This is a genomic window from Shewanella oncorhynchi, from assembly GCF_012584455.1.
Taxonomy (GTDB): domain Bacteria; phylum Pseudomonadota; class Gammaproteobacteria; order Enterobacterales; family Shewanellaceae; genus Shewanella; species Shewanella oncorhynchi.
This window is the reverse complement of record NZ_JABAEB010000005.1, coordinates 346,028-403,698: the sequence shown is the minus strand read 5'-3', so window position 1 is coordinate 403,698 and position 57,671 is coordinate 346,028. Positions and strand designations below refer to the sequence as shown.

At 46.1% G+C, this 57,671-nt stretch carries 53 protein-coding genes (2 of these 53 running past the window's edge); 28 read left to right on the top strand and 25 right to left on the bottom strand.

Annotated features, from left to right (window positions below):
• The 3 genes from HGO26_RS10485 to HGO26_RS10475 all read left to right on the top strand — a co-directional run.
• Positions 1-18 carry the 3' end of an RluA family pseudouridine synthase gene (locus HGO26_RS10485; RefSeq protein ID WP_168825032.1) on the top strand. It extends 1,707 nt beyond the left edge of the window, so only the last 18 of its 1,725 coding nucleotides appear in the window; its start codon lies off the left edge, out of view; its stop codon occupies positions 16-18.
• A 142-nt stretch (positions 19-160) separates the two neighbouring features.
• Positions 161-1,627 carry a DUF3142 domain-containing protein gene (locus HGO26_RS10480; protein WP_168825030.1) on the top strand — a complete coding sequence of 489 codons (1,467 nt, stop codon included), beginning with the start codon at positions 161-163 and terminating at the stop codon, positions 1,625-1,627.
• On the top strand, positions 1,617-3,899 hold the full coding sequence (locus HGO26_RS10475; protein WP_168825028.1) for a hypothetical protein: 2,283 nt from the start codon (positions 1,617-1,619) through the stop codon (positions 3,897-3,899). Before HGO26_RS10480 ends, HGO26_RS10475 begins: the two co-directional genes overlap by 11 nt.
• A gap of 68 nt (positions 3,900-3,967) precedes the next feature.
• Here the strand turns inward: HGO26_RS10475 and HGO26_RS10470 are convergent, their stop codons facing one another.
• The 5 genes from HGO26_RS10470 to HGO26_RS10450 all read right to left on the bottom strand — a co-directional run bounded on the left by HGO26_RS10470 (position 3,968) and on the right by HGO26_RS10450 (position 8,206).
• Positions 3,968-4,921: a D-2-hydroxyacid dehydrogenase gene (locus HGO26_RS10470; RefSeq protein ID WP_168825026.1), complete on the bottom strand. Its 954-nt coding sequence runs from the start codon at positions 4,919-4,921 to the stop codon at positions 3,968-3,970.
• A 35-nt stretch (positions 4,922-4,956) separates the two neighbouring features.
• Positions 4,957-5,589, bottom strand: a complete 633-nt coding sequence (locus tag HGO26_RS10465) for an outer membrane beta-barrel protein (RefSeq protein ID WP_168825024.1) — start codon at positions 5,587-5,589, stop codon at positions 4,957-4,959.
• 41 nt (positions 5,590-5,630) lie between these two features.
• Positions 5,631-6,419, bottom strand: coding sequence for a co-chaperone DjlA (gene djlA / locus HGO26_RS10460; protein ID WP_168825022.1), 789 nt, complete (start codon positions 6,417-6,419; stop codon positions 5,631-5,633).
• Between the two features lie 69 nt (positions 6,420-6,488).
• Complete coding sequence (gene murU, locus HGO26_RS10455) at positions 6,489-7,166, bottom strand: N-acetylmuramate alpha-1-phosphate uridylyltransferase MurU (protein ID WP_168825020.1); 678 nt, start codon at positions 7,164-7,166, stop codon at positions 6,489-6,491.
• Entirely contained in the window at positions 7,163-8,206 is a 1,044-nt protein-coding gene (locus tag HGO26_RS10450; RefSeq protein ID WP_211085877.1) for an aminoglycoside phosphotransferase family protein, read from the bottom strand. The genes murU and HGO26_RS10450 overlap by 4 nt, the downstream gene beginning before the upstream one ends.
• Positions 8,207-8,365: 159 nt before the next feature.
• Between HGO26_RS10450 and lptD the strand changes: the two genes are divergently transcribed.
• The 7 genes from lptD (at position 8,366) to HGO26_RS10410 (ending at position 17,419) form a co-directional block, all read left to right on the top strand.
• The gene (gene lptD, locus HGO26_RS10445; protein WP_168825016.1) at positions 8,366-10,663 is read left to right on the top strand and encodes an LPS assembly protein LptD; all 2,298 of its coding nucleotides are present in this window, start codon (positions 8,366-8,368) and stop codon (positions 10,661-10,663) included.
• A 242-nt stretch (positions 10,664-10,905) separates the two neighbouring features.
• Positions 10,906-12,210, top strand: coding sequence for a peptidylprolyl isomerase SurA (gene surA, locus HGO26_RS10435; protein WP_168825014.1), 1,305 nt, complete (start codon positions 10,906-10,908; stop codon positions 12,208-12,210).
• A 6-nt stretch (positions 12,211-12,216) separates the two neighbouring features.
• Complete coding sequence (pdxA, locus tag HGO26_RS10430; RefSeq protein WP_105249994.1) at positions 12,217-13,203, top strand: 4-hydroxythreonine-4-phosphate dehydrogenase PdxA; 987 nt, start codon at positions 12,217-12,219, stop codon at positions 13,201-13,203.
• A gap of 15 nt (positions 13,204-13,218) precedes the next feature.
• Positions 13,219-14,025, top strand: a complete 807-nt coding sequence (gene rsmA / locus HGO26_RS10425) for a 16S rRNA (adenine(1518)-N(6)/adenine(1519)-N(6))-dimethyltransferase RsmA (protein WP_028761527.1) — start codon at positions 13,219-13,221, stop codon at positions 14,023-14,025.
• Between the two features lie 48 nt (positions 14,026-14,073).
• Positions 14,074-14,454 carry a Co2+/Mg2+ efflux protein ApaG gene (apaG, locus tag HGO26_RS10420; protein WP_028761528.1) on the top strand — a complete coding sequence of 127 codons (381 nt, stop codon included), beginning with the start codon at positions 14,074-14,076 and terminating at the stop codon, positions 14,452-14,454.
• A 21-nt stretch (positions 14,455-14,475) separates the two neighbouring features.
• Positions 14,476-15,300 (top strand): symmetrical bis(5'-nucleosyl)-tetraphosphatase, encoded by an 825-nt coding sequence (locus HGO26_RS10415; RefSeq protein ID WP_113939897.1) that lies wholly within the window; start codon positions 14,476-14,478, stop codon positions 15,298-15,300.
• 97 nt (positions 15,301-15,397) lie between these two features.
• The gene (locus HGO26_RS10410; RefSeq protein WP_168825012.1) at positions 15,398-17,419 is read left to right on the top strand and encodes a methyl-accepting chemotaxis protein; all 2,022 of its coding nucleotides are present in this window, start codon (positions 15,398-15,400) and stop codon (positions 17,417-17,419) included.
• A 235-nt stretch (positions 17,420-17,654) separates the two neighbouring features.
• On the opposite strand, the gene HGO26_RS10405 is transcribed toward HGO26_RS10410, so the two are convergent.
• The 7 genes from HGO26_RS10405 to rplU form a co-directional block, all read right to left on the bottom strand.
• Positions 17,655-18,068: a DUF3718 domain-containing protein gene (locus tag HGO26_RS10405; protein ID WP_105249997.1), complete on the bottom strand. Its 414-nt coding sequence runs from the start codon at positions 18,066-18,068 to the stop codon at positions 17,655-17,657.
• Between the two features lie 219 nt (positions 18,069-18,287).
• The gene (gene folA, locus HGO26_RS10400; protein ID WP_168825010.1) at positions 18,288-18,770 is read right to left on the bottom strand and encodes a type 3 dihydrofolate reductase; all 483 of its coding nucleotides are present in this window, start codon (positions 18,768-18,770) and stop codon (positions 18,288-18,290) included.
• A 27-nt stretch (positions 18,771-18,797) separates the two neighbouring features.
• Positions 18,798-19,271 (bottom strand): threonine/serine exporter family protein, encoded by a 474-nt coding sequence (locus HGO26_RS10395; RefSeq protein ID WP_113939894.1) that lies wholly within the window; start codon positions 19,269-19,271, stop codon positions 18,798-18,800.
• Positions 19,268-20,029: a threonine/serine exporter family protein gene (locus HGO26_RS10390; RefSeq protein WP_168825008.1), complete on the bottom strand. Its 762-nt coding sequence runs from the start codon at positions 20,027-20,029 to the stop codon at positions 19,268-19,270. The genes HGO26_RS10395 and HGO26_RS10390 overlap by 4 nt, the downstream gene beginning before the upstream one ends.
• A 27-nt stretch (positions 20,030-20,056) precedes the next feature.
• Positions 20,057-21,226, bottom strand: coding sequence for an Obg family GTPase CgtA (cgtA, locus tag HGO26_RS10385; RefSeq protein WP_105250000.1), 1,170 nt, complete (start codon positions 21,224-21,226; stop codon positions 20,057-20,059).
• Between the two features lie 214 nt (positions 21,227-21,440).
• Positions 21,441-21,695: a 50S ribosomal protein L27 gene (rpmA, locus tag HGO26_RS10380; protein WP_006080527.1), complete on the bottom strand. Its 255-nt coding sequence runs from the start codon at positions 21,693-21,695 to the stop codon at positions 21,441-21,443.
• A 14-nt stretch (positions 21,696-21,709) separates the two neighbouring features.
• The gene (rplU, locus tag HGO26_RS10375) at positions 21,710-22,021 is read right to left on the bottom strand and encodes a 50S ribosomal protein L21 (RefSeq protein ID WP_006080526.1); all 312 of its coding nucleotides are present in this window, start codon (positions 22,019-22,021) and stop codon (positions 21,710-21,712) included.
• Positions 22,022-22,293: 272 nt separating this feature from the next.
• Between rplU and ispB the strand changes: the two genes are divergently transcribed.
• Positions 22,294-23,265 carry an octaprenyl diphosphate synthase gene (ispB, locus tag HGO26_RS10370; RefSeq protein WP_049821790.1) on the top strand — a complete coding sequence of 324 codons (972 nt, stop codon included), beginning with the start codon at positions 22,294-22,296 and terminating at the stop codon, positions 23,263-23,265.
• Positions 23,266-23,347: 82 nt separating this feature from the next.
• On the opposite strand, the gene ung is transcribed toward ispB, so the two are convergent.
• Complete coding sequence (ung, locus tag HGO26_RS10365; protein WP_168825006.1) at positions 23,348-24,013, bottom strand: uracil-DNA glycosylase; 666 nt, start codon at positions 24,011-24,013, stop codon at positions 23,348-23,350.
• Positions 24,014-24,200: 187 nt separating this feature from the next.
• On the opposite strand from ung, the gene HGO26_RS10360 reads away from it, so the two are divergent.
• Both HGO26_RS10360 and HGO26_RS10355 read left to right on the top strand, forming a co-directional pair.
• A complete protein-coding gene (locus HGO26_RS10360; protein WP_168825004.1) occupies positions 24,201-24,764 on the top strand; it encodes a pilus assembly FimT family protein in 564 nt (187 codons plus the stop codon).
• A 74-nt stretch (positions 24,765-24,838) separates the two neighbouring features.
• Positions 24,839-25,159 (top strand): DUF3144 domain-containing protein, encoded by a 321-nt coding sequence (locus HGO26_RS10355; protein ID WP_105250001.1) that lies wholly within the window; start codon positions 24,839-24,841, stop codon positions 25,157-25,159.
• A 92-nt stretch (positions 25,160-25,251) separates the two neighbouring features.
• Here the strand turns inward: HGO26_RS10355 and HGO26_RS10350 are convergent, their stop codons facing one another.
• A complete protein-coding gene (locus tag HGO26_RS10350) occupies positions 25,252-25,866 on the bottom strand; it encodes a LysE family translocator (protein WP_168825002.1) in 615 nt (204 codons plus the stop codon).
• Positions 25,867-26,142: 276 nt separating this feature from the next.
• Between HGO26_RS10350 and HGO26_RS10345 the strand changes: the two genes are divergently transcribed.
• The gene (locus HGO26_RS10345) at positions 26,143-26,694 is read left to right on the top strand and encodes a thioredoxin family protein (RefSeq protein ID WP_113939891.1); all 552 of its coding nucleotides are present in this window, start codon (positions 26,143-26,145) and stop codon (positions 26,692-26,694) included.
• Between the two features lie 141 nt (positions 26,695-26,835).
• On the opposite strand, the gene HGO26_RS10340 is transcribed toward HGO26_RS10345, so the two are convergent.
• The gene (locus HGO26_RS10340; RefSeq protein ID WP_168825084.1) at positions 26,836-29,412 is read right to left on the bottom strand and encodes a TonB-dependent receptor plug domain-containing protein; all 2,577 of its coding nucleotides are present in this window, start codon (positions 29,410-29,412) and stop codon (positions 26,836-26,838) included.
• Between the two features lie 369 nt (positions 29,413-29,781).
• Here HGO26_RS10340 and HGO26_RS10335 point away from each other — a divergent pair, with 369 nt between their 5' ends.
• From HGO26_RS10335 to HGO26_RS10325, 3 genes are all read left to right on the top strand, one after another.
• Positions 29,782-31,242 (top strand): sigma-54 interaction domain-containing protein, encoded by a 1,461-nt coding sequence (locus HGO26_RS10335; RefSeq protein ID WP_105250005.1) that lies wholly within the window; start codon positions 29,782-29,784, stop codon positions 31,240-31,242.
• 172 nt (positions 31,243-31,414) lie between these two features.
• A complete protein-coding gene (gene ccoG / locus HGO26_RS10330; RefSeq protein WP_168825000.1) occupies positions 31,415-32,887 on the top strand; it encodes a cytochrome c oxidase accessory protein CcoG in 1,473 nt (490 codons plus the stop codon).
• Positions 32,888-33,392: 505 nt separating this feature from the next.
• Positions 33,393-34,994 carry an AMP-binding protein gene (locus HGO26_RS10325; RefSeq protein ID WP_168824998.1) on the top strand — a complete coding sequence of 534 codons (1,602 nt, stop codon included), beginning with the start codon at positions 33,393-33,395 and terminating at the stop codon, positions 34,992-34,994.
• Between the two features lie 97 nt (positions 34,995-35,091).
• Here HGO26_RS10325 and HGO26_RS10320 read toward each other — a convergent pair whose 3' ends face one another.
• From HGO26_RS10320 to HGO26_RS10305, 4 genes are all read right to left on the bottom strand, one after another.
• Positions 35,092-36,996, bottom strand: coding sequence for an ABC transporter transmembrane domain-containing protein (locus tag HGO26_RS10320; protein ID WP_168824995.1), 1,905 nt, complete (start codon positions 36,994-36,996; stop codon positions 35,092-35,094).
• 218 nt (positions 36,997-37,214) lie between these two features.
• Complete coding sequence (gene hutZ / locus HGO26_RS10315; RefSeq protein ID WP_028761546.1) at positions 37,215-37,772, bottom strand: heme utilization protein HutZ; 558 nt, start codon at positions 37,770-37,772, stop codon at positions 37,215-37,217.
• A gap of 50 nt (positions 37,773-37,822) precedes the next feature.
• Positions 37,823-38,392, bottom strand: coding sequence for a heme utilization cystosolic carrier protein HutX (hutX, locus tag HGO26_RS10310; protein ID WP_168824993.1), 570 nt, complete (start codon positions 38,390-38,392; stop codon positions 37,823-37,825).
• Positions 38,393-38,427: 35 nt separating this feature from the next.
• Positions 38,428-40,518 (bottom strand): TonB-dependent hemoglobin/transferrin/lactoferrin family receptor, encoded by a 2,091-nt coding sequence (locus HGO26_RS10305; RefSeq protein ID WP_168824991.1) that lies wholly within the window; start codon positions 40,516-40,518, stop codon positions 38,428-38,430.
• A 335-nt stretch (positions 40,519-40,853) separates the two neighbouring features.
• Here HGO26_RS10305 and HGO26_RS10300 point away from each other — a divergent pair, with 335 nt between their 5' ends.
• The 7 genes from HGO26_RS10300 (at position 40,854) to HGO26_RS10270 (ending at position 46,524) form a co-directional block, all read left to right on the top strand.
• On the top strand, positions 40,854-41,726 hold the full coding sequence (locus HGO26_RS10300; RefSeq protein WP_168824990.1) for a TonB family protein: 873 nt from the start codon (positions 40,854-40,856) through the stop codon (positions 41,724-41,726).
• Between the two features lie 136 nt (positions 41,727-41,862).
• Positions 41,863-42,618 carry a MotA/TolQ/ExbB proton channel family protein gene (locus tag HGO26_RS10295; RefSeq protein ID WP_113939886.1) on the top strand — a complete coding sequence of 252 codons (756 nt, stop codon included), beginning with the start codon at positions 41,863-41,865 and terminating at the stop codon, positions 42,616-42,618.
• Positions 42,615-43,052, top strand: coding sequence for an ExbD/TolR family protein (locus HGO26_RS10290; protein ID WP_168824988.1), 438 nt, complete (start codon positions 42,615-42,617; stop codon positions 43,050-43,052). The genes HGO26_RS10295 and HGO26_RS10290 overlap by 4 nt, the downstream gene beginning before the upstream one ends.
• A gap of 189 nt (positions 43,053-43,241) precedes the next feature.
• Positions 43,242-44,135 carry an ABC transporter substrate-binding protein gene (locus HGO26_RS10285; protein ID WP_168824986.1) on the top strand — a complete coding sequence of 298 codons (894 nt, stop codon included), beginning with the start codon at positions 43,242-43,244 and terminating at the stop codon, positions 44,133-44,135.
• A gap of 50 nt (positions 44,136-44,185) precedes the next feature.
• On the top strand, positions 44,186-45,202 hold the full coding sequence (locus tag HGO26_RS10280) for a FecCD family ABC transporter permease (RefSeq protein WP_028761552.1): 1,017 nt from the start codon (positions 44,186-44,188) through the stop codon (positions 45,200-45,202).
• A 10-nt stretch (positions 45,203-45,212) separates the two neighbouring features.
• A complete protein-coding gene (locus HGO26_RS10275; protein ID WP_028761553.1) occupies positions 45,213-46,052 on the top strand; it encodes a heme ABC transporter ATP-binding protein in 840 nt (279 codons plus the stop codon).
• A 127-nt stretch (positions 46,053-46,179) separates the two neighbouring features.
• Positions 46,180-46,524: a DUF2956 domain-containing protein gene (locus HGO26_RS10270; protein WP_028761554.1), complete on the top strand. Its 345-nt coding sequence runs from the start codon at positions 46,180-46,182 to the stop codon at positions 46,522-46,524.
• A gap of 46 nt (positions 46,525-46,570) precedes the next feature.
• Here the strand turns inward: HGO26_RS10270 and HGO26_RS22360 are convergent, their stop codons facing one another.
• Both HGO26_RS22360 and HGO26_RS10260 read right to left on the bottom strand, forming a co-directional pair.
• Positions 46,571-47,092, bottom strand: a complete 522-nt coding sequence (locus tag HGO26_RS22360) for a hypothetical protein (RefSeq protein ID WP_231466260.1) — start codon at positions 47,090-47,092, stop codon at positions 46,571-46,573.
• 612 nt (positions 47,093-47,704) lie between these two features.
• The gene (locus tag HGO26_RS10260) at positions 47,705-49,243 is read right to left on the bottom strand and encodes a M17 family metallopeptidase (protein WP_168824984.1); all 1,539 of its coding nucleotides are present in this window, start codon (positions 49,241-49,243) and stop codon (positions 47,705-47,707) included.
• Between the two features lie 219 nt (positions 49,244-49,462).
• Here HGO26_RS10260 and HGO26_RS10255 point away from each other — a divergent pair, with 219 nt between their 5' ends.
• The 3 genes from HGO26_RS10255 (at position 49,463) to HGO26_RS10245 (ending at position 53,464) form a co-directional block, all read left to right on the top strand.
• A complete protein-coding gene (locus HGO26_RS10255; protein ID WP_168824982.1) occupies positions 49,463-50,923 on the top strand; it encodes a beta-Ala-His dipeptidase in 1,461 nt (486 codons plus the stop codon).
• Positions 50,924-51,167: 244 nt separating this feature from the next.
• Positions 51,168-51,722 (top strand): cache domain-containing protein, encoded by a 555-nt coding sequence (locus HGO26_RS10250; RefSeq protein ID WP_028761558.1) that lies wholly within the window; start codon positions 51,168-51,170, stop codon positions 51,720-51,722.
• A gap of 95 nt (positions 51,723-51,817) precedes the next feature.
• Positions 51,818-53,464, top strand: coding sequence for a methyl-accepting chemotaxis protein (locus HGO26_RS10245; RefSeq protein WP_168824980.1), 1,647 nt, complete (start codon positions 51,818-51,820; stop codon positions 53,462-53,464).
• Between the two features lie 153 nt (positions 53,465-53,617).
• Here the strand turns inward: HGO26_RS10245 and HGO26_RS10240 are convergent, their stop codons facing one another.
• Positions 53,618-54,550 (bottom strand): DMT family transporter, encoded by a 933-nt coding sequence (locus tag HGO26_RS10240; protein ID WP_168824978.1) that lies wholly within the window; start codon positions 54,548-54,550, stop codon positions 53,618-53,620.
• A 91-nt stretch (positions 54,551-54,641) separates the two neighbouring features.
• Here HGO26_RS10240 and HGO26_RS10235 point away from each other — a divergent pair, with 91 nt between their 5' ends.
• On the top strand, positions 54,642-55,541 hold the full coding sequence (locus HGO26_RS10235) for a LysR family transcriptional regulator (protein ID WP_168824976.1): 900 nt from the start codon (positions 54,642-54,644) through the stop codon (positions 55,539-55,541).
• A gap of 44 nt (positions 55,542-55,585) precedes the next feature.
• Here HGO26_RS10235 and dinB read toward each other — a convergent pair whose 3' ends face one another.
• The 3 genes from dinB to bfr (HGO26_RS10220) all read right to left on the bottom strand — a co-directional run.
• Positions 55,586-56,662, bottom strand: coding sequence for a DNA polymerase IV (dinB, locus tag HGO26_RS10230; RefSeq protein ID WP_168824974.1), 1,077 nt, complete (start codon positions 56,660-56,662; stop codon positions 55,586-55,588).
• 201 nt (positions 56,663-56,863) lie between these two features.
• Positions 56,864-57,331 carry a bacterioferritin gene (gene bfr, locus HGO26_RS10225; RefSeq protein ID WP_011918791.1) on the bottom strand — a complete coding sequence of 156 codons (468 nt, stop codon included), beginning with the start codon at positions 57,329-57,331 and terminating at the stop codon, positions 56,864-56,866.
• 9 nt (positions 57,332-57,340) lie between these two features.
• Positions 57,341-57,671, bottom strand: the 3' portion of a protein-coding gene (gene bfr, locus HGO26_RS10220) for a bacterioferritin (protein ID WP_006080475.1). Its footprint extends 143 nt past the window's final position; 331 of the gene's 474 nt are visible here — the last part of the coding sequence; its start codon lies off the right edge, out of view; the stop codon is at positions 57,341-57,343.

Sequence of the window (57,671 nt, the reverse complement as noted above, 5' to 3'; positions counted from 1 at the left end):
GTCGATCCTGATTTTTGAGATCTGAGTTCTGATATTGATTAACAAGGCACCAAAAGGAAAACCAAGCTAGTGGGCATTATCAGAAGTTTGACCGCGATGTATAAGTCGCATTTTTCGGGCATAGTAATGCCTCACTCAAAACGGAATCGATAACAGTAGTATGGGCATAGGCAATCTGGTTAAAAACATGAGCCGAAATCAATGGCTGTTAGGCGCTTTGTTGAGCACAGCCCTCTTCATGAGCGCCTGCCAGCCAGCATCAAACCCCAGTGAAATCACGGCTAGCCCAAATACCAGTGTCGCAGCAAAAGCCGCTGCAGAAGCAACAACGCTTCGAGCGCCACTTTCGCAGCAAGTCTATATCTGGCAGCGCCAATGGCGCCCCGCCAACCAAACGGCCTTAGTGCAAAGCCAAGACGCATTCCAAGGATTACGCATTTTAGCCCTGCAGGCACACCCCAAACCCAATGGTGCCGATATTTGGTTTGAGGTCGCCGTTAACCACACTTGGCTACAGGCCGATCCTAGACCCAAAATCGCTGTGGTTCGCTTAGATGGCCAACTTACTCGACTCAATGATGCTGAGATCATCAGTAAAATCAGCCAAGTACTTAACAGCTGGCAGGCTAAAGGCACTAAAATCGCTGGGGTGGAAATCGACCACGACAGTGCCAACAGTAAACTGCCAGCCTATCGGGATTTTCTTAAAAAGCTTAAAGCGCAGTTACCCGCAGAACTCAAACTCAGCATTACTGCACTGCCCGCTTGGCTCAGTAGCGCCGATTTTCCCGTGTTACTCACCAGTATTGATGAACTGGTGCTACAAATTCACAGCGTAAGCGATCCACGCCTCGGACTATTCGATGCGACTCAAGGTTGGCAGTGGGTGCAGCAACTCTCAAATATCAGCACTGTGCCTTACCTTATTGCGCTCCCCGCCTATGGTTCGGCGGTCATCAGTACAGTTTCAGGTTATAAAGTTGAAAGTGAAACACCGCTGCGCGATCAACTAAAATCAGCCAATGCAGTACAGGAACTGATGGCCGATCCGCAAGTATTGCAGACTTTTGTGCAAAAACTGCAAAGCCACACGGATACCAAGCTCAAAGGCATTATCTGGTTTCGGCTGCCGCTGGAAGGGGATAAAAGGGTTTGGCCACTCAACACCTTAATCGCCGTTGCACAGCAAGGTGAACTTGCCGCCAAGATTGAATTAGTGATCTCAAGCGATAACAAGGCCACAACCCAAACGACATTCGCCGCTGAAAATAAGCCAAAAAATCTGGAAATCCACAAGCCACAGCTATTCCAACTGAGCTTAATGAATCACGGTAATATTGCAGGTGAAGTTCCTCCTATTTTGTCGCTAGCGGGACAAGCTTGCAGCGGGTATGATGCGCAAAATGGCTATAGCGTAATACAAAAAGATGGGCTGTTAACGTGGCAATGGCGAGCTGAGAATACAGCAGCGTTGACACCAACTAAAACAGTTTCACGCACTGCAATCATGCCTATGCCGCAATCAAACAGAGACATTCAAACACACATGCTCAACCCTGGCGGCCAAAAAGTGATAGGCTGGGCACGTTGTGAGTCATTATATTTACAGGGAATTTATGCGCCATAAGCCAAAACTATCGTTTACCATGGCAACACCCAATCGGGCTTTTATGCTTAAAAAGACCACGCTCATTTGTTTAAGCTTATTTTCCCCTATGCTATTGGCCTGCGGCCCCGATTTTCCTTTGCAACTCACTCAGGATAGGCAGAGCAATCTCAGTTATTTACCGCAAACCTCTTTCAGCCAGCAGCTCACCGCCCTCGCAAAACCTTTGCCTTGGCAGTATCAAGATGCACCCGCTGCACAAGAATATCTCTGGGATGAAGTGCATAGCCGTTATCTTTCACAAACTCGCGCCTTTGAAAACAGCGAGTTAAGTGACGCCCATTTGGCCTTAGTGAACACTTTGCGGGATGCAACGGGCCCCATTGAAGCCGAACAAATGGCCGCTAAGTTAGACAAAGATCTACCACAAGCGCTAACTTGGTACACCTTAGGTGCCGTAGCGTTTGAAGCAAAAGATTATGAGAGGGCGAGTAACTATTTCAGCAAAATCATTAAATTACCACAAAGTGAACGCGCATCTCGTAGCCTGTGGGCACTCTATTCGCTGTCGCGTATTGAGCTTATCTTAAGCAAGACTTCGGCTGATCCTGAACATTTTAATCGTGCTAATGCTTACCTGACACAATTACAAACCGAAGTCGCACAAGGCGCAGCCGATCCCCTGCGTTTGAGTTTAGCGAGCTTAGGTGAACAAGCCTATATCCTGCTACACCAAGGCCAGCCGCTCCTGCAATTGACCAATCAAGCTACAGGTGAAACTGAGTCAGAGCTGCAAATGGCTCTCACCCCTGATGCACTGAATAAAGCTATTGAGCTCTATGCCACCCAATCGGTACAGGGCGATAGCGGCGGTTATGATTCCTTATTGATGTTAAGCCGCACTTTGATGGGTAAAGAGATTGCTGAACTTAAGCAGCTACTGCAACAGGCGAGCGTGCAGCAGTTATTGATTGCCTATTGGCAAAGCAGCACTAATGAATTCGCCTACAATGGCCAGCTTTCAGAAATGGGATTAAAGGTTGCAGAGCTCCTTAAAGTATTTCCAACCGATGGCTTACAGCTCAACCATGGCGATAAATTAGCGGCGATTTATTACCAGTTAGGGGATTATGCCAGTGCTGAGCGCCTATTAACGCTAGCGAAACCGAGCGGCCTCACTTGGTGGCTCAACGCAAAATTAATGCTACAAAAGGGCGATCAAGCAGAAGCGGCCAAGGCCTATGCTCAGGCAGCGCGTCACTTCCCTGAGCAGCTCAATAAGATCTCGGCCACAGTTGACGCTAAAGAAACTCAGCAACAAGCCATTAATGCCGATGAAGATACAGCCACTTACTGCCGTATTCGTGCCGAGCAAGGGGTGTTGTCACTAGAGCGTGGCGAATATGTCAATGCGCTCAATTACTTACTCGCCAGCGGTGATGAGTACTGGCAAGACATCGCCTATGTGGCGGAGCGCGTGCTCACCACGGCTGAACTTAAGTTATTTATCGACGAACATGTGCCATTTATCGCCTTTGAATACCCTAAAGACAGCGACTGGTACGATAATATTGAGCCAATTAACAACCGCTTGCGCTACTTGTTAGGTCGCAGGCTATTACGCGAAGGCGCGATAGCTGAAGCGCCGGTTTACTTCCCTAATCCTAAACTGAATGCCAGCGCCCTTGCCTATGGCACAGAGCTTAATGCAGCGAAAAAAACAAAAGGCATTGATAGCGCGAAAGCCTATTGGGCTGTTGCCGAACTTGCCCGCCACCAAGGCATGGAACTCTTAGGGTTTGAATTAGCCCCGGATTACACTATTTACCAAGGTGTGTTCGATCTAAGTGATTGGAATGAACCGAGCAAACTGACTGAGAAAGAACAGCTGCGGATCAGCGCCAGCCAAGCAATCCCCGATAAACGCTTCCATTATCGCTACACGGCAGCAGAACTAGCCAACAAGGCATCGGATCATGTACCCCACAACAGCCAAGCCTATGCAGCGCTACTCTGCCAAGCCACAGGTTGGGTCTTGTATCGAGATCAAGAACTTGCCCTGCGTTACTACAAAAAATACGTCGCCAACGGCCCCTTTGTGCCTTGGGCCGAGAACTTTGGTTTGCAGTGTGAAGCGCCCGATTTTGACGGTGCAGTAAAACGAGCGCAGGCGAATGAAATGGCAGAATGGAACGCCCTGTACCACAAGCTGAAAAAGCCCGTCGTATTTGGCGTATTAGCCCTCACAGGCTTATTGGGTGTGTGGTGGATGCGTAGAAGAAAAACTCAATAATAAATAACCACTTACGTCTTTCTCTCTCAACGTCGACATGATGAAAAGAGAGAAAGACGCATACTGCTTTACTTGTTCACGCAGTTAATCACTTCCCCCTTCAAATAACCGTTCAAATTCGCCACTGCGATATTGAGTAGACTTTGTCTTGCTTCCTTCGTCGCCCACGCATTATGGGGGCTGATGCTGATATTAGGCGCATGCAGTAAGGGATTATCTGCAGTAGGCGGCTCAGTCGATAACACATCAACACCTGCAAATAAGCGGTTTTGCAAAAGCGCTGCTGCAAGCGCGGCTTCATCAATTAATCCACCGCGCGCCGTATTAATCAGCAGCGCATTAGGCTTCATCAAGGCGAGGGTTTGCTGATTGATAAATTGCTCAGTTTCTGGAGTAAGCGGACAATGGAGCGAAATAATATCTGATTCGCTAAGCACTGTATCACGTTGCGCCCACATCACGCCTTGGGGTAAATCCTTGATGATTGAGCGAGTATTGACAAGAACTTTCATCCCGAATGCGAGGGCGAGCGTTCCCACCTGCTGACCGATATCGCCATAACCTATTAAGCCTAAAGTCTTGCCTTTTAAAGATTGCAACGGCATTAAAGTAAAACAAAAATCTTGGCAGTTCACCCACTGGCCATCGACCACAGCTTGATGATGGGCGGCCACGGCTTGGGTGTGATGCAGAATATGGGCAAACACCATTTGCGCAACGGCATCAGGCGCATAAGCGGGCACATTAGTGACCACTATACCTTGCGCTTTAGCTGCCGCGATATCGACAACGTTCGTGCCCGTGGCCAATACGCCTATGTATTTGAGACTAGGAAGTTGCGCTAACGTCTTTGCATTCAAGGGCGTTTTATTGGTAAGAATGACTTCAGCACCTTGGGCTCGCGCGACAATATCAGCGCCACTTGTGCGGGAAAAACACGCAAACTCGCCTAATTCATTTAAGGATTGCCAGCTGAGATCGCCAGGATTTAAGGTTTCACCATCAAGTACGACTATTTTCATGCCACTAAATCTCCTTTTAAGACGATGCGTTAGATCTAAAAACTGACTTTGAGCCCAAGGTTAGCCTGAGCCTGCCACATCACATCTGACGTAATGTGCCATAGGCAATCATCTTCATTGCAAAACAGCGAAGTGTCACTGTTGATAAACGTCGCATAACCCCGAATATCCGCAAACAGGCCAAAGTGTGGCGTCACTTGATACTCTACCCCGCCACCAATCCCCATGGAGAAACGCGTTTCGCTCGACCAACCGCTAGGCAGCATGCGGGTGATCCCCGCGCTGGCGGTGACATAGGGCTGGATATCGCCACGGGGAAAATATAAAGTGCCACCCAAATGGATATAATCTAAATCTAACGAGGTAAGAAAGTCTGGCGTAAACAAGCCGCCACTTTTCAGTTCAGAGGCTTGATGACTATATAAAAGATAAATATTACCGGGATCATTCGTACCAATACCCACCATCAAACCGTAATGACTCGACTCCTCGACTTTCACATCGGCCTTATCACCCGTTTGATCTGTGTTGACCTCATATTGATTCACATCAAATTGACCGCCCCCCAGACTATAACCACCAAAAGGAGCGATAAACACCTCGGCCTGCGTAGACATAGCCACAGGTAACAAACTCGCCAACAGCAACAAACGGTAAGTGTTTTTCATAATGAATTCCTTATCTTTTACAAAAACCAATTTTATCAAGGCTAACGCATACAGCGCTCAGACTTGACTCTGTCATAGGCTGCTTGAATATCCTGAGCCTTACGATTAGCTAACTCCATCATTTCCGGTGGCAACCCTTTCGCCACTAACTTATCGGGATGATGTTCATTCATCAATTTACGGTAAGCCCGTTTAACTTCTTGGTCGCTAGCTTCGTTCGTAATGCCAAGTAAACTGTAAGCATCAGTAATCGATGTTTTATTGCCACTCGATGTTTGATGGAAACGAAACTCCGCCTGCCAGCGTTTAAGTAATTCATCTAACTGCGCTCGACCATAACCTAACTCTTGAGCAATCGTCATCAAGATAGCGTGCTCAGCGGGATCCAATTCACCATCAGACAGTGCCGTTTGGATCTGGATTTCGATGAACATCTGCACTAACTCTTTGCGTCCCATCGTAATAACACGGAAAGCTTGTAAGCTGCTGCGCAGATCAAAATCCGCCGATTTACCCTCACGAAATGCCTGTTGCGCCTCTTTACGGGCTTCCCCCGTTAAACGCATTTGATCCATTAATAAGGTCGCAATGCGAATATCGGTTTCAGTAACATGTCCTGATGCTTTCGCCACATGCCCCATTACTGCAAATGTGGTATTAAAGAAAATGGCTTGGCGATTCTTAGCCTGCCCTAGAACTTGTCGAAAACCCACGCCCGATGCTGCACGCTTATCGTAAAGATGACCGAGCCACAAACCTAGCAGCGCACCAAAAATACGGCCGAACATAAAGCCAATGACAAATCCAAAAAACTTACCCCAAAGCCGCATCTTATTTCCTGATTTCTATTATGTATTTGATGCACTAGCTTAATCCTATGGATATGCCAGCACCGAAATTTACTTGTTACTTTGTAACCTTAGTTCAAGCGCTTGCAATCGTTCAATGGTACCGACATCACACCAAAATCCATTAAACAAGGCACCACTAACTCTGCCTTGAGCCATTTGCGATCGGAGCAACGGACCCAGTGCAAAGGCGCCCTGCGGCGTGTCATGAAATAGCGCAGGGTGATAAATGCCCATGCCCGAAAACGTGTACTTAACATCGCCACGCTCCTGAACTTGATGACCATTCAAAGCAAAATCGCCATTTGGATGCTGCTCAGGATTAGGCACTAACCATAAGTGAGCGAGCCTATCCGCAGCCAGTTGCGTGATTGGCGGTAATGCATCAATAAAAACATCACCATTAATCACTAAAAAAGGTTCGTCGCTTCCGTCCTCACACAATAAAGGCAAAGCGCGTTTAATACCGCCGCCGGTTTCTAACGCACTCTCTTCGGCGCTATACCGAATGCGCACCCCAAAAGTGCTGCCATCGCCCAGAGCTTCGACTAACTTATGCCCTAGCCAAGCATGGTTGATGACGATATCGACTATGCCTATCGCGGCAAGTTTTTCAATATGATAAACAATCAGCGGCTTACCTAACACTGGCACCATAGGTTTAGGCAAACTATCCGTTAACGGCCGTAACCTTTCCCCTCGTCCAGCGGCCAAGATCATGGCTTTCATTGCTTAACCTCAGATGAAGACTGACTCACACTAAACGCAGGTAACACACGACGAGTTAACCAGTGTGCAAATGGCACGAGTTCGGGATACTGCAGCGAGATGTCGACAATATACGTTAATGTCAGTGGAATATCCGCCATATAAGCAGGTTTACTATCGCGATAGTTTAATCGTGCAAAAATCCCCACCGCCTTAATGTGGCGCTGTAAGCCCATGAGATCAAACCAAGTTTGATATTGCTCAAAAGGAGTCTGTGCGGGAATAAAACTAAGCGCTAATGCTTGCTGATAATGATACCGCATCAAGTCTGCGACTAACGGCTGTGGCCAACGAATATAACAATCGCGTAGTAGTGATACCGCATCGTAAGTCACGGGACCAACGACAGCATCCTGAAAATCAATCACGCACAGCTTGTCCGCTTGCAGCATAAGATTACGACTATGGAAATCCCTATGCATTCCCACACTAGGTTGAGACAGCGCATTGCCGACGAGGCGATCAAAAGTATCATTCAGCAACTGCAACTCTGCCGCGTCCAAAGACAAATTAAGATGTGTTCCTAACAGCCACTCAGTAAAAATGTGTAATTCACGGCGCACAAAAGCTTCATCGTAGTTAGGTAATGCCTGTACTAAACCGCTATCAAGATTCTTGCACTCAATTACTGCGGCCACTTGCGGTAATAAATCGAGCGCCTGACGGTAAAACCGTTCCACATTTTGTACCGTCAATACAGATAAGAGTTGGGTATCACCCAAATCACTCATCAACATAAAACCCAAATCGGCATCGGCGTGGATTACTTTTGGAACTGTCAGTCCCACGGCAGAATAAGCATTCGACAGGGCAATAAAGGGGGCGATAGGCACTAACTGAGGCGGTGAATCGGCGGCGATAAAGGTAGCATCAGGCATCGAAATCCGAAAGTAACGCCTAAAACTTGCGTCACCGGAAATCAACACAGGCATCAGCTCACAGGAAAAATAAGCATTCAGCCACTGATTAAGGGAAAGAAATCTCGGATCGGATAAAGTCATTTCATGGCTCTTAAAGAAAAATTGCTTTATTATAGCTGGCATAGAATTTGGAAACAGCTAAGAAATTGAGAGATTTATTAAGCGATGTTGCGTTTGTCAATTGCAACTTTCCCCATCCATACTTGTCCAGAATAAGAAATCATAATTACTGACCTAAAGATGCAGATCCGATACCTTCTGGCCCTGAGCCTGTTACCGCAATTAGTCCTGGCAGACGACTCTCTAACCGCTTCGGCATCCCAATGCTTAATCGAACCGCCAGTACCCCGTATCGTATCTCAAACCCAAGGGATGAGTGCGGCTGAACTCAACAAAATTCGTATTGCGTCTGATAACACCAATGCCGAAATGGGGAAGCAGGCGATTTTCCGTGGCGATGTGGTTTTTAGCCAAGGCGATAGGCACATAGCAGCCGATGAGGCGATTTTAGATCAAGCTACTGAACAGTTTGATGCCAATGGTAATTTAGTCTTTCAAGACAGTAACTTCACCGTTACAGCCGAATCCTTACAAGCTCAAATGCGGACAAACCGTGCCACCCTTAAAGGTGCACAATATTGGATCCATGGCCAACAAGTTCACGGTGATGCCGAAAAACTGCAAATTACTATCAATAACAATTTAATTTTAACGAATACCAACTTCACTACTTGCCCTCCTGACAATGTATCTTGGTTACTTGAGGCCGAAAAGATCAAGATCAACAGTGAAGAAGAATGGGGCGAAATTTGGAATGCCAAACTAAGAATTGGCGGTGTACCTGTATTCTATATTCCCTACATGACAGTCCCCGTTTCAGACAAACGTAAATCTGGCTTTCTCTACCCTAGCTTTAGCACTAGCACTACTGATGGTGTCGAAATTTCCGCACCCTATTATTGGAATATTGCCCCAGAGTACGATTTAACATTTACACCTAGCTATATGTCAAACCGTGGTTTATTCACTAAAACAGAGTTTGGTTATCTGGCGGGTGAGGCCCAAAATGGCCGAGTCAATTTAGAATATCTAGGCAATGACAAATTGATCGATGGTAGCCCGAATCGCTACTTATATAACTGGCAGCATCAAGGGGCGATCGACAAAAATTGGCGCGTATTAGCGAATTTTACCGATGTATCAGATAACAATTATTTCAATGACTTAAAGTCAGATGTTAACCGTGCAACCGATAACCAGTTATCACGCATAGGTGAAATCAGCTACTTCGAAAGTAACTGGGATCTAAGCACCCGAGTACAAGATATTAAAGTACTGGGTGAGGATGAAAAACCATATCAAGTCATGCCTCAGGTTAACTTTAACTATCGTGCCGCTGATTTTTGGAACAATTTAGATTTTGGTTTTAATTCAGAGCTAACGAATTTTGCCCATCAGGACAACAATGTTAATACGGCGACTCGTTTGCACATGTCACCGAGCATAACTCTGCCAATACATGGACCTTCAGGCTCGCTCACCAGCCAAGTTAAGCTGATGCAGACCAATTATTGGCAGCAAAATAACAATCCAAGTGAAGAACTAGACGACACAGTGAATCGCACCATCCCGCAGGTACGAATTAATGGTCAAATCAACTTCGAACGTTTTACTGAGCTTTTCGATCAAAACTACCGCCAAACGCTCGAGCCACAATTTCAATATCTTTATGTCGGCTACGAAGATCAACGCAACATAGGCATTTATGATACGGCTCAATTACAGGACGACTACTTTGGTCTATTCCGTGATCGTCGCTTCTCGGGTCTGGATCGGATTTCCGATGCAAATCAAGTCACTCTAGGTGTTACTACACGCCTGTTTGATAGTCACAACCAAGAAGCCACTAAATTCAGCCTAGGACAAATTTTTTACCTGCAAGACAGTAAAGTCGGTTACGAAGACAGTATTTTTGAGTCTAATCAATCAACTTCAGTACTTGCTGCAGAGTTAGATACCCGCTTGTCCCATGATTGGTATATGGGGGCTGCGATTCAGTACGATACCAACACCAGTGACAATAAAAAATCCGAAGTCACCTTAGATTTCAGACCTGAAGCGAATAAATTGCTGCAATTTAGCTATCGCTATGTCCCAGATTTATTGAACTCAAATACCAATGATACAGTGAACATCTCCCAAGCGGGCGTTCGTGGCGCTTGGCCAATCAGTGACGACCTCTACTTTGTTGGTAATTGGTATTATGACCTTAACGAAAGCCGCAGTATTGAAACTTACACAGGTATCCAGTACGAATCATGCTGTTACGCAGTAAGACTTAGTTATCATTACCGCATTAAAACCAACTATGACGACAACATAGGTTCTGCCACAATTGATCCTCGTGAGCAGTTTGATAGTGGTGTCTACCTGAACTTAATCATTAAGGGACTCGGTGGTTCTGGCCCATTAGGCGTATCCGATATGCTCAATGATGGCCTGTTTAACTACAGAAAACCGCTTTATCTGAGGAATTAGCAAAGAATTGTGATAGATTGCTGAACCTCAACAAGGACTCAGAGTCCAAACAGATTAATGAGTGCTTTACCGTTCACCTTTTGCTAAAGCGAATAAAAACGGATCTTAAGGTCTAACCTTGCACTCAAATGCGTCGCCAAAAAATTACATTAGGGCAACTCACTGTAATTTCGATATAAATGGTAAAGTTATTTCAATTAAGCCGTCGAACCTGACCTTAGAACGTGCCAAGGATTTTGTGGATGAAACCCAGTAAACATCTGATTTTTGCTTTATTTGCACTCGCGATCAGCCAACCTACATTGGCCGCCCCCCAGCCGCTCGACCGCGTTGCAGTCCAAATTAACGACGGCATAGTGCTCGAAAGTGAAATCACTAACATGATTGACACTGTTAAAGCGAATGCCAAAGCAGCAAACCAATTGTTACCTTCTGACAGTGCCCTGCGCACTCAGGTGATTGAGCGTTTAATCTTAACTCGCCTACAATTGCAAATGGCTAGTCGTATAGGGCTGAATATTGGTGACTTACAACTAGACCAAGCGATTGAAAACATCGCGCGCGAACAAAAAATGTCTGTCGCGCAGATGCAACAAAAAATTGAAAGCGAAGGTTTAAGTTTCAGCCAATACCGAGAACAATTGCGCGAAGAAATCACTCTAGGTGAAATTCAACGTATTCAAGTACAACGCCGCATTCAAGTATCACCACAGGAAATTACTAGCCTAGTCAAACTCATCCAAGAACAAGGGATGAAAGATGTGGAATACCAAATTGGCCATATCCTGATTGACGTGCCTAATAATCCCACCAGTGAACAACTCGAAGCATCAAGCAAACGCGCCAATATCGTATTAGAACGTTTGAAGAGTGGTGAGGATTTCCGTCGTACCGCTATCGCTTCTTCTTCAGGTCCTAAGGCACTCGAAGGCGGTATTTGGGATTATATGAACATCAACGAAATGCCAACTCTGTTCGCCGAAGTGATTAACGGTGCGAAAATGGGTGACATTATCGGCCCGATTAAGAGTGGTGCAGGTTTCCATATTATTAAGATCATGGATGCTCGCGGCCTACAAACCAAAGAAATCGAAGAAGTTAGAGCGCGCCACATTTTGCTCAAGCCATCGCCGATCCTGTCAGAAGACCGCGCTAAAGCCATGCTTGAGCAATTCCTGAAACAAATCCGCTCAGGTGAAGCTAAGTTTGAAGACCTAGCGCGTCAGTACTCAGAAGACCCTGGTTCGGCCACAAAAGGTGGTGAATTAGGTTGGGCAGAACCAAGCATTTACGTACCTGAGTTTGCTCAAACGCTCAACAGTTTGAAAAACGACCAAATTAGTGAGCCATTCCGTACGACTCACGGTTGGCATATCACTCAGTTAGAAGAACGCAGAAAAACCGACGCCACGGATCAGTTCAATAGCAACCGTGCGCACCAGTTGATCTTCCGTCGCAAATTTAACGAAGAACTGCAAAACTGGCTAGACGAAATGCGTTCAGACGCATACATTGAAATCTTCCAGCCAGAGACCAATCGAGGTTAATTCTAATTGAGCACTAAACGTATTGCCGTTACCCCAGGCGAACCCGCAGGTATTGGCCCCGATTTAGTCGTACAACTCGCTCAGCAGGCTTGGCCTGCTGAGTTAGTCGTTTGTGCGGATCCAGAATTACTTGCGAGCCGTGCGAAACGACTCGGTTTGCAAGTGACTTTCCGCCCTTACCAGCCAAATCAAGCTCCTAAACCGCAAGAAGCGGGCACATTAACCATAGCGCCCTTTAAGTTAGTGAGCGAATCGATTTGTGGTCAGCTCGATGAGCAAAACAGCACTTATGTAGTTGAAACCTTGCGTTATGCGGGCGAAAAAAACATGAGCGGCGAGTTTGATGCTGTCGTGACAGGCCCCGTGCATAAAGGCATTATCAATCAAGCAGGTATTTCCTTTAGTGGCCATACTGAGTTTTTTGCCCATCAAGCAAATTGCCCCGATGTAGTGATGATGCTGGCAACGCCTGGTTTGCAAGTGGCACTCGTGACCACCCATATTCCTCTGGCCTATGTTGCAAAAGCCATAACACGCCAACGCTTACAGCATATTATCAAGATTCTACATGCCGATCTCATCAGCAAATTTGGCATAGTTTCACCGAAAATTTATGTCTGTGGTCTCAATCCACACGCAGGTGAAGACGGCCATTTAGGGCGTGAAGAAATCGACGTGATTATTCCTGCACTCAACGAGTTGCGAGAAGAGTTCCAAATGAATATTGTCGGCCCATTACCGGCCGACACGCTATTCCAACCTAAATATTTACAGGACGCCGATGTCGTCTTGGCCATGTACCATGACCAAGGACTTCCCGTTCTCAAGTCACAAGGATTTGGCAAATCGGTAAACATCACCTTAGGTTTACCTTATATTCGTACCTCGGTTGACCACGGTACGGCGCTCGATCTCGCGGGTACAGGCAAGGCCGATATTGGCAGTTTTGTCTGTGCTCTGAATAAAGCCATTGAGTTATCCTCAAAGAACTAAACGATTACATTATTAATGAGCAACAAAGTACATTTAGGCCACACGGCCAGAAAGCGTTTCGGACAAAACTTCCTTACCGACGGCAATGTGATTGACCGCATTGTGGGTGCAATTGCACCCGATAATCACCATGTGATGGTCGAAATCGGCCCTGGCCTTGGTGCCTTAACTGAACCTGTAGCCGATGCTGTGGATAATCTGACTGTCGTCGAACTCGACCGCGATCTGGTTGAACGCTTACATCAACACCCAGTCCTTAAAAATAAACTGACTATTCACCAAGGTGATGCACTGCAGTTTGATTTTGGCCAACTGAGTGTGCCTGGCAAAAAAATGAAAGTGTTCGGTAACTTACCTTACAACATTTCAACGCCGCTGATGTTCCACCTGTTCGAATTTGCCGAACAGATTGAAACCATGCACTTTATGCTACAAAAAGAAGTGGTACTGCGTTTATCGGCAAGCCCAGGCTGTAAAGCCTATGGCCGTTTAACGGTCATGGCACAATACTTCTGCCAAGTGGTTCCGGTTCTCGAAGTGCCGCCCCACAGCTTTACCCCTGCGCCTAAAGTGGACTCAGCAGTCGTACGCTTATTGCCATACGCCGTAAAGCCGTTCCCTTGTAAAGATGTGACCGTACTACGCCACCTTTGTACTACCGCATTCAACATGCGTCGTAAGACTCTGCGTAATAACTTAAAGCACATGTTATCTGACGATGAGTTCGAGCAGTTAGGGATTGACTCAAGTCAACGCCCAGAACAGATTAGCGTGCAGCAATATGTTGCTATGGCTAACATGGTTTGCGATAAGAAAGCATAAATATGTCAGGGCACTTAGGTGCCCTTAGACCAGAGCCTAGGAACAAGAATGAGCGCATTGGACACCTCCATTCGGGTCGAAGTCAAAACTGAGTATATAGAGCAGCAGTCCTCGCCCGAGGATGAAAAGTACCTCTTCAGTTACACCATCACTATCATCAATTTAGGTGAGCAAGCGGCTAAACTTGAAACTCGTCACTGGATAATCACTGATGCCAATGGCAACACCAGTGAAGTCCAAGGTGCCGGTGTTGTCGGTGAAACGCCAACCATTGCGCCGAATACTGCCTATCAATACACCAGTGGTACTGTGCTCGATACGCCACTTGGCATAATGCACGGCACTTATGGTATGGTCAGCGAATCGGGTGAGCGTTTCCAGGCGACAATCCGTCCCTTCCGTTTAGCGACCCCAGGCTTACTACATTAATATCGTTAGGAAAGGGGTACTGTGGCGCATTATTTTGTTGGTGATATTCAAGGCTGTTTCGCTGAGTTACAAAAATTACTAGCTAAGGTCGATTTTAATCCTTCCCGCGATGAACTCTGGGCTGTAGGTGATCTTGTTGCACGCGGACCTGACTCCTTAGCTACGCTACGTTTTTTTCGCTCCTTAGGTGATTCCGCTAAAACGGTTTTAGGTAACCACGATCTCCATCTAATGGCATTACACGGTAAGCTCAAGCGCGCTAAACCCAGCGATAATCTCACTGAAATTCTAGAATCCCCCGATATCTCAGCCTCAATTGACTGGCTGAGACAACAACCTCTTATGCGTGAATTACCTGAACACCAACTCATTATGAGTCATGCGGGTGTACCACCTCAGTGGTCGCTGGAGGTATTAAGAGAAGAATCCGCACTCGTCAGTCGCGCCCTCAAGCACGATGATTATCTTGAGACATTAATAAGCCAAATGTATTCAGATACCGCAGAGCAATGGGATCCAAGTGCAATTGGCATAGAACGCTTACGTTATTGCATCAATGCATTAACACGCATGCGCTATCTTTATGTCGATGGCCGACTTGATTTTGATTGCAAACAACCTCCTGAAAACTGTACTAATCCACAACTCAAACCTTGGTTTGAGTTTGCTTCGCCGCTGCGCCAGAGTCATACCTTAGTATTTGGCCATTGGGCTGCGCTGATGGGCAAAGTCGACGATACTAAATTAAAGGCTTTAGATACAGGCTGTTGCTGGGGTGAGCACTTAACCTTATGGCATCTTGAAAAAGACCAAAAAATTACGCAAAAAAAGTTAAAAAAGAGTTAAACTAAAACAGCTTAAAGTCGATAACAGACTGAGCCGCCTAACCCTGAATATCACCCTGTTTTCATTTGGAAAAATATAATAAAAATCGGAGTATCCTATGAAATTTAATGTAGCCACCAGAGTGATTGGCGGATTTGGTATTGTCACACTTTTACTCGTGTTGCTAGGATTTACATCTTATTTAACCAACAATAGCCTAAAAGCCAGCTCTGCTATGATGCAAGAATTAAGCTTGCCCGCGCTGAAATCGACAAACCACCTTAGTGAAGCATTGAGTGAGCAACAAAGACAAATCCTCATTGCCTATAACACCCCTAGATCGGCAAATATCCCGAATATTCGTAAAGTGTTTGAAGACCACGGGACTCAGTTCAAAAACGAAATTGCCACCCTCACTCAGTTAGTCAAGAGCCAGCAGAATCTATCTTCTTTAATTGCCCAATTAAGCGGCAGCTTTGCCACCTTTGAGCGAGATAGTATTGCCATGATCGCCGAACGTGAGGCCTCATTGAGCAAGCAAGAACAGCTAGTTGAACTAAAGAAAAAGCTCGAAAATGCCGCCGATGATGCCTCATCAGAACTGCTCGATATTGTTGATTTAGAAAGCAGTCAGAATCCCGATGAGCAGAGTCTTGCTGCATCAGCCAGCGCTATTGATACTAGTCTCGGAAATATCATCACCACTATTGCAGATTTAGTAACGAATGACGAAGACAGTAAGCACGAACTGATCTCAAAGGAACTTGACTACATTATCAGCGAAACCAAGAACAAACTTGAATATGTGAATCGTCACGGTCAAGGTATTGTCGAAGCGGATACCTTAAGCTCAGTCACTAAAGATATCGAAAAAGTATTAGCGCTCGTCACAGGTCCGCAATCTATGTTGCTGCTAAAATCGAGTCAGCTCTCGCACGCCAAAGAAGCTGTGATAAAACTTGGCATTATCGAAAAAGATGTGAAAGTCATCAATTCGAACATGAATGATGTCAGCGATAACATCGAACTTGTTGCCGCGAACATGAGCAATGACACCATAGCCAAGATTGACTCTGCCAGCATACAAACCATGATTGTCGTGTTAATAGCAATCGTTGTCGCTGTGATTGTGAGTTTTGCTGTGGTGAATCCACTAAAACGCTCACTCAGCCAAGTGAACAATGCCCTGAACGTCTTAGCCTCAGGCAACCTTACCCATAAGCTAGATGACTCTGGACACGATGAATTTGCCGAACTAGCAAAAAACTGTAATCGTCTCGTCGATAGCTTACGCAGTTTAATCATAGGTATTCTAGATAGGTCAAATCAACTTGCCGCGGCAGCCGAACAAACATCGGCAATTACAGCGCAAACCACCTCAGGCATACAAGAACAAAAAAGCCAAGTTGACCAAGTGGCTACTGCAACAACTGAACTTAGCTCTAGTGCTCAGCAGGTGTCTTTAAGTGCCAATCAAGCCCTTGAGCAAATCAAACAGGCTGATCAAGAAACTCAGCATATGCGTGCCATTGCGCAAGAGAACAAACTGACTATTTTGGCTTTAGCCGATGAAGTGGCTAAAGCGGGTGTTGTGATCAATAAAGTGCAGTCGGACAGCGCCTCTATTGGCTCAATTTTGGATGTGATCCGTGGTATTGCAGAACAGACTAACCTACTCGCCCTTAACGCTGCTATTGAAGCCGCCCGTGCGGGTGAACAAGGTCGTGGTTTTGCGGTAGTTGCCGATGAAGTGCGTAGTTTAGCCTCACGCACTCAAGTGTCGACCCGAGAGATCCAACAGATGATCGAAGTGTTGCAGCAAGGTGCAGAGCAAGCCGTTGCCGCCATGGATATGGGGCGCGCTCAAGCCAACGCCTGTGTTGAAAAAACGGAGCAAGCCAACATTGCCCTCGAAACCATTAGCCAATCTGTGCATAAGGCCTATGATTCTGGCACCCATATCGCCCATGCTGCGCAGGAACAGAATTTAGTAAGCCAGCAAGTTTCTGAAAAACTAGAGCATATTGCAGCAATTTCAGAAGAAACCGCTATCGGTGCAGATCAAACGGCTCAGTCTAGCCATCAAGTCGCCAAATTAGCCGAAGAACTCCAAGCTTCGGTCGGTGAATTTAGAGTCTAATGTTTATCACCACTAAAACCTAGGGTCGCTTAGCGGCCCTTTCTTTTGAGACGAATTCACTTTCCTATCTTACTGACGACTCGAACTTTCCGGCCTTTGCACAAATTAAGGCCATAAAAAATGCCAAACTTAAGTTTGGCATTTTTATCTAGCTTAATGCTAGATACTTTATATTAGACGTTTAATATAACGTAGCAGCAAATAGGGCTAAAGTGCCGCTAAGTTCAAATTCGCATTACTCTTCTTCACCGCCAGCTGCAGCGCCAAGACGCTCTTTCACTGCAGCGGTAATTGGGCTAGCACCATGACCGTTTGCTTCAGCCCAAGCTTGGATTGTCATCCCATCAGCTTCAGCAACACTCAATTCAGTCGCCGACAAACGCTTAGCCACAAACTCACCGGTATCGTTCGCACTCGCACCGTAAGCGGTGCGCAATAGACTTGCACCATCGCAACTGATACCACTGTAAATCTGACGTAACTTAACGCGGCTTTCTTTTAACTTTTTACGTAAGCGGTTTTTGTCGTTAGCTTTTACATAATCACAAAGACTCGCTACGAGTGGATCTTCCCCCGCAACAGCAGAGGTTGGTACAGCAATAGAACTAAATCCAATTAACGCAGCCAAGGCCACAGGCATAAGACGCATCCGATACTCCTTAATACTTTCTTATAGTTTTATTATCAATTCTGTATGGGCCGCATCTATTGTCTAAATAATATTGACCTCTTGGCTTTAGCTCTCGTTCGAAATCTAGGATAACGAAATAGGCTATCTCTTTCCGTGAAAACTAAATGTCCGATATGATGCAATACGTTAGATAAACTGACGCCCCATACACACAGGGTACACAACAGAAGCTGCAATTTAACATTTTTTTACCAAATTGATAAAGCGATATTCCAAACCAGCAGCATTTATACTCGACAAAGATTCAGTTTCCTTCCAAGTCCCATCGTCCCAGTGGGGGAAAAATGTATCGCCTTCCACCTTAAGATTGATTTGCGTCAAATATAAGATATCGGCGCAGGGCAATAACTCGGCATAAAGCTGGCCACCACCTATAACCACTAACTCTTCACACTCACCAGCAGCTTGTTTGGCTGCATCAAACGAGGTCACACAGGTCACGCCCTCAATCACAAGATCCGTTTGACGTGAAATCACTATGTTATGTCGACCAGGAAGGGGCCTACCGATTGACTCAAAGGTCTTACGTCCCATCACAACAGGCTTGCCTAGGGTCATCGCTTTAAAGTGACGTAGATCTTCTGGAAGATGCCATGGCATTTTATTATCTTTTCCGATGACTCGATTGTTTGCCATCGCGGCTATCATAGCAATGCGCATGCTCACTCCTGTTTTATAGAAATAGAATTATTGAATGACGGGGCGGGTCCTGAAATACAGCAAACTCGGCATGGCCAAACCCACGGCTAACGCCCCTAGAATAAAGACAGTTTTGAGGCCATTGCTAATCACTTGCCCCGTCAGTTCAGGACTGACTTGAGATTGAGCGGTCAATTGCACTAAGGCAATCACAGTATTAAATGCATAAGTGCCTGGGATCATAGGAATAATCGCAGCGACAGCATACATTAAAGGTGGCGCTAAGTGGCGCTTACCAAACCCTATGGTAATAATCCCTACTAATGCCGCGGCGGCGAAGGTTGCCCACTCGATTGGCAGACCAAACTGTAACATTAAAGTACGGGAACTGTGGCCAATGGCTCCCGCTAAAGCGCAGTAAGGAAGAAATCGTTTAGGAACATTAAATACCATAGCAAATCCTACGGCGGGGATGGCAGAGAAAAAAGCATCGTGCAGCAGCGTTATCAGTAATTCCATTATAGGAAAATTCCACCGATCTGCATCGCAATTGTAATCCCTATCACTGAAGAAACGGTCAGCAAAGTAGCATGACCCCAGCGGGATATACCGACATTCATGTGCCCTTTTACCATGTCAGAAATCGCATTAATCATCGGAAAACCCGGTACTAACATCAGCACACTCGATGCCATAGCGGCCTTAGGAGTTTCGCTTAACTCAAACAAATAACCCGTTTGAGCCAGCATACTGGTGACGAAAGCTGTGATGGCAAAATTGACTAATAAATTAAAATGCCGCTTAGCAATTGCTAAACGTACCGACATACCCACTGCCGCGGCAAAAAAAGTAATCACGCATGCAGTGAGATCGCCATTAAATAAATGACAGAAGCTAGCGCACGATAGGCCAATCATGAATACCACTAAGCTAGGAGGATAGGTTTTAGGTTCAATCCGCGCCAAACGTTTACGCACTTCATTTGGGCCATACAGCCCCTTTTCCGCGAGTAAACAGATACGTTGTAATTCACAGACGACTGTCATATTAATGCCATGCTCACGAATACGACGAGTAGTTGTGATACAGCGACCATGAACCAAACTGGTTAACACGAGGGAATTAGAGGAAATAGAGAGTTCTACGCTAGCAAGACCTAAAGCCTGACCTAGACGCTGGCTGATTTCTTCAACTAAATCAGATTCCGCGCCGTAGGCCAGTAGCAATTGTGCAGCACGCACAACTTGCCGAGTAATATCATTTTGAGTATCAGCGTACACAGAACTCTCAAAACTCAAAGATTACTATTATCTTTGGTAAATAACTTCTACGTCGTAGTCGTCATCATCAAAGTCGTCGTCATCATCTTCATCAACATAGTCTTCATTCAATGAATCAAGGTTTGCTTGATGATAATTATCCCACTTGAACTCAACTTCACTATCTGGGTCGACTTCATTGTCTTCAGGTGGAAGACTCGCAATATAATCGAGGAGTTTTAATGCCAACTCACTGGTACCGTCGCGGTTATAGGCGGAGATAGTGTAAACATCGCCTTCCCAACCCATTTCTTTAACGATACGATCAACCTTCTCTTGCAGCTCTTCTTCAAGCAGCAGATCGGTTTTGTTAAAGACTAACCAACGTGGCTTACTCGCCAACTTTGGAGAGTATTTCTCAAGCTCACCTACGATAGCGCGTGCAGACTCAACCGGATCGGTTCCGTCAATCGGCTCAATATCTATGATGTGCAGCAGAATACGACAACGCTCAAGATGCTTTAAGAAGCGAATACCTAAACCCGCACCATCGGCAGCGCCTTCGATGAGACCAGGAATATCCGCAATCACAAAGCTTTGTCCAGGACGTGGATTAACCACACCTAAGTTAGGCACCAGTGTTGTAAACGGATAATCAGCCACTTTCGGCGTTGCACGGGAAACCGCACGAATGAATGTCGACTTACCCGCGTTAGGCATGCCAAGCAAACCAACGTCAGCCAGCAGTAACAACTCTAATTTAAGGCTACGAACTTCACCGGGTGTGCCTAACGTCTTTTGACGTGGGGCACGGTTAGTACTGCTCTTAAAACGGGTGTTACCTAAACCATGGAAACCACCTTTGGCAACCAATAGCTTTTGACCGTGGGTTGTTAAATCCCCAAGGACTTCTTCAGTATCATGATCTACCGCGCGAGTACCAACAGGAACTTTTAAGATCAAATCTTTACCGCTATGACCAGTACAATCACGGCCACGACCATTTTCGCCACGTTCAGCCATGTGAAAACGTTCAAAACGGAACTCGATCAAAGTGTTGAAGTTTTCGTCAGCCTGCAGAAAAACACTGCCACCGTCGCCACCATCACCACCATCAGGACCACCATCAGGTACATATTTTTCGCGCCTAAAGCTAACACAACCGCTACCGCCGTCGCCTGCTTCGACCCTAATTACTGCCTCATCGACAAACTTCATACTTACTCCTGGCACCACTGAATGAAGCAATTATACCGTCTAACTTCATTGGTCGCCAAAAAACTCGAGATACTTTGCTCCCAATCTTACCTGTCAATGCTCATTCTTGGTAATCATTTACCAACTCAAGCATCTACACGGCGTAAATAGAAGCACAAAAAACAGAAAGCCCCACCAATGGCGGGGCTTTAACAGTATAAGCTAGGTTCGAAAGTTAAGCTTCGATGCTAATAAACTTACGGTTATTAGCGCCTTTAACTTCGAATTTAACTTTACCGTCAGTCAGAGCAAACAGAGTATGGTCACGACCAATACCTACGTTTACACCAGCGTGGAATTTAGTACCACGTTGACGAACAATAATGTTACCAGCTAGAACTGATTCACCGCCAAAGCGCTTAACACCTAGACGTTTACTTTCTGAATCGCGGCCGTTACGAGTAGAACCGCCAGCTTTTTTATGTGCCATGAGTTAGACTCCTATTATGCGTTGATAGCAGTAATTTTAACTTCAGTGAACCACTGACGGTGGCCCATTTTCTTGTCGTGGTGCTTACGACGACGGAACTTAACGATAGTAACTTTATCGCCACGACCGTGACTTACAACTTCAGCAACGACTTTACCGCCAGCTACTAAAGGAGCACCAACATGCACTGTTTCGCCATCAGCGATCAAAAGAACTTGATCGAACTCGATAGTTTCGCCAGTTGCAACTTCTAACTTTTCTAAACGTACTGTGTGGCCTTCAGCTACACGGTGTTGTTTACCACCACTTTGAAAAACAGCGTACATAGCTATTTTACTCCAATTCCTAACACGCGGGCTCATTCTTGGATGAGGCAGGGTGCTACAAAAACTTTATTGACAATGGGCGCGGAGTTTACGCGAAGAATCCAACTCTGGCAAGCCCTAATTAGGAAAGAATAAAAAAAGACCGGATTAACTCTCACATTAGTTGAGCTAGTGCTGTCATATGTCAGAATTTTAGGTAAAATTCATTTCATTATAACACGTGAGCCTAAACAGGGGCCGGGTACGTAATGACCCCACAACCAGAGTCTATTATGGATTTAAACGCTATTCGTCAACTGGCTGACACTGATATGCAAGCAGTCAATCAGCTGATATATAAACAGCTTGAATCAGATGTCGCCCTAATTAATCAATTAGGTTTTTACATTATTAATGGTGGTGGTAAACGTCTTCGTCCTCTGCTGTCGGTTTTAGCCGCACGTGCAGTGAGCTACGAAGGCGAAGCACATCTTAAGCTAGCGGCGATTATTGAGTTTATCCATACAGCCTCATTGCTCCATGATGATGTCGTTGATGAATCGACGTTACGCCGCGGACGAGAAACCGCCAATGCACTGTTTGGCAATAGTGCCAGTGTGCTAGTCGGGGATTTCCTTTATACCCGCTCATTCCAGATGATGACCGAACTTGACAACATGAAAGTGCTCAGAGTGTTAGCTGATACGACTAACGTGTTGGCCGAGGGTGAAGTCTTACAGCTGATGAATTGTAATGACCCAGACACCACTGAAGAAAGCTATATGCGGGTCATTTATTGCAAAACAGCCAAGTTATTTGAAGCCGCTACGCTACTTGCGGGCGTGCTAGCAGGTGCAACGCCTGAGCAAGAAACCGCCTTAGGCAACTATGGTAAATATCTCGGCACCGCCTTTCAGCTTACCGACGACTTACTCGACTATACCGCCGACAGTGACGAGCTAGGTAAGAATATTGGCGATGACCTTGCCGAAGGTAAACCGACTCTGCCACTCATCTATGCCATTGCCCATGGCACAGACGAAGAGAAACAGCTCATACGTCAAGCAATTGAGCAAGGTGATGGTACTCAGGCCATAGATAAAATCGTAGCAGCACTGCACCATTGCGGCGCGTTAAACTACACCCAACAAAAAGCAATTGAAGAATCAGAGAAAGCCATCGCGGCATTATCTGCTTTACCCGATAGCGACTATAAGCAAGCCTTAGTAACGCTAGCTAAGATTTCGGTCGACAGAAACCACTGATTGCTAACTAATGTAATTTCGCCACAAAAATAAGGTCTTACTCAGTAAGACCTTTTTTATTGCTTTAACCGCAATCCTAAAATCAAACCTGCCAAAGGATCGGCGTTTCGCCTCGCTCAAGCAATAATTGATTCACTTGAGAGAAATGCCCACAACCAAAAAAACCGCGATAAGCCGATAAAGGTGAAGGATGTGGTCCTGTGAGCACTTGATGTTGCGGTGCGTTAACGACTTGACCCTTTTTAATGGCATGACTACCCCAAAGCACGAAAATAATCGGCTGAGTCTGCCGATTTAATAATTCCAGCACCGCAGTCGTAAAGACTTCCCACCCGGCTTTGGCATGGGAATGCGCCTTGCCTTGCTCAACCGTCAGCACAGTATTGAGCATCAGTATCCCCTGCTCCGCCCATGCGGATAAATCACCATGGGATGGCACAACAAAACCTTCAATATCCGTCGCTAATTCTTTGTACATATTGGCTAAAGATGGCGGTGGTTTTATCCCGCGTTTAACCGAAAAACATAAACCATGGGCTTGATCTGGGCCGTGATAGGGATCTTGGCCAATCAAAACCACTCTGACTTGTTCAAGGGGCGTCATACTAAAAGCATTGAAAACATCAACTTCGGGGGGATAAACCACTTTCCCAGCCCTGCGTTCATTATCAACAAATGCGCTTAGTTGCTGAAAATAAGGCAAAGCTCTTTGCTCATCGATAAATGTTTGCCATGTCGCCTGAGTCACTATTTTACTTCCTCAATTCTATAATCGGGTTAGCTTAAAAGTCCTATAGTGGTATGGCAAGTTTGCAGACCTTACCTGCCGCTAAGTAATACCACTAAACCTGCTAGGTCTCACGTTAAGACTTTCAATTTAAAACATTCGAAATTAAGTGATATAGTGCGCCCATTCTCGCACACTCTGATACGTAATGATGATCCAACATTCTGATAAATCAATTCAAAGACATCAAACGGGTTTCACCTTAATTGAACTTGTGGTGGTCATCATAGTGCTCGGTATTTTAGCCGTAGTGGCCCTGCCAAAATTTATCAATGTGCAACAAGATGCGCAAATTGCAACCGTTAAAGCGGCAGGCGGAGGCTTTAAATCAGCTATCAATCTGGCACGTTCCGTATGGGCTGTAAAAGTGGGCTCAGGTCCAAAAGAGGATTTACCCGTATTTGGTACAGCACAATCCGAACAAATAGATTTCAACGCCTTCGGTTGGCCAGCACAACACTATATCCATGGTAATGAGGCCTCTCCGGCACTCGATAATGTCGAAGACTGTATATCGGTATGGGAAGTATTATTCCAAAATGCCCAGCCGAGTGTCTCGCGCTTGAATGTTGATGCGACTGAAACCGACTATAAAGCCAGTTATACCGATCCTGGCCAGTGCACTTATTTGTATCGAGCAAACGATAAACTGTCGATTAATTATGACTCCCACACAGGAGTCGTCATTACCGACACAGATCCCAATAGTTAATGCCTGACGATTCCTTCTTACACCAATTAAGTTAGAATCGAACTTTAATCTGTTACTTTTTTAGAGTGAACGCCATGACCGACACGAGCAGCACCACCATTTACGAACTTGCCGATCAGTTTATTGCCTTAGCCAATCAGCTAAGCCAACAAGAAGCAGATGTAGGTAAAGTTGGCACAGCACTCCGTTTTGCCGCAGCACGTTTTAATGCCTTCGAAGCCGCGATTAAATCAGCGGATCTCGGTGCTGAAAAAGAGAGCGCATTAGAATGGTTTAGCAGTGAATTCAAAGAAATGCTGAGTGACAACTTAGACGACCACATTGCCAATCCACCCATTATCCAAGAAAGTGTGGCAGAAGAAGCTGATAATTCTGTGCAAATGTTTAAAGGCTAATCACGCCTTGATTTAAATGCATAGCCATCAACAAACACGCCATCGATTGATGGCGTGTTTGTTATTTAAAACCAATAATTTTAGATAGATCACTAAAGCGTGTACACCACACGGATCGCCAGCAATATTAATACTACGCCGGATAACTTATCAATTACCCCCGCTTTCTCTCTCAATTTAGGCAACACACTCGAGTGGGATAGCAATAAGGCTATCAAGGTGTACCAAAGACCATCGACCACTAACGGTGTAAAAACAATTAATGCTTTAGCCGTCATGCTGTCGGCGACCATCACAAATTGGCTGAATAACGCAAGAAAAAATAGCATTATCTTAGGGTTGAATAAAGAAATAGCGATACCATCACGGGCTGCGGTTAAGGTATCTGTCGCCTCCCCTGCAGCCAATTTAGCTTGCATACCGCCATTAGAACGCAGCGCTTGAACTCCCATCCAAGCAAGGTATAAGGCACCGAGAATCGCAATGCCATTAAAGACTAAGGGCGCCTTTTTAAGAACTACGGCTAAGCCCAGTAACGTCACCAGCGCATAGATCCCAATCCCTATCGAGTGTGCCCAAGCACAGACGATCCCCTTTCCCCGCCCACCACCTAAAGTATGACGTACTACCATAGTCAAACTTGGGCCCGGCGACATAGCCCCCAAACAACAAATAGCCAATAAACCTAACCAAGTACTCCAACTCATTGATGACACCTTTCGCCGAATAAAAAAGCCCACTGCTGGGCCTTAAACTTGCTTGCCATTCTAGCATCGCGCCATCAAGGCGTTAACGCTAATAAATCCATTTTCAATAAATGAACAGTCATTTAAGAGAACCCCAAACGCGATAATCCCATAAATTCACACTGATTTAAGCCGTTAACCGCTAAGATTAGCGCTAACCTAATCTTTATAGCCAAACCTTAATACCTAAGCCTTCATCGCAATCACCACAAAGGCGATTCTCAATCAGGACATTTTATGAACACTATAACGCTGATCAGTATTTTTATTCTTTGCCTATTAATAGGTGCGATCTTATTACTGCTTTGGCAAAGACAAAAAGGTAAAACCATACCGCTGACGGTGATTTTTGTGCTGGGATTTTTCGCCTTAGGACTCAGTGCTATTATTGGATTTGTGCACAAAAGCGAGGATTACCAAGCCTATCAAAAACTACAATGGCACACCTTAGCCCCAGAGAAAATCGCGCCTCTGGTTGCCCAAGGCTATACCGTCTTTGTCGATATTACCTCTGATTGGTGCACCATCTGCCAAACGAATAAAGCGGAAGTCACCCACAGGGAGCAAATTGTAAATGCCTTGATGGCCGACAATATCATCCTGATGCAAGGTAACTGGAGTGAGGCGAATAAAACGATTGAAACCTATATGCGCCATGAAGGAGTGCCCGGCACGCCCTACAATAAAATTTATGGTCCAAGCGCCCCTAATGGGATTCTCTTGCCGTCAAAACTCAGTATGAGTGATGTGTTAAATGGTTTAGTTGCCGCGCAAACGAATCGTAACTAAGCCCTAAACCATATTTAGGACGAGTCAAATACGAATAAAAAAGGCTGCATTGCAGCCTTTTTGCTTACTTCACTTCTATTTATAAAAGCCAAATTTCTTGAAAGGTGGGTTAGAAATCGCTTCTATAAATTGGCTTACTCATTAAAAACGGTAATTCACTCGACCATAGTAGAAACCGCCGTTGTAATCGAATGGCCCACTTTCATAATAAACGCCACCGAGTTCACCCAAGGTCCCTTCTTTCAGCTTTTGCGCTTCTTGATCAAATAGATTATTAGCCCCCACCGCCAGGGTTAAGCCATCAAGTAATTGATAGCTCATTTCAAGATCGACGGTCACTGCAGCATCAGCCATTTCAGAGCCCCAGTCAGAGGTATCATCAGCGTGAGTCGCATAGTACTCACCAAAATAGTTACCACGTAGTGACAGGGTTACCTTGTCCCATGACTGTGCCCAAGTTAAGGTGGCACGGTGCGCTGGGATACCATCTTCTAATCGACGAACTTTACCCGCATCGGTCGTTTTAAGATCAAACTTATCAACGCTGGTATCGGTCCAACCATAGGCAAGACTGAATTTAGCATTACCCGACAGGATTTCTGCATCATAGGAGGCGACGATGTCGATACCTTGAGTCGTAGTATCAAAGTCATTGGTGTAATAGCTCACACCTTGGATCAACTCAGGGAACTCAACCCCAGCGGCACGTAAAGCATCATAATCTTTAGCCTCAACATCAATCTTACTCGACTGTGCAATACGGCCCTCAACGGCAATATTGTAGTAGTCGACCGTTAAGAAGAAGCTTTCGTACTCATATACAGCACCAATCGCATAACTAATCGACTCTTCAGGCTTTAATACTTCACCACCGTAAAATGCCGCAAGCGGATCGGTTGGAGGGGCGATAAAGGTCTGGATCAATTCACCATCGATGATCGATGTCTGGGTATTCACCACGTTTTCTTGGCCAACCGTTGGCGCACGAAAGCCAGTGCTGTGTGAGGCGCGGAACGACAATTCATCCGTTGCAGAATACTGCAACGTCAATTTGTAATTTAACGTATCACCAAAGGTTGAGAAGTCTTCGTAACGCAGTGCTAAACCGAGTAACCAGTCATCACTTAAATAAGCTTCTAAATCCGTATAAATACCGATATTGTGGCGAGAGTTTTTACCCGCAGATTCTGGGCCAAAGCCTTTAAAACCGTGCGCACCAATGTTAAAACCTTGGTTAGCATAAGGGCCTGCAATCCACGAGGCTTCATCACCTTGAGAAATCTCAAACGACTCATTTCGCCATTCAAAACCAGAAGCAAAACTAATGTCTTCAATGCCTCCTAAGGTTATGAAGCGCGAGAAATCGAGGTTAACGGTAGTTTCAACTTGCTCGTAAGCTCCCGTATCGAAATCCGTCGGTGTATCTAATCCCAGTGATGGATTCAACGAATTTTTAAGACCAAAACTGGCTTTGTTCGCCCCCGTACCAGCACTGAAATCATAATTCCATTCACCGATATCGCCTTTTACACCTGCGAAGAAGGACATATCTTCAATGGTGCCAGTGAACTGCGGCGTATAACCACCTGGAAATATCTGGTTCATAGCAAAGCAATTTGGGTCGGCAACCATCGCCTTGTATGCATCAGTGTCGAGTACGTTGCCGTCACTTCCATCAGCATTTTTAGGGATAGGTACGAGTCCACATGTTGATGGATCACCATTTACTGCGCCCACAAGTAAATTCTGGCCACCATCATTGGAATACACATTGCTACGATTTTGTGGGTAACGATAATAGAAGCCCCCCACGGCATCGCGGGAGGACAGATTACCAAAGGCATAGGCGTGCATGTTGGCATTAATGTCTAAGCCTGAGTTAATGAACACTGAATAGTCATCATTAATTTCAGGATTACCCCACACTTGAGCGGGGTCATTGATCGCGGTATTACCCTGCTCGGCTAAGTTAGCCGCATCAGGACGCTGCACACTACGGCTAGTGGAGTCAGCATTTTTATACTGGAAGCTCAAATTGACGAAGCCATTTTCAGTCACAGGTAAACCAACATCACCTTCGACCGTAGTCGTAGCACCATCACCCTCGTAATATTCTCCTTGGGTCACAGTGATGGAACCACCCTCGGAATTATCTTTTAAAACAAAGTTCATGACTCCTGCAATCGCATCAGAGCCATATTGCGCAGCAGCACCGTCGCGCAACACTTCAACTTGCTTTAATGCAGAACCAGGAATAACTGAGATATCAGGACCTTGAGCGCCATCGTTAATACCACCACCCTGGAACGCAATCACAGATGCACGGTGACGACGCTTACCGTTGACTAGCACTAGCGTACTGTCTGATGGCAAACCCCGTAAATTAACGGGACGAACTAAGGTTGCTGCATCACTAATGGGTTGAGCGCGTGAGTTAAACGATGGCACCGAAGTCACTAACATATCAATCATGTCAGTCGAACCATTCTTTTTAAGGTCGTCACTACTAATAATATCAATAGGAACGGGGGAATCGCCGATTGAGCGTGGCGCAGCACGGGACCCTACAACTGCAATTTTTTCAACGTTCTCATTTTTAACAGCCGTCTCATCTTCTTCTGCTATTGCCTGCGGACTGATTAAACTACCAGACAAGGCTAGAGTAATCGCCAAACTCACTGCACTTAATCCAAACTTCTGCTTCTTTGAGGTCATCATATTCATCCCAACTGCTTATTATTTTTAGAATACCTGACCTGCTTTGTGCGATTCTCGTCCCTAAACCTTGCTACCACGGCCAATACAAAACCACATAACACAAACATTTTTATAACATAAATTAAACAATATCCAATGTTAAATCAGACTTTTGAATGAATATTAGTCATTTATCTTTTATATCAATTTCTTAGATGAAAATATTTTTTAGAGTATGGCACCAAGTAAAATGTACTCGAACGGCAAAAAGTGTGAGCAGAAAAATCACCAAAGAAAAAATGCTTAAAGGGCACAATCAAAAACACGATATATCGCGTCACAGTACTTAAGGTATACTCAGAAAATACCGCCAAAACCAGAGTAAGACAGATGACCAATAAGATTTCAGTCAATAATGAAAAATCGATAGATAAGCATTTCTTACCGGAAAACCAGTTACTGCTCAACGCTGTCGGCGAAGGTATTTATGGATTTGATTTAAGCGGTAATGCGGTGTTTATCAATCCGGCAGCCGAACGTATGACGGGTTGGAAGAATGAAGAGCTACTCGGTAAAAACATCCATAACTGCCATCATCACAGTCATGCAGATGGCAGTCATTATCCCCAAGAGGATTGTCCAATTTACAACACCTTAAAGGATGGGATCACCCGAGAAATCACCCACGATGTATTTTGGCGTAAAGATGGCAGTAGCTTCCCCGTTCATTACAGTTCCACCCCTGTTTACCGTGACAATCAACTGATTGGCGTAGTCGCGATATTTCGCGACATTAGTATTCAAAAACAAACAGAGCAGTCATTACGCCAAGCCCTAGCCCAAGTACAAGCACTCTCGGAGCGACTCGCCTCTGAAAATCATTATCTACAGGCAGAGTTGGCAGACAAAACGGGTGATGTGGATATTTCGGGTGCCAGTACAGTGATCCGCCATATGATCCAGCAATTGCACATGGTGGCCAATACCGACAGTACTGTGCTCATTTGTGGTGAAAATGGCACAGGAAAAGAACTCGTTGCCCGTAACTTACATCAGCTCAGTCGCCGCAAAGATAAACCCATGATCAGTGTCAACTGTGCCGCGTTTTCGGCATCTTTACTAGAAAGTGAACTCTTTGGTCACGAGAAGGGGGCATTTACTGGCGCCACGAGCCGCCGTAAAGGTCGCTTCGAACTTGCTCATCAAGGCACACTGTTCCTCGACGAAGTCGCTGAACTCAGTTTAGAAGCCCAATCAAAACTACTGCGAGTCATCCAAGAACAATCCTTTGAACGTCTCGGTGGCAGCGAAACCATTCAAGTGGATATTCGCTTAGTCGCCGCCAGTCACCACGATTTACTCAAGCGAGTCGAACAGGGATTATTTAGGATGGATCTCTATTACCGTTTGAATGTATTCCCTATTCAAGTACCACCACTGCGCGCAAGAATCGAAGATATTCCCGAACTCGTCAGCCATATTCTGCACAACTTGAATCGTAAGCTAGGTAAAAAAATTCGTGGAGTGAGCCAAAAAGGGCTACAAAAACTCATGGCTTATACTTGGCCGGGCAATGTGCGCGAACTGCAAAATATCCTCGAACGCGAAGCCATTCTATCCCAAGGAGATATTCTGCAGATCCACGCTATGCCGAGCAATAATCCCTTAGCTCAAACCCAAGGGCAAACCTTAGCGGAAGCGGAAGCGCTGCATATAGAACAAACCCTTAAGCGCTTAAACTGGCGCATATCTGGCCCACTCGGCGCAGCGAATGTCCTCGGTGTGCCCGCAAGTACACTGAGATCGCGAATGAAAAAACTGGGGATCCAGCGTCAATCGAGTGAAATCTAATTCAAAACGAGCACACTAAAAACGCGATATATCGCCAATGTGTGATATATCGTGATCTTTATCTGGCTTTAATCACAAAATAACCATATATATCATAAGGTTGAATCATTCAAAACTTGGCCTAGCGCTTGCTATAGGGAGGCGAATCTTATTTAAGCCGTTAGGACCCTTTATGCCCAAGAGCGAAGTTACCCCAAATTCTCCAAGTGTAAATAAGAGTGTGGGCGCGAAACCTGCCTCAGTAGAGCTACACATTCCGGTTAAAAACCTCTCTACTGAAACCGCAGCAAAGAGTCGTCTCCCCTCTGGCAATATCCATTTCCGTGAGCAAAAAGGTGATTTTCAGCGCCTGCGAACCATGATGAATAGCCTATTGATCGTGATGTTTTTCGCCTTGCCGTTTATCTCTATTGATGGCCGCCAAGCAATACTGTTAGATATCAGCCAACAACAGTTTTTTTTCTTTGGTATCACGCTCTGGCCACAGGACTTTACCTTGCTGGCATGGATTTTTATCGCCGCCGCCTTCGGTCTGTTTTTCATTACCGTATTTTGGGGCCGTGTTTGGTGCGGTTACCTTTGCCCACAAACAGCGTGGACCTTTATCTATGTGTGGATAGAAACGCGCATCGAAGGCAGCAGTAATAAACGTAAGCAGCTCGACAAAGCCCCTTGGTCTAGCAGTAAAATCGGTAAAAGAAGTGCAAAACACTTACTTTGGGGTCTAACAGCTCTGCTCACTGGCTGTGGTTTTATCGGTTATTTTATTCCCGCCCGCGAACTTTATGTGGACATATTGACGGGTAATGCCAGCTTCTGGGTGACAAGCTGGGTGTGGTTTTTCGCCATTTGTACTTATCTCAATGCGGGCTGGATGCGCGAGCAAATGTGCTTACATTGCTGCCCCTATTCACGTTTCCAAGCAGTGATGTTTGATGCCAACACTAAAACCGTGACCTATGATGCACAGCGCGGTGAAGCCCGTGGCCCTCGCAAACGTAAACAAGAGAACAATCAAGATGACCATACTTTAGGTGACTGTGTTGACTGTAATTTGTGTGTCGAAGTTTGCCCAACAGGGATAGATATTCGTAACGGCTTGCAATATGAGTGCATCAACTGCGGCGCCTGTGTCGATGCCTGTAATGAGACTATGTTGAAGTTCGATTACAAGCAGAATCTTATCGGCTATATGAGTGAAAATGATCTTAAGGGAGTGAATTACTCCTATTGGCGCTCGCCGCGTTTCTTAGGCTACGGTGCAGCGGTCATTATCATGTTTATCGTCATAGGGTTAGACTTAAATAGCCGCAGCGAGATCCAGCTTAACGTGATCCGTGATCGCCAAAGCTTGTACCGTGAAACCTCGGATAATAAAGTTGAAAATACCTATCAGCTAAAGATCCGCAACAAGACGCAAGATACTAAGCAGTATCAACTCGCCGTCGACAGTGAAATGCCCTTTAGCTTGATTGCCGATCCTATTATTACCTTGGCAGCGGGTGAACAAGTGGACTATCCCGTCACAGTATTAGCCGATAAGGATGCCATCCCCTCGGGGCGCAAAATTATCCAATTCTCGGTGACGGATGTTAAACAGCCAACACAACAAGTAAGCCAAGAAACCGGATTCTTCAGTCCTTAGCACTAAGCTTTTAGCGCTTAATATGAGTTACCGTAACATTGGTCATCATCAAATTAACTACCCAATCGGCGCTTGAGGAATCAACTCAAGCGCCGGTTAAAGGCAGAAGTTCATCCCCAAATGACAACCTGATCTTTAACGTCTCATACATCGGAATCAAACCTTAAACACCTACAAAGCTGAAAATTTCCCCGTTAAACGGCGCATAGACAAAGCAAATTGAGCAGATTCAATCTTAATCCTTAGAAACATAACGGTTACAAATTTTAAATTGTCTTTCCTTCAACTCTTATTTAGGTTTTGTGGTTCATTAGATAACTAAGCTATAGTTAAGCACTCAGCTTTAGAGTAAAAATACTATTTGTTACATAAAGATACCGTTATTGGCATAAAGATGTTTTTCGCGATAAGCATTGACCTCTAGTGCTAACACCCTCTAATCTAAACACCTGTTTAACTCCAAAATAATAACAACTAATAAACATCATCTTTGAGGTAGTTCAGCATGGCATACGATCAAGACTCTCAACTCAAACTAAACTACTCATCACTGGTCGATCTGATCGAGAAAACCAGCCTGCGTTACGGTGATAAACCCGCCTATGCCTGTCTCGGTAAAACCAGCAGTTTTAACGAGATAGAACGCGATTCTCGTTACTTTGCCGCCTATTTACAAAATAAGACCACACTCAAACCGGGCGATCGCATCGCCATTCAATTGCCTAATATCACCCAATTTGTCATCGCAGCCTACGGCGCAATCAGGGCTGGGCTTATCTTAGTTAACACTAATCCCCTATATACCGAACGTGAGCTCATCCATCAGTTCAATGATTCAGGTGCCAAAGCGATCGTGGTGTTATCCGATCTATTACCGACCTTAGCCAAAGTCATCGACAGCACCAAAATAGAATACGTCATTTCAACCCACCCTTTAGATTTGATCGATCCGCACGTACAGCCTAAGACAGGCCTGAAGAATGTGGAGTTTTGCCAAATTTTAAAACAAGGGGCAGAACTCCCCTTTAGCCGATTTATCTCAAATCTCGACGACCTCTCGGCGTTGCAATATACGGGCGGCACCACTGGATTATCTAAAGGTGCCATGTTGACCCACGGCAATATGCTCGCTAATGCGGCGCAGGTAAAATCCCGCATCGCGAGCGTGATCACCGAAGGGGAAGATATCTTCGTTGCACCGCTACCGATTTACCATATTTATGCGTTTATGGTGAACTTAGTGCTGTATTTCGAGTGTGGCGGCTGCTCGGTATTAATTCCAAATCCACGGGATATTAGCGGCTTAATTAAGACACTCGCCAAATATCCCTTCACTGGATTTGCAGGACTCAATACTCTGTTTGTCGCCCTATGCCATCAACCCGAGTTTAAAGCACTCGATTTTAGCCATTTAAAAATCACCATCTCGGGCGGCACAGCACTGACAGCCGCGGCGGCCAACATTTGGCAACAGACGACAGGCAACATAATCAGTGAAGGTTATGGGCTATCTGAAACTTCGCCGGTGATTTCACTCAATGCACCCGGTTATCAAAAACTAGGCACTATTGGTAAACCTGTGATTGGCACTGAGGTTAAACTCTTAGATGAAAACGACATTGAAGTGCCCTTAGGTAAGGCCGGAGAATTAGCCGCACGCGGCCCACAAGTCATGCGGGGATATTGGAATAATCCGCAGGAAACCGCCAATGCTATGACTCAAGATGGCTTCTTCAAAACTGGGGATATTGCCATAGCAACAGCGGAAGGTTTCCACCAAATAGTTGATCGTAAAAAAGATATGATCATAGTCTCAGGTTTTAATGTCTATCCCAACGAAGTGGAAAACGTCCTAGCGAGCCACCCTAATGTGATCGAATGCGCCGTGGTGGGAGTAAAAGATGAACACTCGGGCGAAGCGGTTAAAGCCTTTATCGTGCTTAAGGATGATAGCCAAGATCATCAACAGGCTAAAGAGGCCATTCTAACCTATTGCCGCGAGCAGTTAACCGCCTATAAATTGCCAAAAGTCATTGAATTTATGGCGCAATTACCTAAAAGTACCGTCGGCAAAATTCTGCGCCGCGAGCTAAAAGATAAAGCTTAAAAAACGCATTTAAAGGCAAAGCTAAGAAACAAAAACACAATAAAAGACCCAGTAAGCTAGCCTGAGCGTTTCAGCTAGCGACTGGGTTTTATTTTACCTAAATGGTCTCATTCAAGGCGCTGGCATTGGCCTCTTCGGTTAACAATTGCAGACTGGCAAATTCACGATATAACGCATTAGATTGCATCAGCTCTTGGTGGCGACCGCTGGCGACAATCTCGCCCTTATCAAACACAAAAATCCTATCGGCATTGATTACCGTCGATAAACGGTGAGCAATAATCAAAGTCGTTTTACCCGCCATCAATACATCCAGCGCTTGCTTCACTTTCTGCTCGCTTACCGCATCTAAAGCGCTGGTCGCTTCATCGAGTAACAATATCGGTCTGTTGGCTAAAATCGCCCGCGCAATGGCAATACGTTGCTTTTGTCCACCAGAAAGCCGCACACCACGCTCACCTAAATAGGTTTGATAACCTTCAGTAAACTCGCTAATAAACTCGTGGGCACGGGCCGCAATACAGGCATCTATCACTTCTTGCTCGGTGGCATCGACTCGACCATAACGCACGTTTTCAAGTACGCTAGTCGCAAAAATCACCGAGTCCTGCGGCACTAGAGCAAACTGCGACCGCAACTCCTGCGGAAGAAGATTTGCAATATCAATACCTTCCAGTCGAATACTGCCAGCGCTAGGCACATAAAAGCGTTGCAATAACTGGAACAAGGTACTTTTACCCGCGCCACTTGGCCCGACTAAGGCAACCCGCTCACCCGCGGCAATAGCCATATTGAGCTGTTTTAGCACTAAGGCATCATGCTCTGGATAGGCAAAATTGAGCCCTTCAATCATTAACTCGCCACTGACCTTGGCGGGTAAACTCACAGGATGAGTTGCAACGGGAATATCCACTTGTGTTTCAGCCAGTTCGATTAAACGTTCGGCGGCGCCAGAAGCCCGCTGAATTTCGCCTATCACTTCGCTAATGGTCGCCACTGCGCCCGCAACCATCACAGCGTAAAACATAAAGGCAGATAACTCACCGCCCGTCATCTTACCCGCCATCACATCGTGGGCACCGACCCAAGTCACCATAGCAATTGCGGCGATACTTAAAAACATCACGGTTGAGATCAATAAGGCACGGTAACGGATCCGGCCACTGGCCGCAGACATGACATCTTCGACGCGGCGATTGAACAAGCTACGGTCTTTATCTTCATGCCCATAGGCTTGTACCGTATGAATTTCATGAAGTGTTTCATCAACATAAGCGCCGAGATCAGCAACCCTATCTTGGCTTTCTCGCGCCAGCGTACGGACTTTGCGACCAAAAAAGATCACCGGCCCTAACACTAAGGGCACCGCCAACAACACCAGCAATGTCATCTTAACGCTAGTGATACCCATCATGACTAAACCACCAAGCACAGTTACGCTAGAGCGCAGCGCCATGGAAAGACTCGAACCCACCACAGTTTGTAGCAAAGTAGAATCGGCGGTAAAACGGGAGATCACTTCACCGGTGCGCACCTTAGCGTAAAAGGCGGGAGAAAGTTTAAGCAGTTGATTGTAAACAGTGAGACGAATATCGGCGCTGACCCGCTCGCCAAGCCAAGTCATCAAGTAGAAGCGGCAAAACACAGCTGTGCCACTGACGGCGGTAATTCCGAGCACTAACAGTATGATTTCATTCAGCCGCTGCGCATTATCCCTTACAAAGCCTTCATCGACCATCAAGCGCACACCTTGGCCCAATGATAACCAAGCGAGCGACCCTATCATCAAGCAGATAATCGCCGCGACAACTTTCAGTTTGTAGGGTTTAAGAAAACCCATAATCCAAGGCAATACCGATCTTTGCTGCGCCGAGGTCCATTTAGCCTTTGATGTATCAGCGCTTGTTGTAGACGTGACTGGAATTAACTTTTCGGGCAATGGCTCAGCCCCCGCTTTAATGGGTTCGGAAGATTTGGCGAGTTCGTGTGTCGGCTCGGTCACGGGTGGCATCCTTGAGGTAGGTAAGGCAATTCAAATATAACATCAGCATGAATGGGATCATCTGCAGCCGTTAACCGCGCAGCATGACTTAAAGCATATAAGTGAAATGCTACCTCTTGCAGTGGAATTCAAGGGCTGTATGGTTTTACTCAAAAGAAAAGCATAAAACAAACCCGCAGCGAGTGCGGGTTTGTTTTATTACAATAGCTTGACGCGGCTTAAGCAACTTGCTTGTTTTCCGGCGTTTTTGGCGTGCCGTGGTGGCCATCGCGCTTCCAATCCACATCTAACAACTCTGCGCCGCTCAGGCTAAACGCTTGGCCAAAACCTTTGACGTAAAGACCCTGATGGGGCGCGAGCTTGTATAAGTTAAAATCGGTTAACGCCGCAAGGTTATCGGACATTTCGCCAAAACGTGCCGATAACACACCAACACCTTTGCTGAAGGCGGGCGTATCGCGGGGCACTGCCTCGGCAATCGCATCGAAGGTTAAACGCTTGCGGGCAAAAACCGATTTGGCCGCAGTTTCGTCTTCAACTAACATCACAGAGACCTTAGATGAGTGCTTTAAATTATGACCGTGACGGGCTAAGTCACTCACCAAAATATAAAAACCATCATCGGCCAGAGCGAAGGGCGCATAACTCGCATTCGGCTGGCCATCTGTACCAATGGTGGCCAGTTGCAGAGTTTCGCGCTGCTGTTTAAAGGCTTCAATTTCGGGTAAGAGTTTGTCTCTTAAACGCTGTTCTTGTTCGGTAATTTCAGGCTTCATTTGCTGTTTTCCTTAAATACTGTCGTTAATACTTCAATTCAGAGGTGTGATTACACCGAGGCAAAGGCAGTCACGAGCGCTTTAAATTGGCGAACTTGCTCAGGAAACAGCGCTCTTTGTTTATCACGACCTAAATACACTTTGAATACGACCTCACCTTCACTGCCGAAAAAGTTAATCGAATGGCTCTCGCTGCCTCTAAAAGGTCTGCTGATCAAGGCGATGCCGCGCATAGCATCTAATTTGAGATGCCCATGCAAACCGTCCCCCTTGCTGTATAGGTTGTAATAACCGTGGGCGTATTTTCCCTCGGGGAAATCCCCTTTAAATTCAAATACGCTGCCAGATAACATCACAATAGTGGTTAACTTTCCCCATTTGGGTAAGGCTTGCAGTAAGGTATCAAGCTGAGTTAACGGAACAAACACCACTTGTTCGGGCGGCAATGCAGCGACCACTTCAAGCTCGGCAATGCCTAATTCACTGGCGAGCTGCGCTGGCATTAAATCAGCTTGTTGTTCAAATCGTTGTCGCAATTGCGCATGTTGCTCACTTAGCTGACGTTGCTCAGAGTTTAAATCTGGCGCGACATCGAGCTCGGTATCGAGTGTCATCTTCATTTTACTGTCTCCAGCGGTAGTGACTATTGAGTGGCTTAGAACATATAGCGCGCCGATAACTTCATATTACGACCCGGTTGATACAAGGTTTGCCACGCTTGTTGATACTTCTCATCACCGATATTTTCGATTGCGAAATCCACTCTCACACCCGCCATCGCGCCCATAGTCGGCTCCCACGCAACATACACATCCCATAGGGTGTAATCGTCGTATTTCGCCACTTTAAAGCCGTCAGGCGTATTCGACTGAGTCGCCACATAAGTGACGCGAGTGCCGAGTTTCATGTCGCCTTCCATAATGCCTTGGGATAAATCGACATTGAACTTATTGGCGGGTATATCTTCTATATCATCGCCCGTTTGACGATCTTCGCCATGGGTTTGGCCGTAATTCATCGCTAAGCGAGTTTGGCCAATACGGTAACGACCGCTAATTTCAAAACCTGTTAAACGTGCATCTTCAACGTTATTCCATGAGGTCGTTTGCTCGAATCCAGGAATGCCACGCCAAGGATTAGACACTTGCTGCACGATAAAATCGTCCACATCGTTACGGAAAACGTTAAACGTTAGCGCCAGTTCATCATCACCCGCTAACTCACTGAAACGTAAGTCCGCTTTGATTTCTTTATTGCGCGCAGTCTCTGCTTTTAGATCTGAATTCACCGCGAAGGTGTTACATAAACCTTGGGGTAAAAATCCGGGGATTGGCGGGATACAATAATGGGTGCCGCTGGAGAACATTTCCTCTACCGTAGGTGCGCGGAAGGCTTGATCGTAACGGGCACTTAAGGTCAACCAAGGCTGAGTCTGCCACACCAAGCCAAGCGATGGTGATAACTCATTGTCATCTGAGGATAAGTTGAGATTATGGCTGTCATTTTTAAAGCTGTCATAACGCAGACCCGCATCAAGATTTAACGTCTGAGTCAGCTCGATATCCGCACGCGTAAAAGCGCCCCATACTGTGGTTTCACCATCGATATTCTCTGGACGCTGGCCCACTTGGCCCGAATCATCACGCGTCGTTTCTATGGTATCGCGAAAACCATCGACCCCGTAGGTCAACAGAGTATTGCCTAAACGCGAACTGTTATTAAGGTTAATCCCCACAGTGCGGAACTCAGTACTGTCTTGCTGACCTTTCGTAATACGGTCTTCATCGTAGTCGGTACTGTTCCAATACACTTGCATCTTAGTATCCAGATACGGGTTATTAGCAGGATTGAGACTGTAGTTTAGGGTGAGGTTTTGATCGTCAGTCTTGCGGCGCACCAAAGGCACTGAACTACTCACAGCAGCAGAAGGATTACTCGGTACTAATTCATTGTTTTTGCTAGCTCTTGCAGATAACTCTAACCGTGATGCCTCGTCGGCTTGCCAACCGAATTTAGCTAAACCACTGCTGCCTTGGGATGCACTGTTGTTTAGAGTTTCGTCATTACCGGTTTTTATATTGTTTGAATCGTAATAGGCACCATTGAGTAACCAATCGATGCTGTCTTGTTGACCATAGATAGCGCCACTGGTTTTAGTGCGGGAGCCATTGGTCTCATAACCTTGTTTGAAATAGCCACCAAAGGTCTCATCTTGCGCTAAAAAATCTTGTGCCGACTTAGTATTCTGCGCTACGACGCCACCGAGGGCACCACTGCCCCACAAGCTACTGGCAGGGCCGCGCAGCACTTCGATGGATTTGAGCAACTCAGGGTCCATAAAGTAGGTACCTCTGTGACCAGAGCTGGTATTTTGTCTTGCACCGTCAATTGTTTGCAACACACGATCGCCACTTAAACCACGGATTTCAACCCCTTGAGATGAAGCTCTTGGGCCATTAGTCAACGTAATATTCGCCTCATTTTTAAGGGCATTGGCAACTGATGATGCTTGGGCGACCGTAAGTTGCTCTTCATCCACCACTGCCACGCTACGGCTGGTTTCGGAGGCTTTTTCACTGATGCGTGTTGCACTCACCAATACTTCATCAAATTCTGTTGTGACCAGTTTTTTATTCACATCCTGTTGAACAACAGGCTTAACACTTTCCTCTGCCGCTAACGTAAAACTTAGGGCCGTACCACTCAGTGCTATCGCCATGGCGATCACTAACGGCTTTTTTTTCATCTCTTCATCCTCAAGTGATATTCAGCTGTTTCCGTACAATTTATTACTGAGCCTAGACTCTCTTTCCAGACGCCAATCCTTTCGAGATTGAGTCTGTTCCAGATTTGGCCCTTTCGAGATTGAGCCTCTTCCAGATCGAGCCCAAGGCAATCAGTACCCATAAAGTAGGATAAATTGTCGGTTTAGCTGCTTTTTTAAGCGCTCATTCGAGCTATTGCAGGCACTCTACCTGAGATAATAAAATATATCAAATGCAAATCATTATCATTTGCGATCTTGTTTATATTGAGATATCTTAATTAGGAAAATGGCTTTCATTGGAAAAAGAGGTTGCTGTGACACCAAAACGATATCTTGCCTTTGGCGCGTTAACGGTTGCCATCCAGACGGGTGTTATCGCCTCGCAACCCGCTATGACTATGCAGCCAAGCGCCCAAACATCGAGCGTAAATCAAGCACCGCTCACTCCCAGCGCAAATACTGTCACCCTTAATTTTTCTACCGCGACTAGCGCTGCAAGCAACACAAATGCAGAGCCCATCAAGCAAACAGACGCCAAAGTAGCCACTGTGAACAGTACAGTGCAAAAAAACAGTACAGCGCAAAAAGTATCAACTGTAGGATCTGTCGATAAGGTGGTTATCCCGAAAACTAAAGCTGATCAACGAATTGACAGCCAAATCGCCAAAAAATCTTCAGCAACAAAACCCACGGCTAACAATCATCCGAATACGGACCCTTTAGTGACGAACGCTTTAGAACCAATTGCTTTAAATCCAAGCGTTTTAGCACATAAGCGACTCGAACAAGTTGAACAACAAACAGAACCCAAAACTGCACAAATGGATTTAATCACTAACGCAGCCGAAGTTGATGCAAAAGCGACCCCAAATGTAGCCAGTGTAACAACTGACAGTGCCCAAACTAACATAGTGGAATTAGCCAAACCGCTGTTCGCTGCAGCACCACCGCAACCGACTTATCCAAAGATAGCGCGTAAAAAAGGGCTAGAAGGCACCGCAACCATAGAAGTGATGTTTAACGAACTTGGTGAGCAACTGGCACTGACGTTAGTAAAAAGCTCAGGGTTCAGTCTGTTAGATCAAGCCGCGTTAGATGCAGTTGAAAACTGGCAATTTGCGGCGCCAGCGCAAAGGCTAGCGAGTCATTATAAGGTCAGAGTGCCTATTCGCTTCGCGCTCAACTAACAGGCCCAATGTTGCCACTGAAAAGTTAGCCCGTGGAGAGTTAGCTCGTAGGGAATTAGCCACCGCACAACTAGCCTGATTTTTGTTTTACTAACTTACATATAAAACTTATTTTTCAATCGATTGGAGAGGCTTAATGCCCGTAACTGATTTTTCAACCCTACAGACTCAACTCGGCGTGCTCACTTGGCCCTTGTTGTTATGTGCTTTTTTAGCTTTGATGATCTGCCTTGAACGTAGCGCCTTGTTTTTGCATCAAACTCTGCTGTCAATCTGGCCCCAAAAACAGGCCTGGGTAAAAGCATTGCGTCAATCAAGCTCAGCGGCAACCACTGAAAACGTCAGCGCGCTGCTAGCGCAAACCAGCGCACAGCAAGATTTACTCGCCCGTGGCGCGACCTTATTACTCAAACAAGTCCACCAGCCAAAAGTGCTAAGGGAAGAATTACTCAGTCTGTGGCTCAATAAGCAACAACGCGACTTGCAAGCCGGACTCAAGGTTTTACAAGTGATTGGCATCATTAGTCCACTACTCGGTTTGCTCGGCACAGTATTGGGACTCATCGAAATGTTTGCCCAACTCGGGCAATCACAAGGCCCCGTCACTCCAGCACAACTCAGTGCTGGACTGGGCCTTGCGATGAACACCACAGCTGCCGGACTCATGATCGCCGTGCCCGCCATTACCGCCGCCCATCTTTTTGGGATCTGGGCTCAAGGCCAATGCCTGCGCGCTGGGCATGTGCTCAATCAACTCAATCTCTGGTTAGCGGGTATCGAAGATATTTCAATTGATGCCAATCATTACCAAGCATTCACCCGAGTCAGTAAAACCAGCGTCGAGCAAAAATTGGCATCCAAGCCCCATTCTCAAATTGAGCCACAGACATGATAAGTGCAGATAAATCATTCTTATCGCAGGCTGGCATTGCTTCGCCTGAGCAACTTCCGAGCCTAGATTTAACCGCGTTAATCGACATTATTTTTATCGTGCTGGTGTTTTTACTACTGACGGCAAATAGCCAATTATTGAGTTTGCCGGTAGATGTGCCACAAAGCCCAAGCTCAGCTATCACGGCAATCGACAACAAACAAACAATTGCCATCAATATCATGGCAACAGCGCCTTATTGGGCTATTGATGGCAAAGAGTTTGATGACTTAGCCACTTTTACCACTGAATTTACTGCACATTTTCAGACTATGCCGAAGGCGACGGTTGTCATTGCCGCCGACAAAGCCGCGCCAGTGGAACCTTTGATGCAACTGCTTGCACTATTGCAGACGCAGTCCATCAGTCAGACCCAAATTTTGATGGAGCATTAGCGTATCCGAACCCGCCATTTAAACGAGAAAGCAAAAGTCTGATATCAAAAAACGGCATCTAAGCCTGTCGCGAACAAGTTGTATTAGGAGTTTAACCATGTTGTTTCAAGCAACTAAAATACCAGTAAAAAAGGTTCCAGAGTTCAGCGTTATCAACATAAGTGCACATATAAGACATTAAAAAATTTGATGTTTTTCACATCAGCACTTACGGCCTTACTATCCTCAAGCGTTTTTAGCGCTGAACTGAGTGCCGAGCCAGAGATAAGACTCGTGAGTGCGGGTACAGGAGTCACAGAGCTCGTGCTCGCCCTCGACGCAGGCAATGAACTAGTTGCCATCGACTCCACCAGCTATGTGCCTGAAAGTTTGAGCCATGTGGCTAAGCTTGGTTATCACAGAATGCTCTCCGCCGAAGGCATTATTGCCCTCTCCCCAACGCTGGTTGTCGGTTCAGATGTGATGGGACCAGAAACCACACTAAAGGTATTAAAACAGGCGAATATCCAAGTTGTGCAATTACCCGCAACAAATGATGAACCACAACTGATGAACAATGTGGATACCTTAGGTCACTTACTCAATCGCCAAGAACATGCGGTTAAATTAAAACAAGATTTACATCAACAACTGCAAAGCTTAGCGGGTAAAAAACAACAAGTGCGCGATGCGGGCTCTCAGCCAAAAATTCTCTTCATGCTATTACAAGAAGGCCGCGGTGCTCGGGTTGGCGGTAAAGGCACAGCCGCAGATACTATTATCGAGCTGTCTGGCGCACAAAATATCGCCGAGTTTGATGGCTACAAAAGCATGTCTCAAGAAGGAATTCTGTCCTTGCAGCCCGACATTATTTTGCTGTCAAAGCGTAGCGATAAAAACACAGATCAAACCAATGCACAAATTGCCCAAGAACTGTTGAAAGAGATGCCACTACTCGCCCATACCCCAGCAGGTGAAAACGGCCATATTCAAACATTAGCACCGCAAGCCCTTCTCGGTGGTTTAGGCATCAGTGCCATAAGCGCCGCGGATACGCTCGCCAGCACATTGCTCAAGCAAAACCATTCACAAACGCAACGATGAGTACAGTTAGCACTAATTAACCCCAGATAAAAATAGAAAGGATATTTGAGATGTTCCTCAACCGCTGGCTCTGGCCGAGTCTAGTCACACTGTTAGCCCTCAGTGGCTTACTCTCGGTCAGCACTGGCCCTGTTAGCATCAGCTTTGTCGACGCCCTAAATGCAGTGTTCAATTGGGCTACCCAGCAAAATATCGGCAATATTGCGCCCCACGAGCAACTGGTAATCAACAATGTGCGCTTACCACGGACATTACTGGCGTTAGCAGTAGGCGCTACGCTCGCACAGTGCGGCGCGGTAATGCAGGGGCTTTTTCGCAATCCCTTAGCGGATCCCGGTATTATCGGAGTGTCATCCGGCGCAGCACTTGGCGCAGCCATCTGTATCGTGCTGCTACCCAACGCAAATCCGTTGATGATCCCCATCAGTGCGTTTGCATCGGGATTAGTGACCACCCTTATCGTCTACCGACTCGCCAGCAGCCCAACAGGTACATCGGTCGTATTATTACTTTTGTCGGGTGTTGCCATAGCTGCGCTGGCAGGCGCAGGAATAGGTGTTCTCACATATCTTGCCAACGACATGGCGCTACGTGACTTAACCCTATGGCAAATGGGATCGATTGCAGGTGCGCAGTGGCTATATGTCAGTCTGTGTCTTGTGACCTTAGCGCTACTGAGTTGGCGATTTCACCAAGATGCGGCGGCACTCAATGCCTTGCTGCTTGGCGAATCCGAAGCACGCCACTTAGGGATAGATGTCGATAGGCTCAAACTTAGGCTTATTTTGCTTTGCGCCTTAGGGGTTGGCGTAAGTGTAGCTGCAACAGGAATTATCGGCTTTATCGGCCTCGTCGTGCCGCATTTAGTGCGCATGATGTTAGGCCCAGATCATCGCCAACTGCTGCCCATCAGCGCACTTTTAGGTGCAGCCCTATTGGCATTGGCCGATATCGGCGCGCGCGCTTTTTTACCGCCTGCCGAGTTACCCGTTGGACTCGTCACCGCGCTCATCGGTGCGCCTTTCTTCATCTTTTTACTACTGCAACAACGCAGTAAGCTAATCTAAGCGAGTTTTTATGGCTGCAACATCCTTTGCAAATCAACCATCACAATCGACAACTTATTCAGCCAAGGCGCAATTTGATCGCACCCAGCTCAGCATTTGTCAGCTCGATGTCAGCATCGGTCCAAAAACCGTGCTCAGTGATATTAATGTACAGTTTCAATCGGGTGCAGTAACCGCCCTACTCGGCCCAAATGGTGCGGGTAAATCCACCCTGCTTAAAGCCCTTTGCCAAGAAATCAGCACACCAAGGCAAAGTATACGGCTAGGCCATAGCCAGCTGGCGGATTGGCCTAGGAGAGAGCTGGCAAAATCCTTAGCTGTACTGCCGCAACACGCCAGCCTCACCTTTCCCTTCACTGTGTCAGAAGTCGTAGCAATGGGTTTATATCCCTTAACCATCAGTAAGATAGAAGGTGATGCGTTAGTTGCCGAGCAACTGGCGCAAGTGGGCTTAACCCATCTGGCTAAGCGCAGCTATCCAACCCTCTCAGGCGGCGAGAAACAGCGAGTCCAACTCGCCAGAGTCTTGACTCAACTCAGGCAATCGCCGTTTCCGCCCGTACTATTACTGGATGAACCAACATCGGCGTTGGATCTTGCCCAGCAGCACAGAGTACTTGAGTTAGCCCAAAACTTAGCTCACCAACAAGGCTACACTGTAATAGTGGTACTACATGACTTAAACCAAGCCGCGCGCTATAGCGATCAATTAATTGTGTTAAAACAAGGGCGAATCGTCAGTGAAGGCACGCCATCCGATGCTCTGTCGGTTGATACCATTAGGGAAGTATGGGACTACGAGCCCGTATATATCCCCGCCCCACAGGGTGGACATCCACTGATTTTTTAATGGAAAGAAGATATTCATCTTACATTTTTGAGGTCTAATGTGGGTATAATCGCTGCGTTTACACTTTTAGCTATCACCTTTTAGCCGCAGCCGCAGCCGCAGCCGCATTAATTTAGGCAGAGCCCAGATGAAACCCACTATCTCAACAGAAACTCAACAAGAAGCACTGGTCGCAGCCAAAGCCACCCAAAAGCCGGGCCAAACCAAAGAGCAAACTAAACTCATTGCCCAAGGGATAGAAAAAGGCATAGCTGAATATAAAAAGCTGCAAAAAGCCAAAGCTCGCGAACGGGATAAAGCACGTAAACAACAGTTGAGAGCAAAATCTCGCACAGTTAATGACACTGATGAACTAGAGGATTCAGACGAGTTATTCGAATCTCAACGTCAGTTCACCACCGCGACTTGGATTGCCATAACGCTTTTACTACTAAGTTGGGTAGGGTTTGCCGCATATATCTTTGCAGATTAAAGACTATGATTTATATATAAAAATTAAAACATCTATATATCACTTGTTAGACAATATCCTCTAATACCTTACATACATCATTAATTGAAAAAATATTACCGTTAAGGCTTGCTCGGTCTTTTGATATATTCAGAACGAGCCTAAATACATTGTTCGCATCAGGATAACGGGCAAGCTTTAAAATGATGTCATCACCATTTTCTTCTGCAGACCGAAAATCCCAGCCCTTCCCTGATAAATCAAAAAGCACTTCCGCCGTTTCAGTATTGATTAACACAGGCGCATAAACCCAATGCGACATTCGCATCTCACTGGGGTTGATATCCAGTGTTAACTTACCATTTTGAAAAAACAGCTTAGTGTCCATAAACAGTCCCTGAGTAACAAGTATCACAAGCGATAAGCCGATAGCTTGTATATTGAACCCCATATCCATTTGTTGTCCATACCGCATCACTTCTAACACGAACCATTTACGCTCATTACCATCAGGCAAAACCGTTAAACGCTTAAGCAAAAAAAAGACAAAAAAAAGCCTGCTCAATGAGCAGGCAAAGACATATTTCAAGCGTCCCTTTCGGGGAAGTACATTACCGCGCTAGCGGGAAAAACCTGGCATATCCATGCAAAAACATCAATATGCTACTTGAGTCTAAACACGCCAAAAAAGGCGATACAAAGGTTGATGGATGATGGAAACTCAAACTTTAAGGAGGGTTAGGCCTTAAAGCTCATGGCGAATAAACCGCCACGCAAAACATCAGTGTTAAACCAAGTGTTTTGCCAATAAATATGGTTGTTGCCTGTATAAGACATAGTCAATACTCCTAAATTAGTTGTGATTAAGTACTCTAGTGAAGCTTGGCTCGGTTCCTTGGAACTAGAGATTCTCATATCCGTTGAGACGACTTGTCACTCAGGTCCTTGGAGAAAAATATCCATCCTGGATAGACTAGAGAGGAAAGGTGTAGTGCCTAATCCACGAAAGTAATTATATGGATTTGTAGTTTTATTACAACCTTTATTTGTATTTTTTTTGATTAAGGCTTTTTAATGTAATTAAATTACACAATTATAGTGAGGTTAATGGCGACCTGCTTCACAGAAAAACAGAAATAACCCTGTAAATATCTAATAAATAAGATATTACAGAATTATTTCTATTTGTTACCACAAATCGTTAGCGATTGATCAGATATTGATACAAGCCCACCAGCGGACTCGCTGTAGGTTTGCCGTAGAGCGGATCACCTTCTGTTGCACTGCCTGCAATATCTAAGTGTGTGTAAGCCAAGGGAATAGGGGCATTAACCCCATGATCAAATAGTCCAGAGGCTTTCAGTAAAAACGCCGCGGGATACTGATGTCCACGGGCGGTAATCGATGATGGCGCATTATTGGAAGATAATATTTCAGCAGCGCCTGACACATCGCGGATCTTAGCGAAGTCTTCAGGGCGTAATGTAGACACTTCAAAGGGTTCGCCCCATTGAGTCGCCTGCTGCTGTAAAGTGACAGCGCATTGCTGTGAACTCGCTACTGAGTTTTCCACCGCCGCGGGATAGCTGCCATAACAACGTACGACATGACCTGTGAGTGTTGCTACCGAAAACATCTCAGGCTTCACCGCCGACACGGCTTTGATGCGTAAATGGCTCAGTAAATCCGCCAGTACTAAGCGCCCTTCGGCATCCGTATTACCAATTCGTACCCGCACACCCGCATGGCTCGTAATAATTTCATCGGTCACGAAGGCTTCGCTGCCTATGCTGTTACGCACTAAACCTAACTCGGCAATCACTCGAATACCTTTAGGCTTGAGCATTGACAGAGTTTTAAATAAACCCGCTACGGCAGAAGCGCCGCCTTTATCACGACTCATACCCGCCATAGCGCCGCCGACTTTCAGATCGGCGCCGCCGGTATCGTAAATCACGCCCTTACCCGCAAACAGGAAAGTGCGAGTCACTTGACCCTCTGGCAGATACTCTAGTTTCACCACGCGAGGCTGATGACGACCGACGGCAAAAGAAGAACGCGCCACAGCACTGAGCAGCGGATAATCACGCTCTAAAATATCTCTGTCTTCCACCACAGCGGTTTTGATCACGCTGCCCGCAAAGGATTGCAAACAATAGTCCGCAAAGGCTTTAGCCGACATGCGCTCAGGTTCAGTACCACACAAATCCCGCGCTAATACGCGGCCCGCTTCTAAGGCATTGAGCAAATTGCTGTTATGGGTTGATGAAGATAATAACCCTATAGACTCAAATGCAGGCGTTAAACCAGTCGCTTCACGCAGCTCTAAGGTTTGCCACAGTTCTTGACCGCAAGCTAATGCTGCGACTTCAGAGGCAAAACTAAAACGTGAGTCCTTCGATGGCACTACATATAACAATGGACGTTTTGCACCTGCGTCTTTTGCAATGGCAATCGCTGCCCTTGCAGCATTGGCATAGACTCGCACGTCCACATACTCGTCATTCACTTGGGTGACAGGGGCAATGATCAAACGCCCTCCCGCAAGCCCTGGGGCAAACAATAATGTCGGGCTCTTACCCACGCGCTTATCCACGTGGGCACCGTGCTGAGCCAATAAACCTATCTCATCAAAACCGATAGAATCCAGATCGGGCGTCACCACCACAACCGCATCCCAGCCTTCACCATCAAAAATGGCATTTTCTGCTTTTACATCAACGAAGTTAACTTGAAACATGACCCATCCTTTTTCATTATTGTGCCTGCATTATTCCCGCTCTATCGCTTAATTACCAATCTAAAAGTGGTACCGACACTCCCAGAAAAAATCGAACTGGAAACTTTGGCTGCCAGCTCACCAAAAGCCTGTGACGCTGAGATTATTTGGCTGCACAGAATGTGGTAGAATGGCCGCAAATTTGCCCTATACCCACAAGACCTTATGAGGGACACTCAAGTGACAGCCTTAAGTCAGTTATACCCGCAGCCATTATGGCAATGGTTCGAACAAATTTGCGCGATTCCCCATCCATCTAAGCATGAGCAAGCATTAAGCCAGCACATTCAAGCGTGGGCTAAAAGCAAACAACTTGCCGTCGTTGAGGATGCCGTTGGCAACGTGATCATCCGTAAACCTGCGACGCCGGGTATGGAAGATCGTAAAATCGTGGTTATTCAAGCCCATATCGATATGGTGCCACAAAAAAATGCCGATAAAGTGCATGATTTTACTAAAGATTCTATCGAAGCTTATGTCGATGGCGATTGGGTTAAAGCCAAGGGTACAACCTTAGGTTCAGATAACGGTATTGGCATGGCATCGGCTTTAGCCATTTTAGGCTCTGATGATATCAAGCACGGTCCATTAGAAGTGCTGCTGACGATAGATGAAGAAGCGGGCATGACAGGCGCCTTCGGTTTACAGGCGGGCATGTTAGACGCTGACATTCTGATCAATACCGACTCAGAGCAAGAAGGTGAAATCTACATGGGCTGCGCCGGCGGTGTCGATGCTCAAATCACCCTGCCTATGGTGTGGCAAGCCTCTGAGCAAAGTTACTCAGCCTTTAGCCTGCACTTATCAGGCTTAAAAGGGGGTCACTCTGGGGTGAACATTCACTTAGGTCGCGGCAACGCCAACAAGTTATTAGCGCGTTTCCTCTTTGAAAACGCAGATGATTTAGCATTGGAGTTGACCCAATTTAGCGGCGGTTCACTGCGTAATGCGATCCCACGGGAAGCCAACATCAGCTTTATGTTGCCAGAAGAAAACGTCAGCGCCTTAAACGAAAAAGTCGCTGAGTTTGAAGCGCTTATCCGCACCGAACTCGCCATTGCCGATCCCGATATGCGTTTAGTGTTAAACACTATCCCAACGCCAAAACGTGTGATGAGCGAAAACAGCCAAAATACCCTGATCGATTTGCTGCATGTGTGCCCGAACGGCGTGATCCGCATGAGTGATGAAGTCGAAGGTGTGACTGAAACCTCGCTCAACGTTGGCGTTATCAGCACTAACGATGAAGAAGTCACTATCCTGTGCCTTATCCGCTCGCTGATCGATTCTGGCCGTACTCAAGTCGAAGGCATGTTAACTGCGCTGACCAACTTAGCCGGAGCCGATATCGATTTAAGCGGTGCTTACCCAGGCTGGAAGCCAGATAACAGCTCACCTGTAATGGCAATAGTGCGCGAAACCTATCAAGACATTTACCACAAAGAGCCAGTGATCATGGTGATCCATGCGGGTCTCGAGTGCGGCCTATTCAAGAAACCCTATCCAGACATGGACATGGTCTCGATTGGCCCCACCATTCGCTATCCACACGGTCCAGACGAAATGGTAAACATCACCACAGTCGGCCAATATTGGACATTATTATTAGCCGTACTCGAGCGCATTCCAGTCAAGGCTTAATGTTCTAACCTCACCCAAGCTCACTCAATTCAAGGCCACATCAGATCAAGTCAGATGTGGCCTTATTTTTTACCGCGGATTCTATTTGTTTAGAAATGCCATCGATAAAATTTTTATGAAAGAACTGAATAACTTGAATTTTCTACTATAGTTGTTCTGTCTGACCCTAACGTATTTTTGCTTATCGCGCTTTTAGAGATAACCGCTTTCCCCTTCAATACTGTGACCTTAAGGAATAGAGATCATGAAATTTGGTAAAATCTTGTCTGCCGCCGCACTACTGCTCAGCAGTAACCTCAGTTTCGCCGAAGAAGTCCCCAAAGCCGTTATCGACCTAGCCGATTCACTGATGCCATTAGGCAGAGAAGTGGTACTGGTGAATGCCGTTAAAGCGCAAAACGCCCAAGGCAAAAGCTTAGATTCAATCAAAACATTAGATGAGAAATGGATTGCCACCGCAGGTATTGATGACTTTATGTCATCCCTGATGAACAACGAAGCGGCCAAGTTTCTCACGACCTTCGAAGCCAGCAAACCTTACTACCAAGAAATTTTCCTCATGGACAATCAAGGCGCGAACGTCGCCATGATCAGTAAAACTTCAGATTATTGGCAGGGTGATGAGGATAAATGGCAAAAATCATTCGCCAATGGCAAAGGCGATAAACACATAGGTCCGGTCAAATTTGACGAGAGCTCCCAAGCCTATCTAGTACAAATTTCTATTCCAGTGATGGATGGCGATGCTGCAATTGGTGCTATCACGATTGGGATCAACCTAGATCAATTTGGACTCTAATTACCAGAGAACGCCAGTGATGGGCTGCATCCTCTTACCACAGAGGTTACTGCGGCTCTCACCTTTTCAGTGCATCAATCAAGGAGGGCGTGACTATGGAATGGTATAAAGATCTATCCGTTAATCAGAAACTGACTTATCCAAGTCTGCTACTCGCTGGCGTAGTCATCTTCGCCTCTTCAACTGGCATTTTAGGACTCAAAGCCTTAAATCACAGCGCGAATACACTCGCGCTTGAATACTTACCTAGCCAATCTGAACTACTACAAGCCGATAAAGAGCTTTATCAAGCTCAAGTGGCCGAGCGCAGCCTGATGTTTGTTAACGTGGGCACAGACTCTTACAACGACCTTTTAAAGCAGCACACTAATAGTATCTCTCTCGTTAAAGAACATATTGATAAGTTTGCCGATGTGACTACAAGTCCCATCGCTAAAGATAAGCTCAATGAATTGAATCGCAGTTTCGATACTTGGCGAGCGACAACCACAGAAATCAGTAATCAACGCACCCAAAATGGCCGTAACGGTAGAACGACGGCGATTGATCTTAGTTTCGGTCAAGCAGCAACGCAATTCGAGCAATTACACCAGAACATTAATCATTTAATCAATGATTTAAATAGTAATACTACCGCAGCGATAGCCCAAGTAGATGATGATGCCAATCATGGACAACAGATGCAGTTAATTGCCTTAGCCATCAGTCTCTTGATCTGCATACTCTTTATCGTTGCACTGCCTAAACTCATCAGCAAACCGCTGGCGGTTTTACTCGCAAAAATCCACGACATTACCGATGGTGATGGCGATTTGACCGAACGAGTCCACTTAACCTCTAAAGACGAGCTTGGTGATCTCGCCAAGGCATTCAATCATTTTCTCGATAACTTACATGGCATTATCTCGCAATTTAAACAGTCTACATCAGAACTCAACACCGCTGCCGAAGGTCTAGCCAAAACCAGCGCATCAGCAAAACATAACTTAATGGATCAACAAGCTGCAACCCACAGAATCGCCGATGCCAGCGATCATATTGCCGCATCAGTGCAAGAAGTATCAGTCAGTGCCAGTCATGCCGCCGATGCAGCTAAACAAGCCGACGTATTTACCGCCGACGGTCAGGCAAGAGTGAAAAAAACCATCAATGTGATTCGTGAACTTGCGGGAGATGTAGGCACGGCAGAAATGCAGATCAATAAACTCGAACAGGAAGGCCAACATATCGGCCGCGTGCTCGAGGTGATTCAAGCCATTGCCGAACAGACGAATCTATTAGCCCTTAACGCCGCAATTGAAGCGGCGCGAGCAGGCGAACAAGGACGCGGCTTTGCAGTGGTTGCCGATGAAGTGCGATCCCTCGCCTCTAAGACTCACCAATCAACCGAAGAAATTAAATTAATGATCGCCAATGTGCAAAATGGCACTCAAAGCGCTGTGGCAGCGATTAATATCGGTAATGAAAAGGCTATCTCAAGCGTAGAAGCCGCCAGTAATGCCGGTGAAGCCTTAGCGCATATTGCAGAAATGGTCAGCCAAATTAGTGAGATGAACAATCAAATCGCCCTCGCGGCTAAAGCGCAAACCACTATGGCCAACGAGAGTCATCAAAATATTCAACACATTGCCGAACAGTCGGAGGAAAGTCTAAGAACCACTGATGAAATCTACGCAGCAAGCGTACAACTCTCGTCAATGGCGAGTAATCTCACGGCGCTGGTCAGCCGCTTTAAACTGTAATTTGTTGAGAGTGAAAACTTTTATATAAGTTACCTTTTGTAAATCAGTGATGTTTGAAAGGTCCCCTCAAACGAATAAGGGAGCATAAACCTGTCGCAGTGATTATCTGAATTCAGGTGCTCCCTTATATTTAAACAGCAAAGCTAGCACCGATTAGCAGCGCTTAACCACTAAGCCTCTTGCCGCGCGTAAGTTGACTAACATAGGTAACATCAACGCAAGGATCACTATCAGCATCCCTACCAATTGAATTTCCGTCACCGCCTGCCCCATGGCTAACGCCGTTAATGCTGCAAAAACGGGCACGAGATTAAAAAAAATCGATGCCTTAGCGGGGCCAAGCGCCTTAACACCGTTAATCCAAAACAGATAACCGAGCACAGTGGCGAACAAACCTATGTAGAGCACGCTAGAAAAAGCCGTTGCCGACAGTTCCATCAAATCCAGCCAAGGGTGAAACTCACCTCGGCAAAGCCCAACCACGGACATAGACACACTGGCAGCTATCATACTCAGCAAGGTAAATGGCAACACAGGCAACCAATGGCAGACCCGTTGCGAACAAATGGTATAACCACTCCACGCCAACATGCCGGCGGCAATCATCACATCACCTTGGTTAAAACTAAAGTTGAGCAACTGCTGAACACTACCGTTGGTGATCACTAGCAGTACGCCCGCCAATCCGCCCACTAAGCTAAACACTTGTTGTCTGCTGAGCCATTCACGCTGTAATAGCCCATTGACGATTGAAGTCACCAGCGGGCTGAGTGCCATAATCAAGGCACCATTGGCAGCAGAGGTATGCTGCAGGCCATTAAATAACGCCAGATTTAAGCCGCCCACACCAATCACACCCACTAACGCTATGACAATATATTGCGCCAAACTCAATTTGGGCCAAACCTGACGAGTAAAAACGATATATAACGCTAGAGTCACAGCCGCAATGGTAAAACGCCAGAAGACGAGGGACTCTCCTGACATCTCCTCCAGCACTCGCTTAGCAATCGGAAACACACTGCCCCAGCTAAAAACGCAAATCAGTAGACAAACGAATGTCATGTAAGGTGTATGGGATTTCATATCGGCCTCTAGGAGGTAATTGGGATTGAGCTTAGTTTATAAGTTTCATATATTATTAAAACGAACAAAATTGAGAGCTTAAATTCCAAATATGAAACTTAATTATTCCTTAGACGATATGCGCTTATTTTGGGTAGTGGCACAGCAAGGGAGTTTTAAGCTCGCGGCGCAGCACTTAGGCATTCCACCTTCAACCTTAAGCCGTCGAATCAATCTGTTAGAACAATCCTTAGGTCTGCGTTTACCGCACAGAGACGCCCATAGAGTCAACCTTACCGCCACAGGTCAGCGGTATCTCGAACGCTGCGGCCCGCTGTTTATCGAGTTAAACCAGGTATCTGGTGAGTTGCATGCGGATAAACATCAAGCGGTTGGCAAATTGCGGATCTCGGCGCCCATCAATACAACCTATCGCTGGCTGGGTGAATCACTCAACGCCTTCCAACGGCATTATCCCAATATTGATATCGATTTAAGTCTGTCGAACATGAATATCGATGTCAGTGAAAACGCCATCGATATCGCCTTTCGAGTGGGCGAACCTAAAGATCCCGATTGGATTGCAAGGCCACTTACCACGATTAGCTTTGTACTTTGCACCAGCACATCGGCAACGCAGTGGCATGCGCTGCAATCCATTGAAGAGCTGGATCAGCATCCGGTTATCATCGCCAAGCCCACAAAAACGTGGCGTTTACAGCACAATAGCACAGGGCAAAATGTCGAGTTTGAACCAAGGGGGAATATCAAATTAGCCGTCGATGATATGGCGATTGCCTGTCAGGCCGTGGTGGCGGGGCTTGGGATTGGACTCATACCCATCAGCATGGCGAGTGAACAGATACGAAGTGGCAAACTCATTCAAATACTGCCCGAGTGGCAAGGTATTCCGCGTACCGCCTACTTGATGTATCGCGATCGAGACAACCTGCCCTTACGAGTCAGACTGTTAATTGATTTTATGTTGGCGAATCCACCCGAGGCTTATTGAGCCAATGCAGGCATAAGTCTGCGGCTTATCGACTCAATAAACGGCTAGAGTGCTAAATCCAGCTGAGTCTGGCCGTTTAAGCTTGTGGCGACGACAAGAGTAGAATCAGTAAGGCCAACTGAAATCCCCAATAGACGAATGCCGCGGCCTTCTTGCCTTTCCATAGCCTGTGCGAGTAGCTCATAGAACATTACAATCGAGACTTCATCGCTGCGGTGCTCAATTGTAGTCTGCTTGAAATCGTTAAACTTAAGTTTGACCACCTGTTTATGTATTTTGCGTTCCTTAGCACTGCGACTTAAACGCAACGACAGTTCTTGGATCAAACTCGGCATCACCTGCTGGCACTGCTCTAAGCTATAAATATCCTTTGCTAACGTGGTTTCAACACCCACTGATTTGCGCTCTCTGTCGGCAGAAATACCCCGTTCATCTATGCCTTGGGAACGCTCAATCAACACGCAACCAAACTTACCGAATCGCGCTAAGAGCTCAGGTTTAGAATAAGCTTGCACATCACCACAGGTATTGAGCCCGAGCGAAGAGAGCTTTTCGGCGGTGACTTTACCAACACCGGGAATTTTACGCAGCGATAAGGTCTTAACAAACTCAGAAAGCGTCTCTGGCGTAATGACATATTGGCCGTTTGGCTTGTTCAGATCCGAGGCGACCTTAGCTAAAAATTTTACTGGCGCGATACCCGCCGATGCGGTTAAACCCGTTTCGGCTAAGATATCGCGACGAATTGCTTGGGCAATCAAGGTCGCAGAGCCCTTATATTGTTGGCACTCACTCACATCCAAATAAGCTTCATCTAAGGAAAGCGGCTCAATTAATTGGGTATAGCGGGAAAATATTTCACGAATTTGTAGCGACACTTCTTTGTAAACCTGCATCCGGCCTGGTACTAAAATCAGCTCAGGGCACAACTTAAAGGCATAAGCCGTTGCCATTGCTGAACGTACACCGAATTTACGTGCCTCGTAACTGCAAGTACTGATAACACCGCGACGGTCGCTACTGCCGCCTACGGCTAAAGGCTTGCCACGGTACTCAGGAAAGTCGCGCATTTCCACTGCAGCAAAATAGCAGTCCATATCGATATGAATAATTTTTCGCACGTTGAATTCCTCCAACGCCAAAATACTGTATATAAAAACAGTAATCAAGTATCCCTGATAGATTTGGGCCAATAAGATGTGGCCTAGCGCTGGAAAGAGAACAAGACAAGCGTGAGGAACAACAGACATGCTTAATAACTGAATTTCCTAGGCCATTACACTCAGTGGCCTAGGTATTTACTCAACCTAACAATCTAAGGCTCACATCTTAGTTTGCAGGTAGTTTTGCAATCCAACACGGTCAATAAGCCCAAGTTGTTTTTCGAGCCAATACATATGGTCAGACTCTGTATCGTCGAGTAATACTTCGAGAATTTCGCGGGTCTGGTAATCTTGCTTCTGCTCACACAGTGCAATCACTTTGCGCAAATCGTCCGCGACCTTGTATTCATAGGCAAGATCATTACGTAGCATCTCTTCTACATCTTTACCTATGTTCAATGCCTCACGGGCGGCAACATTGGGTGTACCTTCGAGGAATAAAATGCGCTGCACTAATTTGGCTGCATGGGCTTTCTCATCATCTGACTCATGGGCGATACGCTCATAGAGTTCATTCAGGCCCCAATCTTCGTACATATGGGCATGGACAAAATACTGATCCATTGCCGAGAGTTCTCCCGTTAGGAGTCGATTTAACGCATCGATAACGTCTTTATCGCCTTTCATATCTTGCTCCTATTGGTCGCTAATTTGCGATTGTAGATAATTTTGAATACCGGTTAGCGTAATGAGCTCTTGCTGCGACTCGAGCCAATCTAAGTGCTCTTCTTCGTCTTCGAGAATATCTTCCAGCAGATCGCGGCTCACATAGTCCTGTTCGGCTTCACACAAGCTGATCGCATCACGCAGCAATGTAAGCTGCTCTTGCACCATGGCCAGATCGCAGTCGAGCATCTCTTGGCTATGTTCACCAATGCGAAGTTTTTCGAGTTGTTGCAGATTAGGCAGACCTTCCAAAAACAGCACTCGCTCGATGAGCTTATCGGCGTGCTTCATATCTTGGATG

What these genes read in the sequence shown, in the direction of transcription:
- HGO26_RS10405 (WP_105249997.1), bottom strand. Translation starts at nt 18,068, where the DNA reads ATGCGTCTTATGCCTGTGGCCTTGGCTGCGTTAATTGGATTTAGTTCT.
- murU (WP_168825020.1), bottom strand. Translation starts at nt 7,166, where the DNA reads ATGAAAGCCATGATCTTGGCCGCTGGACGAGGGGAAAGGTTACGGCCG.
- HGO26_RS10325 (WP_168824998.1), top strand. Translation starts at nt 33,393, where the DNA reads ATGGCATACGATCAAGACTCTCAACTCAAACTAAACTACTCATCACTG.
- rsmA (WP_028761527.1), top strand. Translation starts at nt 13,219, where the DNA reads ATGAGCAACAAAGTACATTTAGGCCACACGGCCAGAAAGCGTTTCGGA.
- HGO26_RS10350 (WP_168825002.1), bottom strand. Translation starts at nt 25,866, where the DNA reads ATGAGTTGGAGTACTTGGTTAGGTTTATTGGCTATTTGTTGTTTGGGG.
- hutZ (WP_028761546.1), bottom strand. Translation starts at nt 37,772, where the DNA reads ATGAAGCCTGAAATTACCGAACAAGAACAGCGTTTAAGAGACAAACTC.
- cgtA (WP_105250000.1), bottom strand. Translation starts at nt 21,226, where the DNA reads ATGAAGTTTGTCGATGAGGCAGTAATTAGGGTCGAAGCAGGCGACGGC.
- HGO26_RS10465 (WP_168825024.1), bottom strand. Translation starts at nt 5,589, where the DNA reads ATGAAAAACACTTACCGTTTGTTGCTGTTGGCGAGTTTGTTACCTGTG.
- HGO26_RS10480 (WP_168825030.1), top strand. Translation starts at nt 161, where the DNA reads ATGGGCATAGGCAATCTGGTTAAAAACATGAGCCGAAATCAATGGCTG.
- HGO26_RS10335 (WP_105250005.1), top strand. Translation starts at nt 29,782, where the DNA reads ATGACCAATAAGATTTCAGTCAATAATGAAAAATCGATAGATAAGCAT.
- HGO26_RS10360 (WP_168825004.1), top strand. Translation starts at nt 24,201, where the DNA reads ATGATGATCCAACATTCTGATAAATCAATTCAAAGACATCAAACGGGT.
- folA (WP_168825010.1), bottom strand. Translation starts at nt 18,770, where the DNA reads ATGCGCATTGCTATGATAGCCGCGATGGCAAACAATCGAGTCATCGGA.
- HGO26_RS10240 (WP_168824978.1), bottom strand. Translation starts at nt 54,550, where the DNA reads ATGAAATCCCATACACCTTACATGACATTCGTTTGTCTACTGATTTGC.
- lptD (WP_168825016.1), top strand. Translation starts at nt 8,366, where the DNA reads ATGCAGATCCGATACCTTCTGGCCCTGAGCCTGTTACCGCAATTAGTC.
- ispB (WP_049821790.1), top strand. Translation starts at nt 22,294, where the DNA reads ATGGATTTAAACGCTATTCGTCAACTGGCTGACACTGATATGCAAGCA.
- HGO26_RS10470 (WP_168825026.1), bottom strand. Translation starts at nt 4,921, where the DNA reads ATGAAAATAGTCGTACTTGATGGTGAAACCTTAAATCCTGGCGATCTC.
- rpmA (WP_006080527.1), bottom strand. Translation starts at nt 21,695, where the DNA reads ATGGCACATAAAAAAGCTGGCGGTTCTACTCGTAACGGCCGCGATTCA.
- HGO26_RS10285 (WP_168824986.1), top strand. Translation starts at nt 43,242, where the DNA reads ATGTTTTTCACATCAGCACTTACGGCCTTACTATCCTCAAGCGTTTTT.
- HGO26_RS10275 (WP_028761553.1), top strand. Translation starts at nt 45,213, where the DNA reads ATGGCTGCAACATCCTTTGCAAATCAACCATCACAATCGACAACTTAT.
- HGO26_RS10450 (WP_211085877.1), bottom strand. Translation starts at nt 8,206, where the DNA reads ATGACTTTATCCGATCCGAGATTTCTTTCCCTTAATCAGTGGCTGAAT.
- HGO26_RS10280 (WP_028761552.1), top strand. Translation starts at nt 44,186, where the DNA reads ATGTTCCTCAACCGCTGGCTCTGGCCGAGTCTAGTCACACTGTTAGCC.
- HGO26_RS10340 (WP_168825084.1), bottom strand. Translation starts at nt 29,412, where the DNA reads ATGATGACCTCAAAGAAGCAGAAGTTTGGATTAAGTGCAGTGAGTTTG.
- HGO26_RS10305 (WP_168824991.1), bottom strand. Translation starts at nt 40,518, where the DNA reads ATGAAAAAAAAGCCGTTAGTGATCGCCATGGCGATAGCACTGAGTGGT.
- HGO26_RS10475 (WP_168825028.1), top strand. Translation starts at nt 1,617, where the DNA reads ATGCGCCATAAGCCAAAACTATCGTTTACCATGGCAACACCCAATCGG.
- HGO26_RS10290 (WP_168824988.1), top strand. Translation starts at nt 42,615, where the DNA reads ATGATAAGTGCAGATAAATCATTCTTATCGCAGGCTGGCATTGCTTCG.
- HGO26_RS10270 (WP_028761554.1), top strand. Translation starts at nt 46,180, where the DNA reads ATGAAACCCACTATCTCAACAGAAACTCAACAAGAAGCACTGGTCGCA.
- HGO26_RS10295 (WP_113939886.1), top strand. Translation starts at nt 41,863, where the DNA reads ATGCCCGTAACTGATTTTTCAACCCTACAGACTCAACTCGGCGTGCTC.
- ccoG (WP_168825000.1), top strand. Translation starts at nt 31,415, where the DNA reads ATGCCCAAGAGCGAAGTTACCCCAAATTCTCCAAGTGTAAATAAGAGT.
- HGO26_RS10235 (WP_168824976.1), top strand. Translation starts at nt 54,642, where the DNA reads ATGAAACTTAATTATTCCTTAGACGATATGCGCTTATTTTGGGTAGTG.
- rplU (WP_006080526.1), bottom strand. Translation starts at nt 22,021, where the DNA reads ATGTACGCTGTTTTTCAAAGTGGTGGTAAACAACACCGTGTAGCTGAA.
- apaG (WP_028761528.1), top strand. Translation starts at nt 14,074, where the DNA reads ATGAGCGCATTGGACACCTCCATTCGGGTCGAAGTCAAAACTGAGTAT.
- bfr (WP_011918791.1), bottom strand. Translation starts at nt 57,331, where the DNA reads ATGAAAGGCGATAAAGACGTTATCGATGCGTTAAATCGACTCCTAACG.
- HGO26_RS10260 (WP_168824984.1), bottom strand. Translation starts at nt 49,243, where the DNA reads ATGTTTCAAGTTAACTTCGTTGATGTAAAAGCAGAAAATGCCATTTTT.
- HGO26_RS10245 (WP_168824980.1), top strand. Translation starts at nt 51,818, where the DNA reads ATGGAATGGTATAAAGATCTATCCGTTAATCAGAAACTGACTTATCCA.
- hutX (WP_168824993.1), bottom strand. Translation starts at nt 38,392, where the DNA reads ATGAAGATGACACTCGATACCGAGCTCGATGTCGCGCCAGATTTAAAC.
- surA (WP_168825014.1), top strand. Translation starts at nt 10,906, where the DNA reads ATGAAACCCAGTAAACATCTGATTTTTGCTTTATTTGCACTCGCGATC.
- HGO26_RS10345 (WP_113939891.1), top strand. Translation starts at nt 26,143, where the DNA reads ATGAACACTATAACGCTGATCAGTATTTTTATTCTTTGCCTATTAATA.
- HGO26_RS10355 (WP_105250001.1), top strand. Translation starts at nt 24,839, where the DNA reads ATGACCGACACGAGCAGCACCACCATTTACGAACTTGCCGATCAGTTT.
- HGO26_RS10410 (WP_168825012.1), top strand. Translation starts at nt 15,398, where the DNA reads ATGAAATTTAATGTAGCCACCAGAGTGATTGGCGGATTTGGTATTGTC.
- HGO26_RS10250 (WP_028761558.1), top strand. Translation starts at nt 51,168, where the DNA reads ATGAAATTTGGTAAAATCTTGTCTGCCGCCGCACTACTGCTCAGCAGT.
- djlA (WP_168825022.1), bottom strand. Translation starts at nt 6,419, where the DNA reads ATGCGGCTTTGGGGTAAGTTTTTTGGATTTGTCATTGGCTTTATGTTC.